Genomic DNA, 43,488 nt, shown 5'->3' on the forward strand with positions numbered 1-43,488 from the left:
TCATCGGGTCGCTCGGGGTGCTCGACGACGTCACGGTCACCCAGGCGGCCACGGTCACCGAGTTGGCCCACGCGAACCCGGGGCTGTCCCGGCTCCAGCTCTACCGGGCCGCGACCAGGGTCGGCCGCGCGCACATCGCGTCCACCGTGAACACCATCGTGCTCGCGTACGCGGGCGCCTCGCTGCCGCTGCTGCTCCTGCTCACCGCCGACTCGCGCCCGGTGAGCCAGATTCTCACCAGCGAGTTCCTGGCCCAGGAGATCGTCCGCAGCGCGGTCGCGACGCTCGGGCTGATCGCCGCCGTTCCGCTCACCACCGGCCTGGCCGCGATCGTCACCACGGCCGGACGGTCCGTCAGCACACCGGCCGGCGACGATCCCGCCCCGGTCGACCCGACCGCCCGCCCCGGATTCGACCGGACCGACGTGCTGGAAGCGTTGAGCGCCGCTCGGCCCGATCCGACCCTGGACCCACCCCCCGCCGCCTCCGGTGGCCGGCCCGACCCGGACAGGAGAACGGAGAGCGCATGGTGACACTCCTCAACGTGACCGCCCGGGCTCGACGGCGCGATACCTACGCCACTCGCTACCCAGCGCTTTGGCGAAATGACGCTTTTAGCCGGCATCCGGGCGTAGATCCCCGCGCCGACTCTCAGGTAACCTCGCTGCCGGTTACCGCCGAAGGCGCGCAGCGGCGCCTGCGGTACCACCGCCCAATCGCCGTACGGCGAACCGGGAACCCAGGTACCTGGGGTGAATCCGCGTCAGCGGTAGGGGCCACTTCCGCCCCGAACCCGTCAGCTAACCCGGTCGGCGGTCGACGGAAGGGAACACTGTGACGGCACCCCTACGCCGCTGGTTGACACCCGTGGTGGCCGTGTTCGCCGCGCTGGCCGTGCTCGCCGGGCCCCTCCCGGCGTCCGCCGCGCCCAAGCCCGCCACCCCGTCCGGGCACGAGGACGACGACCCGCCACTGCTCACCGACGTCGTCGAGACGACGAACCGCAACTACTCCGCCGCCAAGGCCAAGCTGGATAAGTCCAAGAAGCGCCAGCTGCAGCTGGGCCTGGACGTCAAGCAGGCCGAGGCCGAGTTGGACGCGTTGGCGCCGCAGGTCGGCCAGATCGCGGCCCAGTCGTACCGCACCGGTCGGATGGGCGCGGTCGGCATGCTGTTGACGAGCAACGACCCGGACTCCTTCGTGGAGCGGGTGATGGGGCTCGACGAGCTCAACATGGTCAACTCGCAGAAGCTCGCCCGGATCAACGAGGTCAAGCACCGCGCCGAGCTCGCCAAGCTGGCCATCGACACCGAGGTCCGCGAGCAGCAGAAGCAGGCCGCCATCATGGCGAAGCAGAAGCGCGAGGCGGAGAAGGCGCTGGCTCTCGTCGGCGGTAAGGGATTCACCGGCGGCCTCGTCTCGGCCACCTCCCCGGTGGCCAGGATCGGCCCCGGCCGTACGGCCGACGGCGACTGGAAGCCGGAGTCGTGCAGCGAGAACGACCCGACCACCTCGGGCTGCGTCACGCCGCGCACGCTGCACGCGTACAAGGAGGTCAAGCGGGCCGGCTTCAACCGGTTCGTCGGCTGCTACCGACCGGGGGGCCCGTGGGAGCACCCGAAGGGTCGGGCCTGCGACTGGTCACTGCAGAAGAGCGGCTTCTCCCCCTGGCACAACGACGACACCCGGATGTACGGCAACAACGTGGCGGCGTTCCTCATCCGCAACGCCGACCGGCTGGGCATCTACTACGTGATCTGGAACCGGCAGATCTGGTTCCCGGCCACAGGTTGGAAGTCCTACAGCGGCCCGTCCAACCACACGGACCACGTACACATGTCGCTTCTGTAGCGACCGGCCGGAACGCCGAGAAGGGCCGCCCCGCATTCGCGGGGCGGCCCTTCTCGCTCTGCCTGGGAGGTATCGGCCCGGCGGCGCGGGCGACATGCGGTCTCGGCGGCCCGGCGGTGCGGCCGACGCGCGGTGTCAGCCCAGCGGCACGGCCGACGCCGGGTTGGAACCGGCAGCGGCGGGGAGCTCCCCGGCGACCTGGTGGACCTCACCGGCCGCCAGCCGGTACGACATGCCGACCACGGCGCACCGCCCGGCCGCGACCTCGGCGGCCAGCACGGCGGAGTTGTCGAGCAGGGCCTCGACGGTCTGCGCGATGTGGATGTCGATGATGCGGGGCAGATCGTCGACACCCTCGGCCTCGGCGCGGCGGAGACTGGGAAGCACGGCGTCCACCACCGCGTCCAGATGGCCGGGCGGCGGCGTGCCGGTGGCTAGGGACTCCCGGGCCGCCCGCACTGCGCCGCAGGAGTCGTGCCCGAGCACCACGACCAGCGGCGCGTTCAGCACGGTGACCGCATACTCCACGCTGCCCAGCACCTCCGGCCCGGTCGTGTGCCCGGCCGTACGAACCACGAAGAGGTCGCCCAGCCCGCGGTCGAAGATGATCTCAGCGGCGAGGCGCGAGTCGGAGCAGCCGACGATCACCGCGAACGGGTGCTGCTCGTCGGCGAGCGCGGCCCGGTGGCCGGCGTCCTGGTTGGGGTGCCTCGGGGTACCGGTGACGAAGCGGTGGTTGCCCGCGATCAGCTCGGCCAGTGCCTGCTCCGGACGCAGGACCGGCGCTTCGGGTCCGCTCATCCCCGCACCTCGACTTCTCTATGCGATCGAATTGATGACCCACAGTCACCGCCGCGGGTTCCCGATCCACGGTCACACCCACCCGAAGACACGTCAAGATATACGTGATTTGCGTTTCAGGTATTCGCGGACATTCGATTGGCCCGTCCCGCCGCAACCCAGCACTCGCCACTGGAGCGCCCGCCGTCCGGGGGCCTCGCCGTCCGGGGGCCTCGCCGTCCGGGGGCCTCGCCGTCCGGGGGGCTAGCCGCCCGGGGGGCCTAGCCGCCCGGGGGCCTCGCCGTCAGAGGGGACACGGGCGGGTGATCGACTCGACTTCCTTGATGCCGCGGTGTCCGGCTTGATGTCGCCGTGTCCGGGACGTGACGATGCCCCGACTTCAAGGAACCCGAGTTGACCATGCACCGGGGATCGATGAGGACGAATGGGCGGGCTCGGGCCCTACGATGACGGCCATGGCGACGACCGAAAGCGGGTACGGCAGCCCCCGGAATTGGACTTTCCTTACCAATCACGGACACGTGCTGCTGGCCATCGCCCGCAACCCCACCGCAAGACTGCGGGACGTCGCCCACGAGGTGGGGGTCACCGAGCGGGCCGCCCACGCGATCGTCGCCGACCTGGAGGCCGGCGGTTACCTCAGCCGCACCCGGGTGGGTCGTCGCAACGAGTACACGATCAACCCGGCCGGCCGGTTCCGGCACCCGGCCGAGGCAGACCAGGAGGTGGGCGCCCTGCTCGCCCTCTTCACCGAGCTGCCCGCGGCCTCCGACTCGGCCGACACCGACGCGACGGACGCCAACCCCGCCCCCAGCAGCACGACGGACGCCAGCGCGACGGGCGCCAGCACGACCGACACCGACACGACCGGCACCGGCACGACGGGCGCCAGTACGACGGCCGCCAGCACGACCGGCAACGGCACGACGGGCGCCAGCCAGGCCGAGGCCGGCGCGAGCGGCACGAGCGGCACCGGCACCGATGACAGCAGCGGGAAGTTCTCGGGCGGAATCGAGTAGGCCCCAGCCCCCGGCGTCCGTCCAAACGGGAGGGGTGGGCACGGTCACGCGATCCGGCGCCCCGTCGTGCTGCGCCCGGCCGCCGAGAGCGATAGGTTAGTCACGTGATGTCCGTAGCGTCCGCTCGCCCCACCTGGCGGGCCGCGCTGCGTTCGTTGGGCGAGATGACCCGCCTTGCCGTGGCCGCGCTCGCGCTCGCCGTCGGGCTGGGTGCCGCCGCCCCAGCACCGGCCGGGCCACCGGCCACCGCCGCCCAGCTGCAGCCCCACGTGGTCAGCAGCCAGGTCGAGGTGCTGCGGCCCGAGGTCGCGCCGGTGGCCGAGCGGCTGTCCCCGACCGACACTCCCGTGCGTCGTCCGGTCCGCGGGCCGATCCTCGCCGCCCCGGCCGCCCGCACCATGACGGCGGCACCCGAAACGTCCACGGCCCTGGACGCCGGCCGGGACACGCCCGGTCGCCGCGGTCCGCCGCTCGCCTGACTCGAGGGTCATCCGCCCCGGCTCCGACGGCCCGCCCCGGACCGACATCACTCTCGGTCTCGGCTCGCAGGGCTTGACCGACCCGTCGCTCCAGCTCTGCGGCTGCCGAGCCCGTCGTGTCGTATCGGATACCCGCCGCGCGCCGCACCGCACCGAGCCCGACCGGTCCTCCCGGCGAGGTGGCGCGACGTCAGGCAGAACCCTCCACCCAGTCGTCATTCCGCTCACCAGCGGGTCAGATCGTCCACTTCCGACACCGACCACGAGGTGCAGATGATGCAGACCGTCCTCTCCGCCGTCCTGCCCGACGTGCCCCGCGCCGCCGTGATCTGGCTGAGTTTGCTCGCCGTCGTGGGCGTCGCCGTCGCCGCCCTGCTGCTCCGGCCGGGCCGGCTCGCGATCGACGCCGCCAAGCGGATCCGGAGCGCAGCCATGCCGAGCCCGCTCGAATTGGCCGAGGAGAAGCGCGAGCGGACCCGTTACTCGCAGGAGGTCGCCGTGGCCGCCGAGCGAGCCACCGCCACGGCGCAACGACGGCGCTCGGAGTGGCTCGCCGCGCAGGAGGCGGTCGAGGTGGCCTGGCAGGCGTACGAGGCCGCCGAGGCGGACGTACGCCGGCTGGGCGCCGCCGCTGCCATGCCGCTGCCGCGTACCGCCCGCACCCCGTCCGAGTACGTCGACCGCGAGCGCTACCTGCACCGCGCGGCGCTGGACGCGTACTGGCAGCGGGAACTCTCCGTCGAGCAGCTCAGCGACGTGTTCGCGCACCGCAACGGCTGGGACCCACGGCTGCACCCGGTGGAACAGGAGTTGGTGCTGCGCCGGGCGGTACGCGACAACCTCCTCGCCCGGCACCAGGCGGCACGGGAGCAGGAGCAGGCCGCGTGGCGGGAGGCTGAGCGCGCTGTCGCGGCCGCCCGGAGCCTGCGGGAGGAGGCGTTCGCCGCGACCGGCCGCCACGTCGAGGACGCCCAGTCGGTGCTGCCGCTGAGCGAGGTCGCCCAGCCGGCGGAGCAGACGCGGGAGAACCAGGTCGTGGCGCGGGGCCGGGCGGCCGTGCCGGCGTACTGAGCGGCACCGCCGCCGGGAGGTCGCCGGGTGGGTGGGTCAGGTGGGCGCGGTGAAGCCAGCGAGGCCGGCATCATTTGCCGGTACGTGGTGGTCGATAACCCGGCATCGGGTGGGCGCGGCCCGATTGGGTTAGCGTGACCGCATGTCCCGGGAAGCGTGGATCGTCGTCCTCGTCATCGCTGGCATCGTGCTGCTCGCGACGCTGGTCGGCGCCGTGGTGCTGGCCGTCCGGGTGGTACGGACGCATCGCCTGCTCACCTCGCTCGGTGCGAGCGGCAAACTGGCGCTCTACGGCGCGCTCCTCTACACGATCTTCCCGATCGACCTGCTGCCCGACCCGATCTACCTGGACGACATGGGCATCCTCGCCGGCACGCTGTTCTACCTCACCCGGCTGGTCCAGAAGCACCGGGCGGCCGCCCGGCAGCTACCGGGTCAGCCGTACGCTCCACCGGGGCCGGGGCACGACCGCCGGCCCGTTCGATGATCGGTCGACGGCGGAAGACGGGGGACGGAGATGCCGGGGGCGCACCTGCTGGACGTACGTGACGATCGGGTCGTCGCCTTCTGCCGGGAACGGCACCTCGCCACGCTCACCACGCTTCGCCCGGACGGTACCCCGCACGTGGTGCCGGTCGGGGTGACCCTGGACCCGGCGTCCGGCCTCGCCCGCGTGATCACCTCGGCCGCTTCCCGCAAGGCTCGGCACGTCGCCGCCGCCGGCCCTCAGGGCGCACCGGTGGCGCTCTGCCACGTCGACGGCCGCCGTTGGCTCACCATCGAGGGCCGCGCGGTCGTACGGACGGACCCGGCTACGGTCGCCGAGGCGGAACGCCGGTACGCGGAGCGTTATCGGACCCCGCGTCCCAATCCGGAGCGGGTCGTCGTCGAGGTCACCGTCACCCGGGTATTGGGCAGTCTGTGAACGATGCCGCGCGCTGCGCCACACCCGCGCGGTGCCGCAAGATCGCGCGTGCGCGGCAAGATCGCGCTTCATCTACGAAATAGTGGCCTCCAATCGCAGGGAGGCCACTATTTCCCTGTTGCAGCGCGATCTTGATCGGACGCGACGCCGACAGCGTGTGACACGAGGGACGCCCTTCGTGGGACGCCCCAAAAGTGCGTCACAGGACGCCGACCTGGGTCACCGGACACCGGAATGCCGGCCGGAGCAGGGCCGTTACACCCCCGGGACGCCCGCGCGCCGTACGGTCCGGGCGTCGTTCCGCAGCTGAGCCGAGCCCCCTGTCCCGGTGCGTGCGCCTCCACCGGAGGCGCCACCCCGATTGGAGCCCGACCCATGAACCCCATCCTTCACAAGAGCGGCCTCTCCGTGGCCGGCCTGCTGGTCGCCGGCGGGTGCGCGCTGACTCCCGCGGTGGCCGCACACGCCGCCCCGCCCGCCCCGCCTCAGACCGGCCCGGGGACGTCCGCCCAGGCCGACAAGGGTGGCCACGACCGGCGGGCCGAGCGCCTCGTGAACGTGGACTACCAGGCCCAGCCGAACTTCTTCTACTGCGGACCCGCCGCGACGCGGATCGCGCTCTCCGCGCAGGGCAAGGCGATCTCGCAGGACGACGTCGCCGCGCTGCTGGGCACCACCGAGGCGGGCACGCCGTCCGCCCTGGACACCACCCGGGTACTCAACCAGCTGACCGGCGGCAAGTACCGGACCACCGAGATACCGGACTCGACGGCCAAACCGACCGAGGTGGAGCGTCTGCGTACCGACGCGATGAAGGCGCTCGACGACGGCCGCCCGGTGGTGGCGAACGTCAAGGGCACCGCCGTGGACACCAACGGCGTCCCGCACTCGTACGAAGGTGGCCACTACGTGACCCTGATCGGCTACCGGGACGGTGGCGACAGCATCCAGATCGCCGACCCGGGTGACCCGGTCGACAGCGAGTACTGGATGCCGCTCGCCAAGGTCGCCAACTGGATCGCGGAGCGCGGCTACTCCGCCTGATCCGAGCATCATCGCGCCGGGCTGCTCCTCTGGGGGCGCCCGGTGCTCCGCATCCTGGTGGCCCGCTTGCCGGTGCGCAACGAAGACCGACGGGACAACCGGGTGTCCCTGGTGGAGAAGTTCCGCCGAGCGGCCCGGTGCAGCCGCCGGTGCACCAATGGGCGGATCGATCGCTGCCCGGCACCGGCCGCCGTACGAACGAGCCGGTTCGCTTCGGCGGGCTCGTATCCGGTGGCCCGGAGCAGGTCGCTGGCGCTGGCCCGGAGATCGGTGGTCAGTGTGTCGCCGAACGAGTGCACGCCGTGCGCCCACGCCCGGCCGACGAGGTCGGCGGACTCCAGGATGAGAGCCCGGGTTCGGTCGGGATTCTCGTCGAGCCGGCACTCGTCGCGCATCTTCAGCACCGATTCGGACAGCCTTACGAAGGCACCGGGCAGTTCGTCCGGAATGGGTTCCTTGTACTGGATGGCGGTCGCCGACCGTCTCGCCATCACCCGGACGTTCAGCGCCAGCCGTTCGACATGCTGCAGGCTGCGGGCGTACCGGTGGAACTGCCTCCGGCGGTGCCACCGTGCCGGGGCCAGCGTGACCACCTCCTCCGCTCCGCTCAGCGCCTCGTTCAGCCGGCCGATGTCGGCTTCGAGGCCGCGCACCCGCTCCAAGGCTCGGATCGACCGGTCCGCGTCACGATGCCGCAGCGCGACGCCGATCTCACCGAGTTGGTCCGCGACCGTCGAGAAGACCGGTGACGCCGCCCGGTCCAGCACCCGGATCGGATTGACCGGCAGCAGAAGCACAACGACGACCAGACCGATCCCGCCCCCGATCAGCGCGTCGAAGATCCGGGGAAGTTCGAGATTTCCCTCCATCGGAGTCAGGGTGGAGATCAGGACGGCCGTACCACCTGCCTGGCCGACCAGCGCGCCGCCCCGGCCCGCCACCAGCAGCGCGGTCGCGATCGCCAGGCCCACCACCAGCCCGGTCTGCCAGGCGCCGACACCGAGGAAGTAGCGCAGCAGGTCTCCGATCACGATGCCGAGCCCGACCCCGCCCAGCAACTCGAAGGTGCGGCGGGCACGCTGCCCGATCGCGGAGGCGATGGTGGCGACCGCGGCCGCCGGGGCGAACACGTGCATACCGCCGCCGAACAACTTCTGCGCGATGAGGGTCGCGAGCGCCGCGGCGAGCCCGGCCTGCACCGCAATCACGAGGATGACCTCCAGCTGGCGCATCCGCGCCTTGCCCTCCTCGCCACCGCGGCGCCGGGCGTGCCTGAGGTGCTTGCCGCTCCGTTCGGCGGCCATGCCCAGTGGCGACCGTTCGGGTTCCTGGTCGGGACGGTCGTCGGTCATGACGGTAGTTACCCCGCCCGGGACAGGCGAATCGCTGGTCGGCGCTGCTCTTGCCCCGCGAGACCGGACGACTCGCCGCTTCGCAACGATCGGGCGACTCGCCGTTCCGCGTTCGGGCGACTCTCGCCGGCCCGCAACGTTCGGACGACTCACCGCCCCGCGACGTTCGGGCGACAATTCTGTCCGAACAGGACTTTCCCGGGGAGCCGCGACACGGCACCCCGGGAAAGGCGTTCCGGCTCAGCGCGCCTGGTCGCCCTTACCGCTACGGGCCTGGGCCCGGTCGACGGCCTTGTCGATCTGGTCGTCGTACTTGCCGCCGGTTCGCTTGTTGGCCATCTCGCCGCCCTTCTCCAGCCCCCGGTCGACCTGCTTGTCGTGCTTGTTCACGAAATCCTTGGCCTTGTCCATGAAGTTACTCACGGCGTACCTCCTCGTCCGGGCATCGAACCTGGTGTCTTCCCAGCGTCTGCGACAGCAAACTGATCAGCGGGTGAGGTGCCTGGTGAACCAGTCGCCGGCCTCGGCGGTGACCTGGTCGAGGGTGCCGGGTTCCTCGAAGAGGTGGGTGGCGCCGGGCACGATGTGCAGCTCGACCGTGCCGGGTAGTTGGCCGCGCGCCTGCTCGTTGAGGGCGATCACCTCGTCGTCGAGGCCGCCCACGAGCAACAGGGTCGGGGCGCGTACCGCGGCGAGCGCGGAACGGGCCAGGTCGGGCCGGCCGCCGCGGGAGACCACCGCCCCCACCTGCCCGGGCCGGGCCGACGCGCTGACCAGTGCCGCGGCGGCGCCGGTGCTGGCACCGAAGAGACCGATCGGAAGGCCGCGTGTCGCCTCTGCCGCGCCCAGCCAGTCGACGATCGCCGCCAGCCGGTCGGCGAGCAGTTCGATGTTGAAGCGCAGCTCGCCGGTGCGGGAGTCCACCGCGTCCTCGGCCGGTGTGAGCAGGTCGACCAGCACGGTGCCGAGCGCGCGTTGGTTGAGTACGCGGGCGACCGCGACGTTGCGGGGACTGTGCCGGGAGCTGCCACTGCCGTGCGCGAAGAGCACCACCCCGACGGGACTGGCCGGCAGGATCACGTCGGCCACCAGCTCCACGTTCCTGACCGGAATCGTCACCTCACGCACGTCCATGCCCAGACCTCCACCCACGCGGGCCGCTGCGCCCGGCGGGGACCGTCTTACCCCGCCGGCCGGAGGGCAAGCCTCGTGCCGGGGAGCCGGCACGCCCGACCGCACCCTGCCGGCACCCGGCCCGGGCGGTGCTGTGGCGTTTGCCGACGGGTGCGTCGGGTAGCCGACGATCGACCGCAGACCGTGTCGGCGCAGCCGCGCCCCGACGGATCGCGAGGATCACCATGGCCCAGCAGCGGCAGACGTCCCGGCAGGAACAGGCGTCCCGACATAAGCAGAGGTCCGAGGAGGAAAACCGGCTAGAGTCGGCCGAACGCAACAAGGACTGGGCGGACAATGCGGCCCACGCGCGTACGGCCGACGATCCCCGGACGATGGCACCGCGTGACGCGGGAGGTCGCCCCTCGACGGGTGACCGTTTCTGACCTGAGCATCACGGTCGGGGCGGGCATGACCCGCCCCGACCGTGCGTCACGGCTCGGTCTCCGGCAGCCGGAGCAACGGCGACCGGCCGGGCGGGTGCTCCGGGGCCGGCCCGGCGGGATGCGCCGCGGGTACCGGCACCGTCACCGGTTCGTCGCAGGTGACCCGGATGGTTTCCCCGTGATGGCGCAGTTCGACCACGTCGTCCGGGTCGGCGTGGCGCAACGCGTACGTCGTCTGGTGCGGTCGCACGTCCACTCGCAGCCGCCGGCCCCGCCACAGGAGCGAGAACTCCAGGCGGTTCAGCTTGCTGGAGAGCCGGGGTGCGAACGACAACGTGCCGTCGTGGTCGCGTAGCCCGCCGAAGCCGGCCACCAGCGCGATCCAGGCACCGGCGAGCGAGGCCATGTGCACACCGTCGCGGGTGTTCTCGTTCAGGTCGTGCAGGTCCATCAGCGCGGCTTCGCGAAGGTAGCTGTGCGCCAACTCCGGGTGACCGACCTCGGCGGCCAGCACCGCCTGGGTGCAGGCCGACAGCGACGAGTCCCGCACCGTACGTCGCTCGTAGTACAGGAAGTTCCGCAGCTTCTGCTCCGGGGTGAAGGCGTCACCCCGCCAGTGCATGGCCAGCACCAGGTCCGCCTGCTTGATGACCTGCTTCCGATACAGGTCGAAGTACGGGTAGTGCAGCAGCAGCGGGTACTTCTCCGACGGGGTGTGCAGGAAGTCCCACTCCTGGAGCCGGGTGAACCCCTCCACCTGCTGGTGCACGTCGACATCCTCGTCGTACGGGAGGTGCATGTCCGACGCGGCGTCCCGCCAGCTGGCCGCCTCCTCGTCGGTGACGCCGAGGTGCACCGCGTCGTCCCGGTAGCGGTTCACCAGCTCGGCGGCGAAGAGCAGGTTCCGCTGCGCCATCAGGTTGGTGTAGACGTTGTCGTTCTTGACCGCCGTGTACTCGTCCGGCCCGGTCACCCCGTCGATGTGGAACTTGCCGTGCCGGTCGTGGTGGCCTAGCGAGCGCCACAGCCGGGCGGTCTCCACCAGCAGTTCCAGGCCGATCTCGCGCTCCAGCTGGTCGTCCCCGGTGACCAGCACGTACCGGCGTAGCGCATCGGCGATGTCGGCGGCGATGTGGAACCCGGCGGTGCCCGCCGGCCAGTATCCGGAGGATTCCGGTCCCACGATCGTCCGCCAGGGGAAGGCCGCACCCTTCAGGTTCAACGTCTGGGCCCGCTCCCGGGCCGAATCGAGGGTCGCGTGCCGCCAGTGCAGCGCGTTGCGGACCGCGGTCGGCTGGGTGTAGGTGAGCACCGGCAGCACGAACATCTCGGTGTCCCAGAACGCGTGCCCGTCGTACCCCGGACCGGTAAGTCCCTTGGCCGAGATCGGCCTGCGTTCGGCACGCGCGCCGGCCTGCAGCACGTGGAAGAGACCGAAGCGGACCGCCTGCTGCACCTCCGGGTCACCCTCGACCCGGACGTCGGACGCGTCCCAGAACTCGTCCAGGTAGGCCCGCTGGTCGCGGCAGAGCCCGTCCCAACCGTCGAGCCGTGCCGCGGCCAGCGCCGCGCCGACCTGGTCACGCAGCGCCGGCAACGACCGTCGGCTGGACCAGCCGTACGCCAGGTACTTGACCACCCGCAGCTTCTCGCCCGGCCGGAGCACGCAGCCGATCGTGGTGCGGACCCAGTCCTCGTACCCCTCGGACTCGATGGTCGTACGTTCGGGCCCGTACACCTCGTGATCCATGGCGGCGGCGACCCGCAGCCCGGAGACCTTGGTCCGGTGGACGAGCAGCCCGCCGTCGTTGGCGGTCAGCTCCTCCTCGGCCTGCAGCGGCGATTCGAGCACCGCGGCCACCCGGGGGTCGCGGCTCTGCGCCGGCAGCGACTCGTTCGCGACCAGCTCCGACTGGAGGATCAGCCGCAGCGGCTCGCCGACCGCCTCCACCTCGTAGTGGATCGCGGCCACCGATCGCTGGGTGAACGAGACCAGGCGCGTGGTGCGGACCTTGACCTCGCGACCGGACGGCGAACGCCAGTGCACCTCCCGGTGCAGGGTCCCGGCGCGCATGTCGAGGGTGCGCTCGTGGGAGAGCACCTCGCCGTAGCGGACGTCGAGGGGCTCGTCGTCGACCAGCAGCCGGATCAGCTTGCCGTTGGTCACGTTGACGATGGTCTGGCCGGACTCGGGGAAGCCGTAGCCGGCCTCCGCGTACGGCAACGGGCGCAGCTCGTAGAAGGAGTTCAGGTAGGTGCCGGGCAGCCCGTGCGGCTCCCCCTCGTCCAGGTTGCCGCGCAGGCCGATGTGGCCGTTGGAGAGCGCGAAGACCGACTCGGACTGGGCCAACACGTCCATGTCCAGCCGGATCTCCCGGACGTGCCACGGATCGACCGGATAGGCCCGCTCCCTGATCATGCGTCGCGCCCTTCGTCCAGCAGCTCGGACAGATCTCGGACCACGACGTCGGCGCCGTGCGCGCGCAGCTCGTCCGCCTGGCCCACCCGGTCGACCCCCACCACGTACCCGAAGCCACCGGCCCGGCCGGCGGCCACGCCGGAGAGCGCGTCCTCGAAGACGGCCGCCCGGGACGGGTCGACGCCGAGCGCCCGCGCCCCGGCGAGGAAGGTGTCCGGTTGGGGTTTGCCGCGCAGGCTCTCCGCCCGGGCGACCAGTCCGTCCACCCGCGCCTCGATCAGCGATTCCAGGCCGGCGGCGGCGACCACCTCGCGGCCGTTGGCACTCGCCGTGACCACGGCCCGGCGCAGCCCGGCGGCGGCCGCCGCCTTCACGTACGTCACCGAGCCGGGGTAGACGTCCACACCATGGGTGCGCAGCTCGTGCAGGAGCAGGACGTTCTTGCGGTTGCCGATCCCGTTCACCGTCTCCGCCTCGGGCGGGTCGTCCGGCGAACCCTCCGGAAGCACGATCCCGCGGGAGGCCAGGAACGTCCGTACGCCGTCCGCGCGGGGCCGCCCGTCGACGTAGCGGTTGTAGTCGGGCCCGGGGTCGAATGGCCGGTACGGCTCCCCGGTGGCGGCGGCCCGCTGCCGGAGGAACGCGTTGAACGTCTCGGTCCAAGCCGCGTTGTGTACCCGGGCGGTCTGCGTCAGCACACCGTCAAGATCGAAGAGGCAGGCGGTCACATCAGCAGGCAGGCCCAGCACGTTCCGAATCTAACCACCCGAACGGACCGGCAAACCCGTTTCCGGGCCGCCGAGATCCGCCTGGGCGGTTCATTGGGAGGTGGGTCACTGCGGGCGCAGCGTCCAGATCACGGTCATCTCGGACGTCGGGACGCCGTCGTCGGTGCTGATCTCGACCTGGACCGGGAACTCCGGGCGCTTGCCGGCATCCAGCTCGGCGACCACCTCGGCGGGCGGCCGCCCCAGCCGCGCGGTGGCGCGTACCGGCCCGAGGGCCAGCTTGCGGTACGCGATGTCCGCCCGGACGGCCAGCGGCACCGCGCGGTCGAGCAGCTGCCCGAACGCGGCCAGCACCACCGCGCCGGAGGCGGTCTCGCCGAGGGTGAACATGGCCCCGGCGTGGGGGCCGCCGACGTGGTTGTGGGTGGCCGACGTGTCGGGCAACCGGAGGACCGCCCGGACACCGCCCTCGGCTTCGGGGGCGATCTCAAGGAACTCGAAACCGAGCGTGCGGGCGAAGGGCACGGCCTCGAGCATCCCGGCCGCCACCTGGCGTGAGTCGATGGACATGGCGAGACGCTACTCCCGGGTAGTTACCCCGACAAGCCCGACCGCGGTCACGCAGTGTGCGCCTGCCGTGCCGCCGGTCGCCGGCAGCTCGACCCGCCGAGCGGCCCGCAGCCGGTCCGCCAACCATCGCCGCAGCCCCGGCACGGGCAGCGGACCGAGCGCCGCCTACCGCCAGCCGACGTCGATCCGGTCGCCCCGCTCGTCGAAGAAGTGCAGCGCGTCCATGCGTACCCGGACGGACAGTGCATGCCCGCTGGACATCGCCGGATACGGGGCGAGGCGTACCGCCAGCTCGGCCGTACGCCGGGCGTGCCGACCGGGATCGGGCAGCACGCTGGCCCGGGCGCGACCGATTGCCGGTTGGGTGGTCTCCGGCGGCTTGCCGGCGAGCCGCTGCACCACCTGACCGAACCGGCGCAACCCGCGCTGACCGACGTCCCCGGGCGCGCCACGGCTGCCCATCTCGTCCACCACGACCGCGGTCGCCCCGATGTCGAGGTAGGCCATCGACTCGTGCCCATGGTGCTCCAGATGGCGGACCCGGCCGTGGAGCACGTCGCCCGGGTCGTCCGGGGCGACCGGGGTGAGCGCCTCGGCCCGCATCCCGACCACGATCCGCTCGCCGTGGTAGTGCGCCACGGCACGGCTGCGGATGTCGTCCCAGGGCAGGTAGAGCGCCTGTTCGCCGAGGGTCAACGTCACGTAGCGGTCGAGGTGGACGTAGACCGACGCCTCCAGCAGGTTCATCCGCGGGCTGCCCAGGAACGCGGCCACGTAGAGCGTGGCCGGCCGACCGTAGACCTGGGTGGGCGTGCCGACGTCCTGGAGCACGCCACGGCGCATGATGGCGACCCGGTCGGCCATCGTGAGCGCCTCGGCCTGGTCGTGCGTGACGTAGATGGTGGTGACCCCCAGCTCGCGGGTCAGGCCGGAGATCTCGGCGCGCAGCTCGGCACGGAGCCCGCTGTCCAGGTTGGACAACGGCTCGTCCATGAGGAACAGCTTCGGCCGGCGGATGATCGCCCGGCCCATCGCCACCCGCTGCCGCTGCCCGCCGGAGAGCTGGCCGGGCCGCCGGCCGAGTACGTCGCCGATGCCGAGCGCGCCCGCCACGTCGGTGACCCGCTCACCACGAGCGTCCGGCTCCATTCCGGCGAGCCGCAGCGGGAAGGCGATGTTGTCGCCGACCGTCATGTGCGGGTAGAGCGCGAAATCCTGGAAGACCATGGCGACGCCCCGGTCCCGCGGCGACAGGTCGTTGGCCAGCTCACCGCCGAGCATGACCGCGCCCCGGGTCGGGTCCTCCAGGCCGGCCACCATCCGCAGCACGGTCGACTTCCCGCACCCGGACGGGCCGAGCAGCACCATGAACTCTCCGTCGTCGACGTCGAGGTTGACGCTGTCGACGGCCACGGTGCCGTCCCGGAAGACCTTGGTGACATCCTTCAGCGCGACGGTGGTCACCCGCCACCTCCCCCAGTCGTCCGGTCGAACCCGAATGACTGTGACGAACGTCATGGGGCGAGCACATCGGGTGAACGTGCCAAGTTCGCACAGTGACGGCACGGTGACGGAGCATCGAGGCCAGCCGATCCGCGCGACCCGTCCGAACGGCTTCGGGTGACCGCCGGGACGAGGGTCAGCAGCGGCCCCGGGGCGCGGACGGCTCCCCCAGGAAGACGTGCCGGACCACGCGTTCGGCCGCGTGTCCGTCGTCCAGCGTGCAGAACCGGGCGCGGAACTGCTGGCGCGCCCGGGTCGCGGCGTCCGACGAGACAGCGCCGGCACGGAACAGGTCGAGCAGTTCGTCGAAGGTCGTCGCCACCGCGCCCGGCGCCTCGGCGGTGATGTCGAAGTAGACCCCCCGGGCCAGCCGGTACGCCTCCCAGTCGGGCGCGTAGATGACGATGGGCCGGTTCAGCACGGCGTAGTCGAACATCGCCGACGAATAGTCGGTGATCAGCACGTCGGCGACCAGGTAGAGGTCCTCCACCCGCTGATACGCGCTCACGTCGGTGACCTGCTCCCGTTCCACCGCACGACGCGGTCGCCGGTACCGATCGTGGAAGTAGTGGCTGCGCATCAAGAGCCGGCCGGATGGGCCGAGTGCCTCGACGAAGTGGTCCGGGTCGAACGGTGGCCGGTAGTTGGGCAGGTGCTCCCGGTGCGTCGGCGCGTAGAGCACGACCTGCTCGGCGAGCCCGATGCCGAGTTCGGCGCGCAGCCGCCGCACGTCCTCCGGCGTGGCGGTGACCAGCCGGTCGTTGCGCGGGTAGCCGACCTCCAGGGTGGTGTACCGCGCCGGGTACGCGCGGTCCCACATCTGGGTGGAGAAGCTGTTGGAGGTGACGCTGTAGTCCCAGCGGTCCACCCGGCGCAGCAGGCCGGCGAAGTCCATCCGGCCGGCGCCGATCGGGTACCGCTGCTGGTCCAGCCCCATCACCTTCACCGGCGTGCCGTGGTGGGTCTGCAGGTGCACCGAGCCGGGCCGTTTGCGGACGAAGTCCGGGAAGTTGACGTTGTTGACCAGCCAGCGGGCCCGGGCCAGCGTCCGGTAGTAGGCCGGGGTGCCGGCCACGACGTATTCGACCCCGTGCGGGAGCGTGGCGACCCGGTCCCGCCGGACGATCCAGACCCCGCGTACGCCCGGCGCGAGGCGACGGGCCGCCTCGTAGATCGCCGCGGGGTTGCAGGCGAACCCCCGGTACCAGTACGCGGCGTAGACCGCGAGCGTCGGATCGATCGGACGGCGCAGCTCCGCCCGGTAGTACTCGCGCAGCAGCACATCGCGGGCGCGCCTGACCTTACGGCGGGCCACCGGCACCACCCGCCGCCGAGCGGTACGGGCGGAGCGGCGGGCCACGTCACGGGCCCGGTTGGCGGCGCGCAGAGCGCTGAACGTACGCCAGCGGCCGGTGGCGACCAGCCGGTGCTTCAGCCCCTCCACCCCGGACGGAGCCGGGTAGCCCTCGGGCGGCAGCCAACGGGCGTAGTCGGCGGTGATCTGCGCGAAGAACGCCGGGCGCAGTTCGGGGGCGATCCGCTGCCCGTTGCCGAGGACGGTCAGGTAGTGCCAGATCATCCGCTCGAAGACCGCCGGGCGCAGCCCGTCGACCGCCGGCCCCCACCGGTCCATCAGCCGGAACACCCGGTGCCACTGCGGAAAGACCTCGAAGTGCCGTTCCCCCCGGGTGCGGGTGATCGCCCCGGCGCGACGCTGCCGGTAGTTGACGCAGACCCGGTCCAGTACGCCGATCCGCTCGGCCGCCATCAACGCCGGATAGCTGAACGACACGTCCTCGTACCAGCCGGGCGCGAAGCGCAGTCCGAGGTCGAGCAGGAACCGCCGGCGGACCACCCGGTTCCAGGCGGTGTGCAGCAGGCGCATCGTCTCCGGCCGGTCGCGTAGCCGGAACGTCCCCTCCCCGGGCGGCTCGGCGAACACCTCGCGCATCGCGCTGCGGGTGGCGGTGTTGTTCCAGTGCGTGCGGACGTGGTCGACGATCAGCACGTCCGGCCGGGTGCCGCGCAGCCGCTCGGCGACCACCGGCAGGCATTCCGGCGTCAGCCAGTCGTCCCCGTCCACGAACCAGACGTACTCGCCGACGGCCCGGTCCAGCCCGATGTTGCGGGCCGGACCGAGCCCGACGTTCTCGGCCAGCCGGACGGCGCGGACACGCCGGTCGCCCACCGCGTACTCGTCGATGATCTCGCCGCTGTCGTCCGGCGAACAGTCGTCGACAGCGATGATCTCCAGGTCGGTGAAGGGCTGACCGAGGATCGAGTCCAGGCACTCACGCAGGTAGCCCTGCACTCGGAAGGCCGGTACGACGAAGCTGATCAGGGTCATCCGGCCGTCCCTCCGTCAGCCCGGCACGCCGTCCTCCATCCGCACCGGCATCGCCGACGCCCGCGCGGCGCGGGCGGGTAGGACGACCCAGGCCAGGACGACGCTCGCCGCGAAAACCACGAGAAGGTACGTACCGAGTGTAGCCATCCCGATACTTCCGAACCCGACAATTGCCGCCAGGGTCAGCAGCACCGAGCGCCCCTCCCAGCCGAACGTGGCCGCGTGCAACGGCGGCGCCGGCTGCCGCTTCTCCAGCCGGGCGGTGAGGTCGTAGTGGTGCACGGTGAGCACGAGGACGTAGCCGAAGATCAGCCAGGGCGGCACGTCGCCGAGCACCCCCGCGGTGATGGCGAAGAGGTACTCGCCGGCGCGCAACGCGGCCGGCACCAGCCAGTCCAGCGGGCCGTCGTGGTCGCCACGAGCCCCGAGGCCGCCGACCAGCAGCACCACCAGCGCGACCGGCAGCAGCCAGCGCAGGCCGTCCGCCGCAGCGTCGGGACGCCCGGCCACCAGCGCCGCGACCAGCAGCACCGCCTGGCCGAGCGCCGCGAACACCGCGTACGCGAGCGGCCCCACCGCGCGCGGCCCCGGCAGCAACCTCGCCAGCGGGCCGTCGTCGCGGTGCAGGGTGACATCGACGGTGTCCAGCACCGTCACCCCCATCCAGCGCGCCCGGAGCGTACGCAGCGCGCCCGTGTAGAGGAACGCCAGCGTGCCCCAGACCAGCACCGCGATCAGACTGACCAGGGGATTGAACAGCGCCACGGTCAGCGCGATCAGCGCCCACCGCTCCCCGATCGGGAAGACCACCGTGCGCTTCAGCCAGTACGACACCGAACCCGTGTCGGCCTGCACCCGGGTCGAGGCGGCGTTCAACCGGTCACCGATGCCACCGGCGGTGGCAGCCTGGCGGGGCCGACGCGCCGCCTCGTCGTGCAGGACGCCGTACCACGTGTCGGTCATGTGCCGGACGGTCTGCAACGTCATCGCCGCGATGGCCAGCGCCCAGCCGTAGCGGAATCCCAGCTGCGTGGCGCCGAAGCCCAGGCCGGCGTAGACCACGTACTCCTTGGCCCGGTCGGCCATCGTGTCCAGCCAGCCGCCCCAGGCACTGAAGTTGCGGGTGTAGCGGGCCAACTGCCCGTCCACGCAGTCGAGCACGAACCCGAGGTAGAGCAGGACCGCCCCGGAGACCAGCGCCGGCCGGCCCCCGACGCCGAAGAGCACCGCGGCCGCCACCGCGAACGCCACCGAGAACATCGTGACGGTGGTGGGGCCGAGCCGCAGCCGGGCCGCGGCCCGCACCACCAGCGTCGACCAGGTGCTCACGAAGAAGGTGGTGAAGAAGTCGTCCCGCTCCTTCACCGACAGGCGCAGGTCGGCCCGGTCCTCGTCGACCGCGGCCACCGCCGCCTCGGCGGCGGCCAACTCGGCCGCGTCGTTCACCCGGTGGGCGACGAGCAGTCGTACCCGGTGGGCGAAGGCCGGGGTGCCCCGCGCGGCGAGGCCGGCGAAGAGGCGGTCCACCGCGGTCCCCTCCCCGGGTGCCGCGGCGGCCGCGCGTGCGGCGGCGGCGAGCGTGGGCAGGTCCTGCGCTCCGACCTTCAGCGCGCCACCGAAGACCCCCGTGGCCCCGGGCAGCGCCGCCACCGGACCGGCCTCGACCACCTGGCCGCGTTCCTCGCGTACCGCAGTCCGACCGGCGGCCGGCGGGTCGGTGAGCACCAGCGCCACGGTCGGACCGACCGGGCTGGTGGCCAGGTGCCGGAGCACAGCGGTGTGCGCGACCAGGTCCGCGCCGGTCACCAGCACGGGGCCGGTCGCGACCTCGACGAGCGCGGCCAGTTCGTCCAGGTCGGCGGCGGACCGGACCTCGTCCGCGCCGGCGCGGCGGCACTGCGCGGCCAGCCGGTCGGCCAGCGCCTCGCCGGTACGGGTGGGCAGGCCCGCCGCGGTGCCGCCGGCGAGCACGATCGCGAGGGTCACCGGGGTGCCGCGCCGTGGTAGGCCTCGAGCGCCTCGGCGACCGTGCCGTCGAGGGTCAGCCGCCCGCCGTCGAGGTAGAGCCCCCGACGGCAGAAGCGAGTCAGGTCCTTTTCGTTGTGTGACACCAGCACCAAGGTGCGCCCCTCCCCGAGCAGACGATCAATCGTCGCATAACACTTCTTCCGGAATTCGGCGTCGCCGACCGCGGTCACCTCGTCCATGAGCAGGATCGGGTGCGGCAGATGCGAGATGATCGCGAAGCCGAGCCGGACCTTCATACCGGACGAGTAGTGCCGCACCGACGTGTCGATGGCCCGCTCCACCTGCTCCCCGGCGAACGAGACCATGTCGTCGAAGTGCCGCTTCAGGTAGCCCGACGACAGCCCGTGCAGGCCGCCCACCAGGTAGAGGTTCTCCCGCCCGGTCAGTTCGTTGGAGAAGCCGGCGGAGAGTTCGAGCAGCGGCGCGACGTCACCGCGTACCCGGATGTCACCCTCGTCCGGAATCAGCACCCCGGCGATCAACCGCAACAGGGTGCTCTTACCCGTGCCGTTGCGCCCGATGACACCGACCGCGTCGCCGGCCCGTACGGTGAACGACACGTCGCGCAGCGGCCAGAACTGGCCCGACAGGGCGTTCCGCCCGCCCTGGTGGATGAACAGGTCACGCAGCCGCAGCTGCCGTCGCCGGTTGCGGACGAACCGGATGCCGAGGCCCTCCGCCTCGATGATCGCGTCGCCCATCTCAGAGTTCCTTGAGCACGGCGGGTTCGAGGCGACGGAACGACCACCACCCGGCGGCCAGCACCAGCAGACTGCCGCCGACGGTGGTGGCGAGCAGGCGGGCGTTCGGGAACTCGTTCCCGTACCAGATCGAGTGGTGCAGCTGGAAGATGCCGACCAGCGGGTTCAACTCGTACACGATCTTGAGCCATCCGGGCAGATCGGAATCCCGGACCAGGCCCAACGGATAGATGATCGGCGTCGCGTAGAAGAGCACCCGGATGATCAGCCGCATGAACCGCTCGACGTCGCGCATCAGCACGTTGAACGCGGAGAGCAGCAGCGCCAACCCGAACAGCAGGACGCCCTGGACGAGCACGGCGAGCGGCAGGGCGAACAGCGACCAACCGAGGTCGACCCGACCGTGCACGGCGTACGCCACCGCGACCGCGACGAGGACCGGCAGGCCGGCCACGTACTCGGCGAACCGGCCGGTGACCCGTCCGATGGGGAAGACCTGCCGCGGCACGTTCATCGTGGTGATCAGCCGGGCCTGGCCGGTGAGCGCGTTGGTCGCCTCGCTCAACGCCGAACTGGTCCACATCCAGGCGAAGATCCCGGTGATGAGGAACAGCGGGTACGACTCCGCCGCCTCACCCAGGTGCCGGCCGGTGTCCCGCGAGTAGAGCACCCCGAAGACGAACCAGTAGATCGCCCCCATGCCGAGCGGCTCGATGAGCGACCAGACGTACCCGAGCGCCGACTGCTGGTACTTCACCGCGAGATCGCGCTTGACCAGGATGCGCAGCGAGTTGCGGTGCGACCACAACGCCGCGACCCCAGAGGTCACCGCCGCCTCCCGCCTGAGTAAACGGACGACAGGTTAGCAGTCGGTGAGCGATCGCCCTGTCGGCACGTTCAGCACTCGATCACGTTGACGGCCAGACCGCCGCGTGCCGTTTCCTTGTACTTGACCTTCATGTCGGCGCCGGTCTCCCGCATGGTCTTGATGACCTTGTCGAGCGAGACGGCGTGCACCCCGTCGCCGCGCAGCGCGAGACGGGCGGCAGTGATCGCCTTGATGCTAGCCACGGCGTTGCGCTCGATGCAGGGGATCTGCACGAGCCCCCCCACCGGGTCGCAGGTCAACCCCAGGTTGTGCTCCATGCCGATCTCGGCGGCGTTCTCCACCTGCTCCGCGGTGCCGCCCAGCGCCTCGGCGAGCCCGGCGGCCGCCATCGAGCAGGCCGACCCGACCTCGCCCTGGCAGCCGACCTCCGCGCCGGAGATCGACGCGTTCTCCTTGAACAGCACGCCGATCGCGCCGGCGGCCAGCAGGAACCGGACCACCCCCTCGTCGGACGCGTCGGGTACGAACCGCGTGTAGTAGTGCAGCACGGCGGGGATGATCCCGGCCGCACCGTTGGTCGGGGCGGTGACCACCCGACCACCGGCCGCATTCTCCTCGTTGACCGCCAGCGCGAACAGGGTCACCCAGTCCATCGCGTGCAGCGGATCGTCGGTGCCGGCGTCCGCTTCCAGCCCACGGCGCAGCTCGGCGGCCCGGCGGCGGACCTTCAGCCCGCCGGGCAGCACGCCGTCGCGCTCGCACCCCCGCTCGACGCACTCGCGCATCACCCGCCAGATCTCCAGCAGGCCGGCGCGCACCTCGTCCTCGCTGCGCCAGGAGAGTTCGTTGGCGAGCATCACCTCGCTGATCGACAGCCCGGTGGCGGTGGTGACCTCCAGCAGCTCCGCGCCGGTGAGGAAGGGGTACCGGACCGGGGTGTTGTCCGGGACGATCCGGTCGGCGCCGGCCGCCGCCTCGTCGACCACGAACCCGCCGCCGACCGAGTAGTAGGTGCGGGCCCGCAGCTCGGCACCGCTCTCGTCGTAGGCCGTGAAGGTCATCCCGTTCGGGTGGTACGGCAGCGAGCGGCGGCGGTGCAGGACAAGATCACGGTCCGGATCGAAGTCGATCTCGTGCGCGTCGAGGAGGTTGATCCGCCGCTCCTCGCGGATCCGGGCCACCCGGGACGCCACGCTGTCGGTGTCGACCGTCTCCGGCGCCTCGCCGGTGAGCCCGAGCAGTACTGCCCGGTCGCTGCCGTGGCCGTGGCCGGTGGCGCCGAGCGAGCCGAACAGTTCCACGTGCACCCGGGTGGTGACGGCGAGCAGTCCGTCGGCCTTGAGGCCTGTGACGAACGTACGGGCGGCGCGCATCGGCCCGACGGTGTGCGAGCTGGAGGGCCCGATGCCGACGCTGAAGAGGTCAAAAACGCTGATCATGGCTGCACTTTCCTCGCCGTCGCACCCGTTGTGCGGGGTACGGCCCCGTCGTGGTCGCCCGGGTTCGGGCGGCCGGTGCGGCACCACAGGGGTGTGGGTGTCCAACCCGCGAGCCTACCCGGCAGGTTCGGGCCCCACCCGGCAGTCGACGCTGATCACCGCTTCGCAGGGTCACGGGCACACCACCAACGGTCACCCACCCCGAGCCGCTTCGCCAGGGGTATCGACGGGGTGCGACGTGAACGGCGCGGAATCGGGCATGCTGCCGCGGTGCGTCGGCCGAGCCCGTCGCGGGTAACCACCTACGGGTACGCGGTCCCCCGATCGTCCTGCGGACCGAGGGCGGGACGGCTGGTGGTTCCTACCGTGGATTCCAGACGCGGCACTCACCGCCGCAGAGTGGGAGTACGACGATGAGTCGCAAACTGGTCCGGCCCCGCGAGGGGCGCATGCTCGCCGGTGTCTGCGCCGGCCTGGCCCAGCGGTTCGGCATGTCGGCCGGTGCCGTCCGGCTGCTGTTCCTGTTGTCGCTGCTGCTGCCCGGCACCCAGGTGATCGTCTACCTGGTGCTCTGGATCCTGATGCCCAACGAGGACCGCCACCTCGCCGCTACCCGCTGACCCCACCCCACCCCCACCCCCGAGGGGGGCCGATTCACGGGACGTGTCGCCATTCGGCGCGTCAGCGCAGCACATTCACCGAATTCGTGCGTCACATGACCGGGGGTGGGGGCGCGCGGGTGGGGTCAGGGAGCCACGTATGTGATGGTGACCTGCTCGTAGCCGAGTGAGCCGAGCAGCCCCTCCAGCATCTTGCGGGTGTTCTCCTCCGCCCGGGCGCCGAGGCCGCTGTCCCGGGCGGCTGCGGTGATCCGGTCCTCGGCCAGGCGGTAGACCTCCTGCTGCCGGTTCGGGTCACCACCGAACACCTCGCCCAACCGGTTGAGCAGGCCACGCCGCTCCGCGAAGACGTAGCTCTTCTCCAGGTCCAGGTTGGTCTCGCCGAGCTGCGGCGCGGGCAACTTGACCTCCACCGACTTGCCGTCGGCCGACTCGACGATCGCGCCGTCGGAGATCTTCGAGAAGTCTACGTACGCCTCGACACTGCCCGCTCCGACGAACAGGGTGCGTTCGTTGAGCAGGAACTCGGGAACGTACTGGCGGTCCTTCTGAAGATCGACCACCACCTGGAAGTTGCCCTCGGCGGCCACGTAGCGGCTGAGGTCCTGAATCGACTTCAGCAGCGTCGGCTGGCTGCGGTCCGTCTGCTCCTCGGCGAACGGGTTACGGAAGTTGGGAAGCAGCCCGGAGGTCTGCACACCGAGCAGCACGACCACGGCGATGGCCGCCGCGCCGAGCACCCAGAGCAGGCCCCGGGCGGGGCGGGCGGCGGGCACCGGTGTCGCCGACGCCTCGGGCGGCGCGTCGGAGCGGCCCTTGAGCGCCTCGCCGGTCGGGTAACCGGGGAACTCCCTGGTGGGCTCGTTGCTGTCAGCGTCGCGGGCCATCGCCCTCACCGTCCTCGTCAGACACTGCCGTCTGCAATGACGGTACGTCCGCAATACGACAGCCGCGCGCCGAGCCGACGGAGACGTCGTATCCGCAGGTCAGGGCCGGCGCCCTGGCAGTGGTCAGGCGAAGGCGCCCAGCCCGGTCAGCTTCTGTCCGATCACGAGCTGGTGGATCTCCGAGGTGCCCTCGTAGGTGAGCACGCTCTCCAGGTTGTTGGCGTGCCGCATCACCGGGTACTCGCCGGAGATGCCGTTCGCGCCGAGGATCGTCCGGCACTGCCGGGCGATCTCCAGTGCCTCGCGAACGTTGTTCAGCTTGCCGACGCTCACCTGCTCGGGGCGCAGCCGGCCGGCGTCGGCGAGCCGGCCCAGGTGCAGGGCCAGCAGGTAACCCTTCTGCAGCTCCACCGTCATGTCGGCGAGCTTCGCCTGGGTGAGCTGGAAGCCGGCCAGCGGCCGGCCGAACTGGGTGCGGGTGCCCGCGTACGCGAGCGCCGTCTCCAGACAGTCCCGGGCCGCGCCGAGCGCGCCCCAGACGATCCCGTGCCGCGCCTCGGTGAGGCAGCTCAGCGGCGCCTTGAGCCCGATCGCCTCCGGCAGTTGGGCGGCCGCGGGAAGCCGGACGTCGTCGAGCACGATCTCACCGGTCACCGACGCCCGCAACGACATCTTGTGCTGGATCTCCCGCACGGTCACACCCGGCGTGTCCATCGGTACGGCGAAGCCCCGGACGCCGTCCTCGGTCCGCGCCCAGATCACCCCGACTTCGGCGATCGGCGCGTTCGTGATCCACATCTTGCCGCCGGTGAGCACCCAGTCGTCGCCGTCGCGGCGGGCGCGGGTGGCCATCGAGGCCGGGTCCGAGCCGTGATCGGGTTCGGTCAGCCCGAAGCAGCCGATCGCCTCACCCGCGGCCATCGCCGGCAGCCAGCGCTGCTTCTGCTCCTCGCTGCCGTAACGCCAGATCGCGTACATGGCCAGCGAACCCTGCACCGACACGAGCGAACGGATCCCCGAGTCGCCGGCCTCCAGCTCCAGGCAGGCCAGCCCGTACGCGACCGCCGAAGCACCCGCGCAGCCGTAGCCGCTCAGGTGCATGCCGAGCAGGCCGAGCTTGCCGAACTCACGGGCCAGCTCACGGGCGGGCAACTTGCCCTGCTCGTACCAGCCGGCGACGTGCGGGCGTACCCGGTCGTCGATCAGCTGGCGCACGACGGAGCGGATCTGCCGCTCCTCCTCGCTGAGCGCGGAGTCCAGGTCGAGCAGTTCGAGCGGTGCGCTGGGGCGGGGGCTCATGGCAGCCACCCTAACGGTGGCTCAGCCGCGGGCGCGAGAAGCGGTCACTCCACCGGTTCGGAGAGCACCAGCACCCGCGCGTGGATCTGGTTGCGCTGCTGGAGCGCGGCACGCAGCGCCCGGTGCAGGCCGTCCTCCAGGTAGAGGCCGCCGTTCCACTGCACCACGTGCGGGAACAGGTCGCCGTAGAAGGTGGAGTCCTCGGCGAGGAGCTTGTCCAGGGCCAGTTCGCGCTTGGTGGTGATCAACTGGTCCAGGCGCAGCGGACGCGGCGGGATCTCCGCCCACTGCTTGAGCGTCAGGTTGTGTTCCGGATAGGGACGCCCGTCCCGAACCGCTCTGAAGATCACGACGGCACGCTCCCTCCCCGTGGCCGGGCCGACCGACGACGCCGTGCCGGATCGCGGCGTGGCACCGCACGGCGCGGCACCGATGACCCGTGCCAGCCTAGCGGCCTGTCGCACACCACGTACTTCTCCCTGATGTCAGTTTCGCTACCGCTCGCCCGATCTTCAACCGGGCGAATCCGGCGTGCCGGTCAACTCCACCGCCCGCGTCGGACCACTTCGTCAACCGGTCGCCGCCCACGTCGCAGCGACGGTGACCGATGGTCGGCGGCCCGGTAACCGACGGTCACCGCACCGATCGGCTCGAACTCCTCCGGTACGCCGAACGCCTCCCGGTACGCCGCCAACCGTTGCGCGGGAATGCCGAAGAAGCACGCCCCCAGCCCCTCGTCCACCGCCGTGAGCAACATCAGCAGGGCGGCGAAGCCGGTGTCCACGTACCAGTAGGGCACCGGCCACCGCTGTGCGGACCGATCCGTCCAGCCCTTGTCCGCCTCGGCGTACCGCTCCAGGTACACCGACCGGTTCGCGTGCGGCACCACGATCAGCGGCGCCTTCCGCATTCCCGCCAGCCAGCGCTCCCGGCCGCCGCCGCCCGGCGTGGCCGCCGTCCAGAACCGCTCCCGGTCGGCGGCCTCCTCGAGCAGCAGGAAGCCCCAACCCTGCGCGAAACCGGCCGACGGCGCGCGGACCGCGTGGTCGAGCAGCCGCTGCACCACCTCGGGCGGGACCGGCCGGTCCGGGTCGTAGTTGCGCACCATCCGCCGGCGCCGCAGCACCTCGGCGAACTCCATGCGACTCCCCTCCCGGTCAGGCGCCGGGGCGGACACCCCAGACGCCACGCCAGGTCTCGCCCGGCGCGAGCGTGATCACGTCGTGGCCGGACCGGAACGCGTCGGGCGGGCAGGTCATCGGCTCGACGGCGACCGAACGCCGGTGCCGCTCACCGGTCAGCGTGTCCCCGGTGAAGACCTGCCACCAACCGAACTCCCCGTCGGCCCAGATGGTCACGCCCGAGCCGTCCGGCGCGGCCAGGCTCACCGACGAACCACCGTCGGCCTCCCGGACCACGTCACCGAAGGCCAGGTCGAGGACCGCATCGCCGATCTTGCGCGGGCTCGTCCAGTCGTACTCGGTGCCCGCCACGTCGGTCACCGCGATGGGCAGCAACCGGTTGTCCAGCACGATCCGGCTCCGGCCGGGCACCCGCATCGCGAGCTCGTCGACCGGCACCCCGGGAAGTTGCAGGTACGGGTGCACGGAGAAGCCGAACGGGGCCGGCTCGCCGCTGACGTTGCGCACCTCGTGCTCGGCGCGCAGGCCGTCCGCCCCTACGCTCCACCGGCTGCGCAGCTGCAAGGCCCACGGGTAACCGGGCTGCGCCGGCAGGTCGCACCCGATGGTCACCGCGTCCGCCGACTGCTCGAACAGCTGCCACGGCATCCAGTTGACCAGTCCGTGGATCGCCACGTGCCGCGCCGGCTCGGTCAGCGGCAGCTGGTACGTCCGCTCACCGATCGTGTAGCGCCCATCCCGGATCCGGTTCGGCCACGGGGCGAGCACCTGCCCGGCGGAGCCGGGGCAGAGTTCGTCCTCCGCGTACCCGTCGACGTAGTCGACGCCGTCGTGCGTGTACGTCCGCAACCCGCCACCCACCTCGACGATGACGGCCTCGTGGCCGGCGGCGGAGATGGTCCACTGGGTGCCCGAGGGGGGACGCTGGTCAGGGATGTGCATGTCCGCGACCCTAATCGGTCACTCTCGGTCACCGCCCGACGCCGTCGCCGCCCGGTCGGTGGCGGGCGGACCCGCCGCCGGGGGCCCGTCCACGCCCGTCGATCCGGCGTCGACGTTCGGTGCGGGTTCGGTGCCGGTCGCCGTCGCGGCCCGGTACCGCAGCAGCGCCGGGAAGGCGACCGCGAGCACGACGACCAGCACCGCCGAGGCGACACCGCCGGCCACCCACGCGAGCCCACCGCCGAGGCCGGCCGCCATCGCGCCCGCCCGCAGATCGCCGAGGCGCGGACCGCCGGCGACGACCACCGTGTTGACCCCCTGGAGCCGGCCGCGCATCCGGTCCGGCGCGTAGATCAGCAGCATGGACTGGCGTAGCACCGCGCTGACCAGGTCGGCCGCGCCGGCGACACCGAGCAGCAGCACCATGAGCCAGAGCTGGTGGGCGAAACCGGCCGCCGCGATGGCCACTCCCCACCCGACGACCGCGAGCACCAGCCCGAGCCCCTGGCGGCGCAGCCGGCTGATCCAGCCGGAGGTGAGACCGCCCACCATCGAGCCGATGGCGATGGCGCTGTACAGCCAGCCGACCGCACCGTCGCTGAACCGCTCATGGGCGATCTCCGGGAAGAGCGCCCGGGGCATGGCCAGGATCATCGCGATCAGGTCGACGGCGAACGAGAGCAGCAGCACCGGCGTGGTCGCCAGGTAGCGGAACCCGTCCACGACGCTGGCCAGCCCCGCCCTGCGGGGCGTCCCGTCGCCGTCCGGGTCCGGCTCGGGCGGCAGCGCGGGCAGTCGCAGCGTGGCCCAGAGCGAGACCGTGAAGAGCAGTCCGTCGACCGCGTACGCGATCGGCAGGCCGACGTCGACACCCCAGGACGAGAAGATCAGACCGGCTGCCAGCGGACCGACCACCGAGGCGGCCGTGAAGGTGGTGTAGTTCAGCGTGCTGGCCGCCGGCACCAGTTCGTCCGGCACCAGGCGCGGCAGGATCGCACTGCGGGCCGGTGAGGTGATCGCGAACGCGATCGACTGCACCGCCACCAGAATCAGCAGCAGCACCGGGCTGCCCACGTGCAGCAGCGACTGGGCCAGCAGTCCGAGGGTCGACGCCCAGAGCAGCGTGCCGGCGCCGAGCAGCACCTTTCGGCGGTCGCGTGCGTCGGCGACCGCACCGCCCCAGAGGCCGAAGATCAGCAAGGGCACGAAGCCGGCGATACCGAGCAGGCCCACCCAGAGGGAGGCCTTGGTGAGGTCGTACATCTCCACCGGCACGGCCACCGCGGTGAACTGGAAGCCGAACATCGCGACGCCGTTGCCGAGCCAGATCCGCCGGTAGTCCGGCACCTTCAGCGGCCGCAGGTCGATCGCCCAGCGGCGCAACCCGGCACGTTGTTTCTCCGTCACGGCGCCAGCCGCTCGACGGTCCAGTCACCGGCGTCGGTACGCCGGAACCGCAGGCGGTCGTGCAGTCGACCGGCGTGACCCTGCCAGAACTCCACCGAGTCCGGGCGGACCCGCAGCCCGCCCCAGTGCGGCGGGGCCGGGATCGGCTCGTCGTCGGCGAACCGCTCCGCCGCCTCCCGGAAGCGTGCCTCGAGCATGGCCCGGTCCGGGATGACCTGCGACTGGGGGCTGGCCCAGGCGCCCAACTGCGAGGCACGGGGCCGCGTCGCGAAGTACGCCTCGGTCTCCGCCCGCGGCACCTCCTGCACGGTGCCGGCGACCACGACCTGGCGCTGCATGGGGAACCAGGGGAAGACCAGGCTGGCGTACGGATTCGCGGCCGCCTCGGTGCCCTTGCGCGACGCGTGGTTGGTGAAGAAGACGAAGCCGTCCGGGCTGTAGCCCTTGAGCAGCACGGTGCGCCCGCTGGGCCGCCCGGCGGCGTCCGCGGTGCCGACGACCATGGCGTTCGGCTCGGGCAGCCCGAAGGCCACGGCGTCGGCGAACCAACGGGCGAACTGCGCATGCCAGTCGCCGGCCAGGTCAGCCTCGGAAAGGCCCCGGTCCGCGGCGTACTCGTTACGCATCGCGGCCGGGACTGGTGTGTCGCCCGTCACGTTCCTACTCCCTTTCACCGGGCCGGTACGCGCTCGTCGAGGCTGGCCAGCCCGTACCGTCCCAGTCTTGCCCAGGCGTGAACCGGATGCGCGTCCGGGGATGTCGTATGCAGCACAGTCGCAGTGGGTCGCGCACTTGGTTACTCAGCAGGCAAGATGTTCCGAACGAATCCCCAAGGGTCGCCCAAGGTGCTCGACCGACCGGGCCGCGTGTGGCCGAACCGGGCGGCGACCAGAGCCAGGAGACCGACATGGCTGACTTCAAACCGGGTCTGGAGGGCGTCGTCGCCTTTGAGACCGAGATCGCCGAGCCCGACCGCGAGGGTGGCGCGCTGCGCTACCGCGGGGTGGACATCGAGGATCTGATCGGTCAGGTCTCCTTCGGCAACGTGTGGGCCCTGCTGGTGGACGGCCGGTTCGGGCCGGGCCTGCCGCCCGCCGAGCCGTTCCCGGTGCCGGTGCACTCCGGTGACATCCGCGTCGACGTGCAGTCCGCGGTCGCGATGCTCGCTCCGTACTGGGGCCTCGACCAGCTGCTCGACATCACCGACGAGCAGGCCCGCGAGGACCTTGCCCGGGTCTCGGTGACCGCGCTCTCCTTCGTCGCACAGTCCGCCCGCGGCCTCGGCCTGCCGGCCGTGCCGCAGAAGGAGATCGACAAGGCGTCCACGATCGTCGAGCGCTTCATGAAGCGCTGGCGCGGCGAGCCGGACCCGCGGCACGTCAAGGCCGTTGACGCCTACTTCATCTCGGCCGCCGAGCACGGGCTGAACGCCTCGACCTTCACCGCCCGGATCGTCGCCTCGACCGGCGCCGACGCCGCCGCCTGCATCTCCTCCGGCATCGGTGCCCTCTCCGGCCCGCTGCACGGCGGCGCGCCGTCCCGGGTGCTCAACATGCTCGAGGCGGTCGAACGCGGCGGCGACGCCGAGGGCTATGTCAAGGGTGTGCTGGACCGCGGCGAGCGACTCATGGGCTTCGGGCACCGGGTCTACCGGGCCGAGGACCCGCGCGCGCGGGTGCTCCGCCGGACGGCCAAGGAGCTCGGCGCGCCCCGCTTCGAGGTGGCCGAGGCGCTGGAGAAGGCCGCCCTGGAGGAACTGCACAACCGCAAGCCGGACCGGGTGCTCGCCACCAACGTCGAGTTCTGGTCCGCCGTCGTGCTCGACTTCGCCGAGGTGCCGGCGCACATGTTCACCTCGATGTTCACCTGCGCCCGGATGGGTGGCTGGAGCGCTCACATCCTGGAGCAGAAGAAGCTCCAGCGGTTGGTCCGGCCGTCCGCCCGGTACATCGGCCACAGCCCGCGCAAGCCGCAGGAGGTCGAGGGCTGGGACGCCATCCCGCACGGCGTCTGAGTTCTGATCGAGGGGCTCCCACGGGCGCCGCGGCCGACGCCGCGGGCCCTGGGCAGCCCCTCGACGTGACGTTGAGTGAGTCGTCGGTTCGACCCGGAAACCCACTTCGCCTCCTTTGCTCTGCACCCTCATAAGCGCCAGCTACTCTCCGCATCCGCCGTCTCGCGGCGCGGCTCGAGGAATTCCGGCGAAATCGCAGGTCAAGAGGGTGGCGCGCCGAGGGGTGCAGAGCAAAGGACCGAAGTAGGGTGCCCGCCCCTCCGGCTACCCGTCACCCTCCGCATCCTTCCCCGCTCAGTCACCGTGCGTGCGGCACGATGGCCGTGCCGGCCCACCCGCACCACGGCGTCCGCGCGTACGGACCCTGTCGGCCGAGGCAGAACCCCGCCGGCAGCTGTGGCGCACGCCTCAACCCGGCAGGCGGGACCGAGGCTCGGGCTCGGGTGCCTTGATGGGAGGATGTGACTTCGGCAGTGCCGCCGGACCGGGCTCGGACCCCGGCCCCGCGCGCCTCCGCGCCCGCCGTCGGCCCGTGCCCGCCAGCTCACCGGGCCCCGGCCCACGCGGAAGGACCTTGAGAACCGTGGCTGACGCACCGACCATCCGGATTCCCGACGAGATCAAGCCCGCCGACGGGCGGTTCGGCTGCGGACCGTCCAAGGTCCGCCCGGCGGCGGTGTCCGCCCTCGCCGACGTGGCCACCAGCTACCTCGGCACCTCCCACCGGCAGAAGACGGTCCGCGACCAGGTGGCCCGGCTGCGCAGCGGCATCGCCCAGTTCTTCTCCCTGCCGGACGGCTACGAGGTGATCATCGGCAACGGTGGTACGACGGCCTTCTGGGAGGTCGCCACGTTCGGTCTCATCCGCGACCGGGCCCAGTTCGCCAGTTTCGGCGAGTTCGGCGCCAAGTTCGCCAAGGCGGTCAAGGACGCGCCCTTCCTCGGCGAGCCGACCGTCCGGAAGTCGGACGCGGGCAGCGCACCGGGCCTGGTCGCCGAGGCGGGAGTCGACGTCTACGCGACCCCGCACAACGAGACCTCCACCGGCGTGGCGGTGCCGATCTCCCGGGTGTCCGGCGCGGACGAGGGCGCGCTGCTGCTGGTCGACGCCACCTCCGGCGCGGGAGGCCTGGACGTGGACCTCGCCGAGACGGACGTCTACTACTTCGCACCGCAGAAGTGCTTCGGTTCCGACGGCGGGCTCTGGCTCGCCCTCATGTCGCCGGCCGCGCTGGAGCGTGCTGCGGAGATCAAGGCGTCCGGGCGCTACATCCCGGCCTTCCTCGATCTGGTCACCGCCATCGACAACTCGCGCCTCGAACAGACCTACAACACCCCGGCGCTGGCCACCATCTTCCTGGCCGCCGAGCAGACGGACTGGATGAACGAGCAGGGTGGGTTGGCCTGGGCCGCAAAGCGGACCGCCGAGAGCGCATCCATCGTGTACGGCTGGGCCGAGCGTTCGGAGGTGGCCAAGCCGTTCGTCGCCGACCAGGCGCTGCGCTCCAACGTGGTGGCCACCATCGACTTCGCCGACGGGGTGGACGCGGGCGCGATCGCCAAGGTGCTGCGCGCCAACGGCATCGTGGGCACCGAGCCGTACCGCAAGCTGGGCCGTAACCAGCTGCGGGTCGCGCTCTTCCCGGCCATCGAGCCGGCCGACGTCGAGGCGCTCACCACGTCGATCGATTACGTGATCGAGCGACTCTGATCGACATGACGGTGGGTGGCCGTCGCTCGGTGCGGCCGCCACCCACCGTGATCATCGCCGCAGGTCATCCACGACATGCGGGTGTCGCATCCCCCACCTGAAGGCAGATGAGCGTACGGTGGTGCGAGACGCCCGGGTGGCTGACTCGTGGCGTGCGGCCAACGAAGCGGGACGGAGGCAACGTTATGCGCCCAGTACGCTTCGTCGCCCTTTCCGAGGACGGCCAGGCCCTGGTACTCGCCGACGAGGTGGGGCGGCTGCTCGCGCTGCCCATCGACGAGCGGGTGAGCACGGCGCTGCACGCCGAGCCCGGCGCCCCGCCGCTCGCGGTGGCGTCCGCTGCCGCCGACCCGATCCCGTCCCTGTCCCCCCGCGACATCCAGGCCCGCATCCGCTCCGGTGAGTCCGCCGAGGACGTCGCCCGGATCGCCGGAGTGCCGGTCGATCGGGTGCTGCGCTACGCCGGTCCGGTGCTGCAGGAGCGGGCGATGCTCGCCCAGCACGCTCGGCGCACCCGGCTCAAGGGCGCGGAGAAGCCGACGCCCCTCGCCGAGGTGGTCAACGACCGGCTCGCCCAGCACGGCATCGACACCGAGAAGATCTCCTGGGACGCGTACCGGCGTGACGACGGCACCTGGCGGATCATCGCCACCTGGCCGTCGGGCAAGGCCACCGCGCAGGCGATCTGGGTCCTCGACAAGACCCGACAGGCGGTCGCCCCGCACGACGACATGGCGCAATACCTCTGTGCCGAGCGGCCCACGCCGATCCTCGGCCAGGATCCGCCGGAGCGGGGTGGGCACGCCCTGCCCGGGCCGACGCGTAGCGAGCCGAGCAGAGGCGGGCACGGGCTGCCGGCGCCCGCCGAGCACTCCCGCCCCGGTCGGGACCCGATCCGGGCCGGGCGGGACGCCCTGCTCGCGTCCCTCGACCGGCCGTTGGGCGGTTCCTCCGGCCGAGGCCTGGAGCCGCGTACGCCCGCAGCGCTCGCGGGGTCCGACGCGCCCCGGCAGCGAGCCGTCGCGGGCGGTGCCGCCGCGCTGCTCGGTGGTGGGGCCGGCTCGGCCTTCGACGACGACTCGGACGCGCCCAAGGAGGTGCCGGCCGTTCCGTCGCTGGCGGTGCTCCGGCCGCGTCGCACCGGGGCGGCGGCCGCCGCGGGCAGCGAGCCCACCGACAGCTCGGGCAAGCCACGCAAGCGCCTGCCGAGCTGGGACGACGTCCTCTTCGGCAGCGGCCCGGCCGCCCGCGAGTCCTCCTGACGCCCCTCCGCTGGGGCGAGTCCTCCTGACGCACCTCTGGTGGGGTGGGCGGATCGGCCCACCCCGCCGGAGGAGAGCCAGCACACAGTAGAGCGCCCGAACCGCAACCGGCTCAACCGCGTGTCCACGTTGTCCCCTCACGTGGAAGGCACGCGTCTTGACCCTAGACATCGCACAGCCGAAGAGCCCGGCCCGACGGACCGTGCTCGGCCGGGTCGGCGTCGCCCTCGGCGCGCTGCTCGCGCTCGTCGTCCTGGCGGCCGTCGTCCTATACGCCTGGCCGCTCGGCGGAAGCGATCTGCAGCGCGCCACTCCGAAGGCGCTCACCTTCGACGCCGCCCTCGGTCAGGCCGAGCAGGTCGTCGCGGCCGAAACCGCGGATCCGGACGTACGCCCGGAGTGCCGCAGCGTGGTGATGTCGCACGGCAGCAGGACAGCCAAGGCGGTCCTGCTGCTGCACGGCTACACCGACTGCCCCAAGCAGTACGCCGGCCTGGCGAAGCGCTACTTCGACGAGGGCTACAACGTCTGGGTGCCTCGGGCACCCCGGCACGGGGTCTCCGACGAGCTGGCGCACGCGAAGCTCGAAGCCGGCGAGTTGGTGGGATACGCCAACGACTCGTTGAATCTGGTCACCGGGCTCGGCGACGAAGTGGGCGTGGTCGGCATCTCCGGCGGCGGGGTGCTGGCCACCTGGCTGGCCGGCCGGCGGCCCGACGCGGTGCGTCATCTTCTGCTGTTGTCCCCCTTCTACAAGCCCAACAGTGCTCAGGCACCCGGCTTCGTGGTCAAACCGACGATCGTGCTCTTCGGTTTCCATCTCGTACCGGACCGGGTCAACTCGGAAGGCTTCTCCTTCGCCGCGCTCTCCCAGTACCTGCGCATCGCGCGCAACTTCGATCTGGACCAGCGAAATCCGAGACTGATGAGCGTGGCGGTCGTGACGTCGGCGAACGACGACTTCATCGATCGCCAGGATGCGGTGGCCGTTCCGCGGCGTATCGCCGCGGCGAACGACCGCCCGTTGGCCGTCCACGAACTGACCGCGGAACTGGGCATCGGGCACGACATCGTCGATCCCGACGCGCTGGGCAACCGGAGCGACGAACTCGACAAGCTGTACTTCGACCTCTACGAGGGCACCCGGAAGGACTGAGACAGCCGCCACCTGGGCCCGAGCCCGGTCACAGGGGCCAGGCGGCGAGCCGGTCGTAGCGTGGCCGGGGGCCCGGGTGGCTGCGCATCAGCAACAACTCGGCCGCCGGCCACTCCGGCCCCAGGTAGCCGTCCAGCGTGACCCGGTCCGCCTCGATGTCGGCCTCGTCCATCCGATCACCGGGCCGGGCGATGGTGAGGTGCGCACGGAAGGGCTTCTCGTCGTACGGCAGGCGTGCGCTCCGCAGCCGTGAGCGGATCAGCCGGGCCAGGGTGGCGAGCGCCTCGATCTCACCGCGTACGTCCACCCAGAGGATGGTGAACCGGCCCTGCCCGAACAGCCCGCCCCCGCCCAGCCGCAGCCGGGGAGCGGCGTCCCGGGACTCACGGAACCACTGGGCGGCGAGCCCGAGTGAGCTCTCCACCTCGACCAGTCGAGCCTCCTCGACGTCACCGAGGAAGGCGAGCGTGAGGTGGGCGTGCTCCGGGTCGGCCAGCCGTACGTTGGTGCCGGCCGCGGCCGCCGCCCCGATCCGGAGTCGGGCGACCTGGGCGGTCAGGTCGGCGACCGCGTCGGCCGTCGGGTTGACCGCGACGAAGAGCCTCAACCGGGGTACGTCCTCACCGGTGCTGCTGCCGCCGCCTCGCCCCACGCGCGGCCGGCAGGCTCAGCCCCGCAGCGTGCAGCAGCCCCTCCACCCGGACCCGTTCGATCTCCTGGTCGACGCCATCCAGCTCGCTCAGGTGCTCGGTGATGTCGAGCGCGCGACAGGCGAGACGCAGCCGGTCGTCGTACGCCTGGAGCACCGCGCCGTGCCAGACCATCGGTCGGCCGGTGCCCCCGAGTCGCTGGCCGCCCAGCCGGCGCAGGTCGGTGGCGAGCTGTTCCAGCGGCCGCCGGTCCTCCCGGTCGAACTCGGACAGGTCGATGTCACGAGTCAGCGCGTCGGCCTCGACGGCCCGGTCCAGCCGGGCAATGACGCGCCGCTCCCGCCGGCGCTCGCGCCATTCCGCGTAGCCGCAGGCCACCCGGTCGATGATCTCGTCGGCGCAGAAAAGCAGGGCGATCAACGCAGGCAGACTCGCCACGGCGACGAACGCCAGGGCGAGCAGCAGTGCGCGTCCGAGCTCCACGCATCGACGCTAAGCTCCGCCCTGCCGCTCCGCCACCGGAATGGCGGCATCCGCGCCATCCGCGCATCGGGGCGCTTCGGCCGGCCAGATGTGTTAAGAGGGGCCCTGCCGCGCAAGATCGCACGACAGGGCCCCTGCTGGCTCAGCTCTCCGTCTGCGTCACGTAGAAGCGGGGCATCGGCAGCACCTGGAACCGGAGCCGGGCGCCGGAGCGGCGCAGCTGCCAGGCCAGCGCGAGCAGCGCGGTGGCGAGCGAGATCAGCGCACCGATCCAGATGGCGGCCCCGGCACCGAAGGTCTCCGCGACCCAACCGATCACGGGCGCGCCGACCGGGTTGGTACCGAGGAACACCAGCACCCAGAGCGCCATGACCCGGCCCCGGAAAGCGGCGTCCACACCGAGCTGCACCCGCTGGTTGGCGGCCTGGGCGAAGAAGACCATGAAGAATCCGGTCGGCACCAGCAGGACGGCCACCAGCCAGTACACCTGGGAGAGGCCGACCAGCGTGCCGAAGATCGCGCAGGCGATGGCGGCGCCGAGCACCAGCCAGACGGACGGCCGGCTGCGCCGCCCGGTCCCGGCGAGCGCCCCACCGAGCGCGCCGAGCGCGAGCGCGGTGGTGAACAGGCCGAACGAGGCCGCACCGGTATGGAACACGGTCTTGGCCAGCGCTGCCAGGGTGAGCTGGAAGTTGAACAACGACATGCCGATCACCGACATCACGACCATCGGGAGCAGCAGGTCGGGGCGGTGCCAGACGTAACGCAACCCGTCGATCACCCGGGCCTCGGCGCGTTCGTCCCGCGGCGGCAGGGCGTCCCGGTAGAGCTCGGACGTACGCATCCGCACCACGTTCACCAGCGGCGCGATCGAGCTGACCGCGGTGATGATGAAGACCGGACCGACGTCGAAGAGAGCGATGGCCACACCGGCGATGGCCGGGCCGATGATCCGCGCGGAGTTGAACACGGCGGCGTTGAGCGAGAGGGCGTTCGGCAGCAGCGACACGCCGACCAGCTCGGAGACGAAGGACTGCCGGACGGGAGTCTCCACCGCGTTGGCGACGCCGAGCAGGAGGGCGAACGCGAAGACGTGCCAGAGCTGAGCCAGGCCGGTGATGACCAGCATGCTCATGCCGAGCGCCAGCACGGTCCAGAAGGTGTTGGCGACGAAGAGCAGGATGCGCTTGTCGTACCGGTCGGCGAGGCGGCCGGAGAGAAGGGTGAGCAGGAGCACCGGGGTGAACTGCAGGGCCGTCACCACGCCGAGCGCGGTCGCGGAGTTGTCCGAGAGGTCGAGGACGAGCCAGTCCTGGGCGATGTACATCATCCAGACGCCGAGCAGTTTGATCAGCTGTCCGGTGGCGAAGAGCCGGTAGTTGCGAACCTGTAGGGACTGGAACATGGTGCTCAGCCTGGCCTGCACTCTTGGTAGCGCCTCCTCGAGTCGTACGCGTCATCCACGGCGGACGGCGCGGACCCGATGGCGCGGGTACGAGTCAGGCGCGAGCGATCTGCTGGAGAAGCTCGGCAGCTCTCCCCAGCGTCTCCCGGTCGACCTCGCTGAGCTCGGCCAGCCGGTTGGCCAGCCACTCGTTACGGGCGCGCTCGAACTTCTCGAGCATCGCCCGCCCTCCCTCGGTCGGCGCGAGGATGACCTGGCGTCCGTCGGTCGGATGGGGGGTGCGCTGCACGAGCCCGCGCTCCTCCAACTTCGCGACGATCCGGGTCATCGTCGGCGGCTGCACCCGTTCCACGTCGGCCAGTTCCCGTGGCGTCAGCGCGCCTGCCAGCCCGAGGCTGGTGAGCGCGCTGAGCTGGGTGATCGTCAGATCGCCGACCGGCCGGGCCTGTCTGACCCGCCGGCTGAGTCGGGTGATCGCATCACGCAGCTGGGGGGCCAGCTGCGCCGGTGGCACGCGTTTCGCAGTCACCGTCCGCTCCGTCACGATAGTTAGCTTAACTAATGAGCTTGGCTAACGACATCTGATATGACCAGGCTCACGAGGACTTTCGGCTGCCCCGGGCCGGGTGTCCGCTTCCGGACGCCCGGCCCGGGCCGGCGTCACAGCACCACGGACTCGATCGGTCCGCGCAGGAAGTAGAGGATGAAGAGCGCGGCCACCCCGTACATCAGCGGGTGCACCTCCCGCGCCTTCCCCCGGGCCAGTTTCAGCACGACGTAGGTGATCACGCCGGCTCCGATCCCGTTGGAGACCGAGTAGGTGAAGGGCATCAGCACGATGGTGAGGAACGCCGGGATCGCGATCTCGTAGTCGGACCAGTCGATGGTCCGGACCGCGGTCATCATCAGGAAACCCACCACCACCAGCGCGGTGGACGCCGCCTCGAACGGTACGACCACCACCAGCGGCGCCAGGAACATGGCCAGCAGGAAGAGCCCGCCGGTGACCAGGCTGGCCACGCCGGTCCGGGCGCCCTCCGCCACGCCGGCGGCGCTCTCGATGTACGAGGTGTTGCTGGAGGTGCTCGCCGCACCGCCGGCCGCCGCGGCGATCGAGTCGACCAGCAGGATCTCCTTCGCCCGCGGCGGGGTGCCCCGCTCGTCGAGCATCCCGCCCTCCTGGCCGACCGCGACCATCGTGCCCATCGTGTCGAAGAAGTCCGTGATCAGCAGCGTGAAGACGAACATCAGCACGACCAGCCAGCCGGCCCGGCTCCACGAGTCGAGCACGTTGAAGTGGCCGAGCAGCGACAGATCCGGAACGTCCGCGATGGTCTTCGGCAGCTCCGGAACGTTGAGCGCCCAACCCTTCGGGTTGGGCTTGCCGTCGACCACGGACGGTCCGACGTTCGCGATCGCCTCGACGATGATCGCCAGCACGGTCGAGCCGAGGATGCCGATCAGGATCGCGCCCCGGACCCGGCGGACCACCAGCACCAGCGTCAGCAGCAGCCCGACCACGAAGACGAGCAGCGGCCAGCTCGCCAGCTTGCCGCCGATGCCCAGCCCCACCGGCACCGTCGTGTTGGCCACGTCCGGCACGCGGCGTACGAAGCCGGCGTCGACCAACCCGATGATGGTCAGGAACAGCCCGATACCGACGCCGATCGCCGTCTTCAACTGGGTCGGCACCGCGCGGAAGACCGCGGTACGCAGGCCGGTCAGCACCAGCACCGCGATGATCACACCTTCGATCACCACGAGGCCCATGGCGTCGGCCCAGGTCATCTCCGGGGCGATCTCGAACGCGACGAGCGCGTTGACGCCGAGGCCGGCGGCGAGCGCCAACGGGAACCGGCCGACCACGCCCATCAGGATGGTCATCACGCCGGCGACCAGCGCCGTCGCCGCGGCGATCGCCGGGATCGCGAGTTTCTTGCCGTCACCGTCAGCGGCACTGCCGAGGATCAGCGGGTTGAGCACCACGATGTAGGCCATCGTGAAGAAAGTCGCCAGACCTCCGCGTATCTCGCGGCTCATCGTCGAGCCACGGGCAGAGATCTCGAAGAACCGGTCAAATCCGTTACGCGGCGAATCAGGGGCGGGTGGTGTGCCGTTCTTTGGGGGCGGTACTGCCATCACGTCCTCGCAGGTGATCTTCGATCGTCGCGCGCATCGTCCCAGATCAGTGGGCTGCCAGGAAAGTTGATCGCGTACGCTTGCCGCGTGCCGAAGCAGCAGCCGCCGCGGCCCGAGCCGCTCGATCCGCCGATGGTGCCGTTCGCCCTCTCCGGGATGATCGGCTGGGCAATAGCCGGGCTGGTGCTGCTGGTCTTCTTCCGCGGCTGGCTGACCGAGCACGGGCACGAGAACTGGCTCTGGATCTGCCTGGCCGGCTTCCTGTGGGGCATCCCCGGCCTCGCGGTGATGATGCGGCACGACGCGAACCGCCGCCGCCGTCGCGCCGCCGCCCGCTGACCGCGCGCCCACTCGCCGAACCGCCCGGCCTGCTCACAGCCGCGCCGGCGGGGCGGTCGCCGGTCCGCTCAGGAGTGGCCGTACGGCTCCGCCGGCTCGGCCCCCTCGACCGACCCGGGTGCACGGCTGACCGCGACGGCCTCCACCGCGCTGTCGTCGTAGACGGTCGGCATCTCGTCGACAGCCGTCTCGGCCGCCTCGATGAGCGTCTCCGAGTGCGCACCACAGCCGTGGTCGACACTCACCACCCGGCCGTCGTCCGGGGCGTAGAAGTTGCCGCACGCCCCGAAGGCCTGCCGGAGCTGCCCGGCCAGCGGCAGGTAGAAGCCGCAGGTGCCGCACCGGGCCGCCGCGGGCGCGGCCGTGGAGATCGGCGCCGAGGGGCCGTGCTCGCCGTCGTACCAGCGCTGGGCTGCCTCGGCGCGCCCCTCGCGGGAGAGCACCCGGGCCCGGCCCAGGCCGAGCTCCCAGGCGGTCTCCTCGACCGCCGGGTCGTCGGAGAGCAGGTAACCGGGCGCGAGCCGCTCGTCGTCCGGCGGAGTGGGCAGCAGGTCGCCCGGGCCCAGGTCGCCCGGCTTGAGCCGCTCCTGCCAGGGCAGCCAACCGGGGGCGAGCAACGCGTCGGTGCCGGGCAGCAGGACGGTCTCGCAGATCGTCACGTTGCGGCTGCGGGGCACCCGGGTGACGGTGACCGCCCAACGCCAGCCGCGGTAACCGGCGAGCCGGCACTCGAAGTAGTGCGTGACGAGCCGTTCGCCCTCGGCGACAGCCTGCAGATGCTCGCCGACGTCGGAGGCGTCCACCTCGGTGATGCCGGCGCGGGCCACCTCGACGGCGGCGGCGCAGACCTGGTCGAGACGGGCGGCACGGGTGGAGGCGGGCCTGGTCACCAGACCATTGTTCCCCATGCGTACGCGACCGGCGACGGGGACTCCCCGAGAGCTTCTGCTCAACTGGTGCGGCACACCCGGATCCGATGGGCGAGGATGGTGCACATGCCGCTGTCATCCCGCCCTGAGCGGTCCGTCCTCGGGCGGACCGTGGGCACCGGCATCCGCTTCGTCCGGCTGCTGCTGCGCGGTTCGATCGGCAGCGGTCGCTGGGTGACCCGGAGCGCCGGCCGGGCCCGGGCTCGGGGCGCGGGTGGCGAGGCCGGCATGGTCCGCCTCTTCGACCTGCACGCCCTCTCCTGCGCCGGTGACACCCTGATCGCCATCGGCCTGGCCGGGACGATCTTCTTCAACGTCCCGCTCGGCGAGGCGCGCAGCAAGGTGGCGCTCTACCTGCTGGTGACCATGGTGCCGTTCGCCATGCTCGCCCCGGTGGTGGGACCGCTGCTCGATCACTTCCGCCACGGTCGCCGCTACGCGCTGGCCACCACCATGCTCGGCCGCGCCTTCCTGGCCTGGCTGATCAGCGACCACATCCACGGCTTCGGGCTCTATCCGGCAGCCTTCGGAGTGTTGGCGCTCTCCCGGGCGTACGGCGTCGCCCGCTCGGCCGCGGTGCCGAGACTGCTGCCGGAGGGGCTCGGCCTGTCCCAGGTCGGCGCACGGGCGAGCATCTACGGCACGGTGGCCGGTGGCCTGGTCGCCCCGATCGGACTGGCCGCCTTCTGGTTCGGGCCGCAGTGGCCGTTGCGGGTCGCATCGGTGATCTTCCTGGTCGGCATGGTGATCTCGCTGCGGCTGCCACCCAGGGCCGACTCGGAACCGCCGGAACGGGTGCCCCGCCTGCTGCGGGCGCTGTTCGGCCGTCGCCGCAACGGAGACCGCCCGCTCGGCCGAGGGGGGCCTGCGGGCCAGCTGGTGATCGCCACCCTGATCGGGGCGGCCGCCCTGCGTGCGGTCTACGGGTTCCTGCTGCTCTTCCTCGCCTTCGCCATCAAGAAGGGCGACCTCACGACGGCCGCGTTCGGCCGCGAACTCACCGACGAGGCGGCACTGGGCCTGGTCGGCGGGGCGCTGGTCGTGGGTACCTTCCTGGCCACCGCGATCGGCACCCGGCTACGGATCCACCGGCCGACCGCCATCCAGGCCAGCAGCATGATCATCGTGGCCGGTGTCGCGGTGCTCGCCGTGGTGAAGTTCTCGCTTCCCATGGTTGCCCTGTTCTGCCTGGTCGCCGCCCTGTTCAGCGGCATCGCCAAGCTCGCCGTCGACGCGTCGATCCAGGAGCGGATCCCGGAGCGGCTACGAGCCAGTTCCTTCGCCCACTCCGAGACGGTGCTGATGCTCGCGTTCGTCCTCGGCGGCGGGCTCGGATTGGTTCCCTTCGACGGCCGGACCGGCATCGCGGTCGCCGGCGGGGTGGGCGTACTGGCCGCCATCCGGGGTGTGCTGGTCGCTGGCCGGCTCCGCGGTGAGCGCCTGGCCGGCCGTCCACTCGGCGACGACGAGTTGGCCGACGCGGAGGAGGCGGCACCGGAGGCCGATGATCCACGCCCCACGTCGCCCGCCCCGGCGCCCCGCGAGACCGCAGGCTATGAACCAGGTCCCGCTGCCCCGCCCGGCTACCACATCTACCGGCCCTCCCCGTCCGTGGCCGGGCCGGGCGGGAGCGACGAGGAGAGCCACCGGGAACCACGCGGACCGCTGTCGTGAGCGGCCTGCTGGTGGTCACCGCCGTACCCGCCGAGGCGGACGCGATTCGGGCTGGGCTCGCCGACCCGACGGTGACCGTCACCCCGGTCGGTGTGGGGCCGGCGGTCGCCGCAGCGGCCACCGCTCGCGCGCTGGCGCTCGCCGAGGTGGCCGGAGAGCCGTACCGCGCGGTGATCAGCGCCGGGGTGGCCGGCGGTTTCGCCGGCCGGGTCCCCGTCGGCGGCACCGTGCTGGGCACCGCGAGCATCGCCGCCGACCTCGGGGCCGAGGCTCCGGAGGGTTTCATCCCGATCGACGCGCTGGGCATGCCGCCCGCCCTGCTGGGCGGTGGCAGCACCGTCCTCGCCGACCCGGAGCTGCTGGCCGTGCTCCGGGCCGCCCTCCCGGACGCCACGGTCGGGCCGGTACTCACGGTCAACACGGTGACCGGCACCGCGGCGAGCACCGAGTTGCTCTCCCAGCGCCACCCGGACGCCGTGGCCGAGGCCATGGAGGGGTACGGCGTGGCGGTGGCCGCCGCCCAGGCCGGCCTCCCCTTCGCCGAGCTGCGCACCATCTCCAACCCGATCGGCCCTCGCGACCGCAACTCGTGGCGGATGCGGGAGGCGCTCGCCGCCCTGACCGAGGCCGCCCCAGCCCTGACCTGACCTGGCCGGGCCGACCTGGCCGGGCCGGGCTGACCTGGCCGGGGGGATGACCACGTACGACCCCGGTTTCGTGAACACCGCGGCCTGCTCGTCCGCGATCACCTACATCGACGGCGA

The 43,488-nt window shown here is 71.7% G+C and carries 41 protein-coding genes, 2 pseudogenes and 1 riboswitch (1 of these 44 cut by a window edge); of the genes and pseudogenes, 17 read left to right on the forward strand and 26 right to left on the reverse strand.

The genetic code is table 11. From position 1 onward, the window contains the following. Together AB0F98_RS25070 and AB0F98_RS25075 are read left to right on the forward strand one after the other, a co-directional pair. Positions 1–533: the final stretch of a YibE/F family protein gene (locus tag AB0F98_RS25070; protein WP_357739677.1), read on the forward strand. It extends 829 nt beyond the left edge of the window; 533 of the gene's 1,362 nt are visible here — the last part of the coding sequence; its start codon lies beyond the left edge, outside the window; the stop codon is at positions 531–533. Positions 534–699: 166 nt separating this feature from the next. After that, positions 700–830, forward strand: a riboswitch (cyclic di-AMP (ydaO/yuaA leader). A gap of 4 nt (positions 831–834) precedes the next feature. Further along, on the forward strand, positions 835–1,851 hold the full coding sequence (locus AB0F98_RS25075; RefSeq protein WP_357739680.1) for a hypothetical protein: 1,017 nt from the start codon (positions 835–837) through the stop codon (positions 1,849–1,851). Between the two features lie 135 nt (positions 1,852–1,986). On the opposite strand, the gene AB0F98_RS25080 is transcribed toward AB0F98_RS25075, so the two are convergent. Beyond that, positions 1,987–2,652: a carbonic anhydrase gene (locus AB0F98_RS25080; protein WP_357739682.1), complete on the reverse strand. Its 666-nt coding sequence runs from the start codon at positions 2,650–2,652 to the stop codon at positions 1,987–1,989. Positions 2,653–3,098: 446 nt separating this feature from the next. Between AB0F98_RS25080 and AB0F98_RS25085 the strand changes: the two are divergent. The 6 genes and pseudogenes from AB0F98_RS25085 to AB0F98_RS25110 all read left to right on the forward strand — a co-directional run. After that, positions 3,099–3,404: pseudogene (locus AB0F98_RS25085) on the forward strand (MarR family winged helix-turn-helix transcriptional regulator); the annotation flags it as partial. 374 nt (positions 3,405–3,778) lie between these two features. Then, positions 3,779–4,150 carry a hypothetical protein gene (locus tag AB0F98_RS25090; protein ID WP_357739685.1) on the forward strand — a complete coding sequence of 124 codons (372 nt, stop codon included), beginning with the start codon at positions 3,779–3,781 and terminating at the stop codon, positions 4,148–4,150. 273 nt (positions 4,151–4,423) lie between these two features. Further along, positions 4,424–5,221, forward strand: coding sequence for a hypothetical protein (locus AB0F98_RS25095; RefSeq protein ID WP_357739688.1), 798 nt, complete (start codon positions 4,424–4,426; stop codon positions 5,219–5,221). 142 nt (positions 5,222–5,363) lie between these two features. After that, complete coding sequence (locus AB0F98_RS25100) at positions 5,364–5,708, forward strand: YkvA family protein (protein ID WP_357739691.1); 345 nt, start codon at positions 5,364–5,366, stop codon at positions 5,706–5,708. Between the two features lie 30 nt (positions 5,709–5,738). Next, the gene (locus tag AB0F98_RS25105) at positions 5,739–6,146 is read left to right on the forward strand and encodes a TIGR03618 family F420-dependent PPOX class oxidoreductase (RefSeq protein ID WP_357739694.1); all 408 of its coding nucleotides are present in this window, start codon (positions 5,739–5,741) and stop codon (positions 6,144–6,146) included. A gap of 375 nt (positions 6,147–6,521) precedes the next feature. Then, the gene (locus AB0F98_RS25110; protein ID WP_357739697.1) at positions 6,522–7,190 is read left to right on the forward strand and encodes a C39 family peptidase; all 669 of its coding nucleotides are present in this window, start codon (positions 6,522–6,524) and stop codon (positions 7,188–7,190) included. 8 nt (positions 7,191–7,198) lie between these two features. On the opposite strand, the gene AB0F98_RS25115 is transcribed toward AB0F98_RS25110, so the two are convergent. From AB0F98_RS25115 to AB0F98_RS25125, 3 genes are all read right to left on the reverse strand, one after another. Continuing rightward, the gene (locus AB0F98_RS25115) at positions 7,199–8,542 is read right to left on the reverse strand and encodes an FUSC family protein (RefSeq protein WP_357739700.1); all 1,344 of its coding nucleotides are present in this window, start codon (positions 8,540–8,542) and stop codon (positions 7,199–7,201) included. 240 nt (positions 8,543–8,782) lie between these two features. Then, a complete protein-coding gene (locus tag AB0F98_RS25120) occupies positions 8,783–8,965 on the reverse strand; it encodes an antitoxin (RefSeq protein WP_357739703.1) in 183 nt (60 codons plus the stop codon). 63 nt (positions 8,966–9,028) lie between these two features. Then, positions 9,029–9,676 (reverse strand): alpha/beta family hydrolase, encoded by a 648-nt coding sequence (locus tag AB0F98_RS25125; protein WP_357739706.1) that lies wholly within the window; start codon positions 9,674–9,676, stop codon positions 9,029–9,031. A gap of 224 nt (positions 9,677–9,900) precedes the next feature. Here AB0F98_RS25125 and AB0F98_RS25130 point away from each other — a divergent pair, with 224 nt between their 5' ends. Beyond that, entirely contained in the window at positions 9,901–10,101 is a 201-nt protein-coding gene (locus AB0F98_RS25130) for a hypothetical protein (RefSeq protein WP_357739709.1), read from the forward strand. Positions 10,102–10,147: 46 nt separating this feature from the next. Here AB0F98_RS25130 and AB0F98_RS25135 read toward each other — a convergent pair whose 3' ends face one another. The 9 genes from AB0F98_RS25135 to AB0F98_RS25175 all read right to left on the reverse strand — a co-directional run bounded on the left by AB0F98_RS25135 (position 10,148) and on the right by AB0F98_RS25175 (position 22,665). Beyond that, positions 10,148–12,520, reverse strand: a complete 2,373-nt coding sequence (locus AB0F98_RS25135; RefSeq protein ID WP_357739712.1) for a glycoside hydrolase family 65 protein — start codon at positions 12,518–12,520, stop codon at positions 10,148–10,150. Next, complete coding sequence (locus tag AB0F98_RS25140) at positions 12,517–13,269, reverse strand: HAD-IA family hydrolase (protein ID WP_357739715.1); 753 nt, start codon at positions 13,267–13,269, stop codon at positions 12,517–12,519. Before AB0F98_RS25140 ends, AB0F98_RS25135 begins: the two co-directional genes overlap by 4 nt. A gap of 84 nt (positions 13,270–13,353) precedes the next feature. Beyond that, on the reverse strand, positions 13,354–13,818 hold the full coding sequence (locus AB0F98_RS25145; RefSeq protein WP_357739718.1) for a DUF4442 domain-containing protein: 465 nt from the start codon (positions 13,816–13,818) through the stop codon (positions 13,354–13,356). Positions 13,819–13,983: 165 nt separating this feature from the next. Beyond that, positions 13,984–15,282, reverse strand: a complete 1,299-nt coding sequence (locus tag AB0F98_RS25150) for an ABC transporter ATP-binding protein (protein WP_357739721.1) — start codon at positions 15,280–15,282, stop codon at positions 13,984–13,986. A 175-nt stretch (positions 15,283–15,457) separates the two neighbouring features. Next, positions 15,458–17,668 carry a bifunctional glycosyltransferase family 2 protein/CDP-glycerol:glycerophosphate glycerophosphotransferase gene (locus AB0F98_RS25155; protein ID WP_357739724.1) on the reverse strand — a complete coding sequence of 737 codons (2,211 nt, stop codon included), beginning with the start codon at positions 17,666–17,668 and terminating at the stop codon, positions 15,458–15,460. Positions 17,669–17,683: 15 nt separating this feature from the next. Then, positions 17,684–19,612, reverse strand: coding sequence for a DUF5941 domain-containing protein (locus AB0F98_RS25160; protein WP_357739797.1), 1,929 nt, complete (start codon positions 19,610–19,612; stop codon positions 17,684–17,686). Between the two features lie 38 nt (positions 19,613–19,650). Next, a complete protein-coding gene (locus tag AB0F98_RS25165) occupies positions 19,651–20,397 on the reverse strand; it encodes an ABC transporter ATP-binding protein (protein WP_357739727.1) in 747 nt (248 codons plus the stop codon). A 1-nt stretch (position 20,398) separates the two neighbouring features. Further along, a complete protein-coding gene (locus AB0F98_RS25170) occupies positions 20,399–21,226 on the reverse strand; it encodes an ABC transporter permease (protein WP_357739730.1) in 828 nt (275 codons plus the stop codon). A gap of 68 nt (positions 21,227–21,294) precedes the next feature. Beyond that, complete coding sequence (locus AB0F98_RS25175; RefSeq protein ID WP_357739733.1) at positions 21,295–22,665, reverse strand: L-serine ammonia-lyase; 1,371 nt, start codon at positions 22,663–22,665, stop codon at positions 21,295–21,297. 413 nt (positions 22,666–23,078) lie between these two features. Between AB0F98_RS25175 and AB0F98_RS25180 the strand changes: the two genes are divergently transcribed. Then, on the forward strand, positions 23,079–23,285 hold the full coding sequence (locus tag AB0F98_RS25180) for a PspC domain-containing protein (protein ID WP_357739737.1): 207 nt from the start codon (positions 23,079–23,081) through the stop codon (positions 23,283–23,285). A gap of 125 nt (positions 23,286–23,410) precedes the next feature. Here AB0F98_RS25180 and AB0F98_RS25185 read toward each other — a convergent pair whose 3' ends face one another. The 7 genes and pseudogenes from AB0F98_RS25185 to pdxH all read right to left on the reverse strand — a co-directional run bounded on the left by AB0F98_RS25185 (position 23,411) and on the right by pdxH (position 29,588). Next, complete coding sequence (locus tag AB0F98_RS25185; protein ID WP_357739740.1) at positions 23,411–24,172, reverse strand: DUF4230 domain-containing protein; 762 nt, start codon at positions 24,170–24,172, stop codon at positions 23,411–23,413. Between the two features lie 123 nt (positions 24,173–24,295). Then, positions 24,296–25,471: an acyl-CoA dehydrogenase family protein gene (locus AB0F98_RS25190; protein ID WP_357739743.1), complete on the reverse strand. Its 1,176-nt coding sequence runs from the start codon at positions 25,469–25,471 to the stop codon at positions 24,296–24,298. A 44-nt stretch (positions 25,472–25,515) separates the two neighbouring features. Next, positions 25,516–25,821, reverse strand: coding sequence for a type II toxin-antitoxin system VapB family antitoxin (locus AB0F98_RS25195; RefSeq protein ID WP_076470742.1), 306 nt, complete (start codon positions 25,819–25,821; stop codon positions 25,516–25,518). A 188-nt stretch (positions 25,822–26,009) separates the two neighbouring features. Then, the gene (locus AB0F98_RS25200; protein ID WP_357739746.1) at positions 26,010–26,612 is read right to left on the reverse strand and encodes a nitroreductase family protein; all 603 of its coding nucleotides are present in this window, start codon (positions 26,610–26,612) and stop codon (positions 26,010–26,012) included. Between the two features lie 16 nt (positions 26,613–26,628). Further along, entirely contained in the window at positions 26,629–27,555 is a 927-nt protein-coding gene (locus tag AB0F98_RS25205; protein WP_357739749.1) for an aldose 1-epimerase family protein, read from the reverse strand. Between the two features lie 144 nt (positions 27,556–27,699). Further along, a pseudogene (locus AB0F98_RS25210) lies at positions 27,700–28,962 on the reverse strand (MFS transporter); the annotation flags it as partial. Next, complete coding sequence (pdxH, locus tag AB0F98_RS25215; RefSeq protein ID WP_357739799.1) at positions 28,959–29,588, reverse strand: pyridoxamine 5'-phosphate oxidase; 630 nt, start codon at positions 29,586–29,588, stop codon at positions 28,959–28,961. The pseudogene AB0F98_RS25210 and the gene pdxH, both read right to left, overlap by 4 nt. 281 nt (positions 29,589–29,869) lie before the next feature. On the opposite strand from pdxH, the gene AB0F98_RS25220 reads away from it, so the two are divergent. The 4 genes from AB0F98_RS25220 to AB0F98_RS25235 all read left to right on the forward strand — a co-directional run bounded on the left by AB0F98_RS25220 (position 29,870) and on the right by AB0F98_RS25235 (position 35,105). Then, positions 29,870–30,976, forward strand: a complete 1,107-nt coding sequence (locus AB0F98_RS25220) for a citrate synthase 2 (protein ID WP_357739752.1) — start codon at positions 29,870–29,872, stop codon at positions 30,974–30,976. 583 nt (positions 30,977–31,559) lie between these two features. After that, positions 31,560–32,687: a phosphoserine transaminase gene (gene serC / locus AB0F98_RS25225; RefSeq protein ID WP_357739755.1), complete on the forward strand. Its 1,128-nt coding sequence runs from the start codon at positions 31,560–31,562 to the stop codon at positions 32,685–32,687. Between the two features lie 185 nt (positions 32,688–32,872). Beyond that, positions 32,873–33,949, forward strand: a complete 1,077-nt coding sequence (sepH, locus tag AB0F98_RS25230) for a septation protein SepH (RefSeq protein ID WP_357739758.1) — start codon at positions 32,873–32,875, stop codon at positions 33,947–33,949. A 157-nt stretch (positions 33,950–34,106) separates the two neighbouring features. Then, a complete protein-coding gene (locus tag AB0F98_RS25235) occupies positions 34,107–35,105 on the forward strand; it encodes an alpha/beta fold hydrolase (RefSeq protein ID WP_357739761.1) in 999 nt (332 codons plus the stop codon). Between the two features lie 28 nt (positions 35,106–35,133). Here the strand turns inward: AB0F98_RS25235 and thpR are convergent, their stop codons facing one another. The 5 genes from thpR to AB0F98_RS25260 form a co-directional block, all read right to left on the reverse strand. Further along, the gene (gene thpR / locus AB0F98_RS25240) at positions 35,134–35,712 is read right to left on the reverse strand and encodes an RNA 2',3'-cyclic phosphodiesterase (protein ID WP_357739764.1); all 579 of its coding nucleotides are present in this window, start codon (positions 35,710–35,712) and stop codon (positions 35,134–35,136) included. 13 nt (positions 35,713–35,725) lie between these two features. Next, positions 35,726–36,238 carry a hypothetical protein gene (locus tag AB0F98_RS25245; RefSeq protein WP_357739767.1) on the reverse strand — a complete coding sequence of 171 codons (513 nt, stop codon included), beginning with the start codon at positions 36,236–36,238 and terminating at the stop codon, positions 35,726–35,728. Between the two features lie 142 nt (positions 36,239–36,380). After that, positions 36,381–37,664, reverse strand: coding sequence for an MFS transporter (locus AB0F98_RS25250; RefSeq protein WP_357739770.1), 1,284 nt, complete (start codon positions 37,662–37,664; stop codon positions 36,381–36,383). Between the two features lie 73 nt (positions 37,665–37,737). Beyond that, entirely contained in the window at positions 37,738–38,187 is a 450-nt protein-coding gene (locus AB0F98_RS25255; protein WP_357739773.1) for a MarR family transcriptional regulator, read from the reverse strand. Between the two features lie 116 nt (positions 38,188–38,303). After that, positions 38,304–39,782, reverse strand: a complete 1,479-nt coding sequence (locus tag AB0F98_RS25260) for an NCS2 family permease (protein WP_357739776.1) — start codon at positions 39,780–39,782, stop codon at positions 38,304–38,306. Positions 39,783–39,869: 87 nt separating this feature from the next. Here AB0F98_RS25260 and AB0F98_RS25265 point away from each other — a divergent pair, with 87 nt between their 5' ends. After that, a complete protein-coding gene (locus tag AB0F98_RS25265) occupies positions 39,870–40,121 on the forward strand; it encodes a DUF2530 domain-containing protein (protein ID WP_357739778.1) in 252 nt (83 codons plus the stop codon). Between the two features lie 68 nt (positions 40,122–40,189). Here the strand turns inward: AB0F98_RS25265 and AB0F98_RS25270 are convergent, their stop codons facing one another. Beyond that, a complete protein-coding gene (locus tag AB0F98_RS25270) occupies positions 40,190–41,029 on the reverse strand; it encodes a DUF3027 domain-containing protein (protein ID WP_350791583.1) in 840 nt (279 codons plus the stop codon). An 87-nt stretch (positions 41,030–41,116) separates the two neighbouring features. On the opposite strand from AB0F98_RS25270, the gene AB0F98_RS25275 reads away from it, so the two are divergent. Together AB0F98_RS25275 and AB0F98_RS25280 are read left to right on the forward strand one after the other, a co-directional pair. After that, positions 41,117–42,724, forward strand: coding sequence for an MFS transporter (locus tag AB0F98_RS25275; RefSeq protein WP_357739781.1), 1,608 nt, complete (start codon positions 41,117–41,119; stop codon positions 42,722–42,724). Next, positions 42,721–43,371 carry a futalosine hydrolase gene (locus AB0F98_RS25280; protein WP_357739784.1) on the forward strand — a complete coding sequence of 217 codons (651 nt, stop codon included), beginning with the start codon at positions 42,721–42,723 and terminating at the stop codon, positions 43,369–43,371. The genes AB0F98_RS25275 and AB0F98_RS25280 overlap by 4 nt, the downstream gene beginning before the upstream one ends. Positions 43,372–43,488 lie beyond the last annotated feature (117 nt).

The organism is Micromonospora sp. NPDC023737, assembly GCF_040639715.1.
Lineage (GTDB): Bacteria > Actinomycetota > Actinomycetes > Mycobacteriales > Micromonosporaceae > Micromonospora.

Excerpts from the sequence above, each read along its gene's own strand:
- AB0F98_RS25270 (WP_350791583.1), bottom strand. The coding sequence starts at position 41,029 with ATGGGGAACAATGGTCTGGTGACCAGGCCCGCCTCCACCCGTGCCGCC.
- AB0F98_RS25115 (WP_357739700.1), bottom strand. The coding sequence starts at position 8,542 with ATGACCGACGACCGTCCCGACCAGGAACCCGAACGGTCGCCACTGGGC.
- AB0F98_RS25205 (WP_357739749.1), bottom strand. The coding sequence starts at position 27,555 with ATGCACATCCCTGACCAGCGTCCCCCCTCGGGCACCCAGTGGACCATC.
- AB0F98_RS25110 (WP_357739697.1), top strand. The coding sequence starts at position 6,522 with ATGAACCCCATCCTTCACAAGAGCGGCCTCTCCGTGGCCGGCCTGCTG.
- AB0F98_RS25165 (WP_357739727.1), bottom strand. The coding sequence starts at position 20,397 with ATGGGCGACGCGATCATCGAGGCGGAGGGCCTCGGCATCCGGTTCGTC.
- AB0F98_RS25275 (WP_357739781.1), top strand. The coding sequence starts at position 41,117 with ATGCCGCTGTCATCCCGCCCTGAGCGGTCCGTCCTCGGGCGGACCGTG.
- pdxH (WP_357739799.1), bottom strand. The coding sequence starts at position 29,588 with ATGCGTAACGAGTACGCCGCGGACCGGGGCCTTTCCGAGGCTGACCTG.
- AB0F98_RS25100 (WP_357739691.1), top strand. The coding sequence starts at position 5,364 with ATGTCCCGGGAAGCGTGGATCGTCGTCCTCGTCATCGCTGGCATCGTG.
- AB0F98_RS25090 (WP_357739685.1), top strand. The coding sequence starts at position 3,779 with ATGTCCGTAGCGTCCGCTCGCCCCACCTGGCGGGCCGCGCTGCGTTCG.
- sepH (WP_357739758.1), top strand. The coding sequence starts at position 32,873 with ATGCGCCCAGTACGCTTCGTCGCCCTTTCCGAGGACGGCCAGGCCCTG.
- AB0F98_RS25155 (WP_357739724.1), bottom strand. The coding sequence starts at position 17,668 with ATGACCCTGATCAGCTTCGTCGTACCGGCCTTCCGAGTGCAGGGCTAC.
- AB0F98_RS25105 (WP_357739694.1), top strand. The coding sequence starts at position 5,739 with ATGCCGGGGGCGCACCTGCTGGACGTACGTGACGATCGGGTCGTCGCC.
- AB0F98_RS25175 (WP_357739733.1), bottom strand. The coding sequence starts at position 22,665 with ATGATCAGCGTTTTTGACCTCTTCAGCGTCGGCATCGGGCCCTCCAGC.
- AB0F98_RS25200 (WP_357739746.1), bottom strand. The coding sequence starts at position 26,612 with ATGGAGTTCGCCGAGGTGCTGCGGCGCCGGCGGATGGTGCGCAACTAC.
- AB0F98_RS25190 (WP_357739743.1), bottom strand. The coding sequence starts at position 25,471 with ATGAGCCCCCGCCCCAGCGCACCGCTCGAACTGCTCGACCTGGACTCC.
- AB0F98_RS25260 (WP_357739776.1), bottom strand. The coding sequence starts at position 39,782 with ATGGCAGTACCGCCCCCAAAGAACGGCACACCACCCGCCCCTGATTCG.
- AB0F98_RS25080 (WP_357739682.1), bottom strand. The coding sequence starts at position 2,652 with ATGAGCGGACCCGAAGCGCCGGTCCTGCGTCCGGAGCAGGCACTGGCC.
- AB0F98_RS25180 (WP_357739737.1), top strand. The coding sequence starts at position 23,079 with ATGAGTCGCAAACTGGTCCGGCCCCGCGAGGGGCGCATGCTCGCCGGT.
- AB0F98_RS25135 (WP_357739712.1), bottom strand. The coding sequence starts at position 12,520 with ATGATCAGGGAGCGGGCCTATCCGGTCGATCCGTGGCACGTCCGGGAG.
- AB0F98_RS25095 (WP_357739688.1), top strand. The coding sequence starts at position 4,424 with ATGATGCAGACCGTCCTCTCCGCCGTCCTGCCCGACGTGCCCCGCGCC.
- AB0F98_RS25185 (WP_357739740.1), bottom strand. The coding sequence starts at position 24,172 with ATGGCCCGCGACGCTGACAGCAACGAGCCCACCAGGGAGTTCCCCGGT.
- AB0F98_RS25130 (WP_357739709.1), top strand. The coding sequence starts at position 9,901 with ATGGCCCAGCAGCGGCAGACGTCCCGGCAGGAACAGGCGTCCCGACAT.
- AB0F98_RS25220 (WP_357739752.1), top strand. The coding sequence starts at position 29,870 with ATGGCTGACTTCAAACCGGGTCTGGAGGGCGTCGTCGCCTTTGAGACC.
- AB0F98_RS25145 (WP_357739718.1), bottom strand. The coding sequence starts at position 13,818 with ATGTCCATCGACTCACGCCAGGTGGCGGCCGGGATGCTCGAGGCCGTG.
- AB0F98_RS25125 (WP_357739706.1), bottom strand. The coding sequence starts at position 9,676 with ATGGACGTGCGTGAGGTGACGATTCCGGTCAGGAACGTGGAGCTGGTG.